The following is a 57671-nucleotide window of genomic DNA, read 5'->3' on the forward strand; positions in this document are numbered from 1 at the left end:
TTGGCGATGCCAAGCCGAACGATGTTCGCTTGCGGGAACGGTTCATCAAGACCCATCTGGCCGCGATAGACACTTTCGTTTCGCCAAGCGCTTTCCTGCGCGATGTCTATATCCGCTGGGGGCTTGCCGCCGACAAGATCAAGCTGATCGCAAACGGAAGGCCCGACGTGACCCCGGCTTCGATGCGGTCCGGGAAGGACGAGCCTCGGAACGTTTTCGGTTACTTCGGCAATCTGACTCCCTGGAAGGGCATAGAGGTTCTTCTTCAGGCTGCCAGGCTGATGCGCGAAAGGGAGATCGATTTCGAACTCCGCGTGCATGGCGGCGCGCCGTTTCAGGATCCGGCCTTCATCGAGCGTATCGACAAGCTCTTCGAGGAGTTGTCGCCCGAAGTCATTCGTCTTGGCGCTTACAAGCCCGCGGACGTTCCGGACCTGATGGCGCCGGTCGATTGGGTCGTGGTGCCGTCGGTCTGGTGGGAAAATGCCCCGCTGGTTATCGCAGAAGCGCGGCAGCACGGGCGCCCGGTGATCGTCAGCGGTGTCGGCGGCATGGCGGAAGCGGTGCGGGACAGGACCGACGGGTTGCACGCGCGCAGGAATGACCCGGCGAGCTTCGCCGCAGTTATGGCGGAGGCCGCGAGCGACACGAAACTTTGCTCGACGCTTTCCGCCAATACGCGCAAGCCCCCCTCTGCGGCGGCAGTTGCCGAGCAGTATCTGCGCCTGTTTGAGGAGCGGGGTGAAACCGCGCGCGATCCGGCGGCCTAGGCAGCCCCTGAAAACGTCCAGCCCCAGAAAGACTAGCTATGAGCGTAGCCGAAGTGGAGAAGAAGACCGGAGCCGAAAAAGGAGGAGAGGCCCAGCCTCCCAAGTCGGCGCCCAGGATCCAGGGCCGCGTCGACGCGCTTGAAAACGGTCGCGTGCTCGGATGGGCCTGGGACGCGGCCAATCCTGGCGACCGAATGACCATCCATGTTTTCCATGACGGAAATCGGGTGATGAGCAAGGTCGCGGAAACGCCGCGCATCGATCTGAGACGGAACGGGATCGGCGACGGTGCCTACTCCTTCGATCTTGAATTGCCTCAGGCGGTTGCGGCGGCTCCCGATGGTTTGTCGGTCGTCGCCGAAACGCCGAAGGATGGGACGCAACTGAAACTGCCGCGTCCGAGCGCCCAGGAACGGGCAGCCGAGGCGGCTGTCGCGCTTCCGTTGTCGCTCGTCATGGAAAAGGTCGACCGTCTGATCGCCGCGCAGCGTCAGAGCGCGATCGGCCAGCGGGACGCGACTACCCTTTTGCGGGAGACAACGCAGCGGATCGACGCGCTTGCCTCGAACGAAGGCGAACTTGGCGAGGCGCTGGCGATCCTGAAAAGCGGGCAGGGCGATCTTGCCCAGCACGTCAAGGAGCTTGAGGTTTTTCTCCTGCGTTTCGATACGACGCTCAAGGGCTTCGACGACCGGCTGAAGGTGCTTGGCGAGAAAAGCCGAAGCAATCTCAGGCCCCATCTGATGATCCTGGCCGCGATGCTCGGGGTAGTCGGCGGCATGCTGTTTGCCGCGATAAGCGGGCTTTGAGGGCAGGCGGATGGATCAGGCGGTCTCGATCAAGGGAGTCAGGAAACTCGGCGGAGGTCTGGAAGGCCAGGCCGCCACGCAGGAGCACGACGCTTCCGAGGGAAAACTGCCTCTCGACGGCCAGTCCGCGCTCGTTTCGTATCTGGACCGGGAAACACTGCTGATCGCCGGCGTCGGCCATGCGTTCACCAACGGTCTGCCCGCCATCCTGAACGACGATCCAAAGAACACCGTCCCGTGTACGCTGGTTACGCTTCCCGCGGGACATCGGTCGGCAGCCAGGAAACGGCCCTTCGTCGCTCTTCTTTCCCTGCCCAGGAAAACGATCTCGGACCTCACCCGGGTTACGATCAGAAGCCAGGGGCACTCGTTTCCGTTCACGCTCAAGAGTGGACCGCTCGATTTCAGCGTCTTTCTGGAACAGGTCGAAGAGGCAACAACCCATTCTCGCTCGGATATCGTGGATTGTCTGGTCGAGGCCCTGGTTACCCCGGGAGCCAGTTCCCAGGCAATGCAGATTGCCGCCCGCATCGTTCAGGCCGTCGCGGTGCGCGACGGCTTCATCGAGGTGGTGGGCAGGTTCGACGAGGGGGAGGTCTTTGTCCAGGGATGGGCGAAGGAGTTGCCCGCCGGCAGCAGCCGCATTTTTGTTTTCGACGGCGCTTTGAAGGTCGCGGGTCTGAACTGCGGGCTTTTCGAGCGCAAGGACACCGGCGGAAAGGCCTACGGCTTCTGCGGGCTGGTCGAGGCCGAGGACCGGGTCGATGCGGAGAAAATCCGCAATATCTATCTTCGTGGCCGGACCGGCTGGAAGTCGCTGGAAGCGCATGAAAGGCGCAGCCTGACGGGCGCGCATGCCCTTCCCGGCCACATTCGGGCGATGCTGCCGAAACTGTCTCCGGCGGGGGACGGGCGAACGCATCTGCAGGCGGCGGCTCAACGGTTCGACGGCCGGGAAACGGTCAGCGAACTGGACGTGCCGGTTCGTGTCGCGGTCGATTTCTGCGCAGAGATCGATGGCAGCGGGGTTCTTCTGTCGGGCTGGCTGCTGAACCCGGAAGATCGGGTCAAGGCCGTCTATTTGAGGTCGTCAGGAACCGGATACCGTCTGGATACGACGTGGACCTCGCAGCCAAGGCCGGATGTCTCCACCGCGTTCGCCGAGTTGTCGCCGTTCCTGAACGCTCCAGGTGCCGGACACCGCCACGGGTTCATCGTTTTCGTTCCAGGGGGCAGGGCAAGCGGGGAACAGCCCGCTTATCTGGAAATCGTCCTGGACAGCGGGCGTTCCGCCTATGCGCCGGTGACCGTGGGCAGGGCGCCGCTCCGTGCAGCGCTGAAACGGCTGGTTTCCGGCCTCGACAATTCGACCGCTTTTCAGTCCGATATCCTGGAGCGCCAGTTCCTGCCGATGCTGCAAGCTGCGGAGAATCTCGAGCCGTACCTGGAAGAGTGTGTCGATATTGGCGCCACTGTCCCGGAGGCCGAACAATCGATCGTGGTCGGACTTGATGGCGATTTCGAGAGCGCGCGCGTGCTGCTGACGCTTTTTGCGGTCGACCCGTTCCTGAAGGGGACGCCGCTTGTTCTTGCCGCACCGAAAGCGATCCTTGCGGACCGGCTTGAAGAGCTCGGCCGGCTTGCGGACTTCTACGGCCTGTCCGTCCGGGCGGTTCTGGCGGCCAACGTGAACGACAGGCTGGACGCTCTTCAGGCCGGTGCCGCCGCCGCGCCATCCGAAACGGTCGTGTGTTTCAGCGGCAGCGTTCTGCCGAGCGGTCCGGGCTGGCTGGCTCCCTTGATCGCCGCCTTCAAGGAGCGGGAGGAAAGCTGTCTCGTTGCTCCGACGGTGCTTTACGAGGACGGTACGATCCGGTGGGCCGGGGCGTGGATCGATCAGGACCGCGGCCGGCCGGTGCTGAAACAGCACTATCTCGGATATCCGCGCCGCACGCTGCTTGGCGCCGAATCGAGCCAGGTCGCCGCAGCGCCCTTTGACTGCTGCGTCCTGCCGAAAACCGCGCTGGCCGGGGCCGGCGGGTTCAGCCGGACTTATCTCGGCACGGACGAAAAAGGGATGGACCTCGCCTTGAGGCTCGTCAGGTCCGGACTGCGGGCCTACTGGGTGCCGGAAGTTGAGGTGATCCACCCCGAAGATGGCGCGGCAGACGACCGGACGTGGCAGGCGCTCGTTTCCAGTCTGGACCGGAAAAACTTCGACCGTGTCTGGTCGCCCCTTCTCGGTTCCCTCTCGGAGGACAGCGCATGACAACTTCTGCCGGTCAGACGCTTCGCGTGCTCGTCGTTTCCCATGGACATCCCGCGCTGTCACTCGGGGGCGCCGAAGTGGCCTCCTACAATCTGCATCAGGGCCTGAAGTCCGCCGCGGGTTCCCAGTCCTTCTTTCTAGCGAGGGTCGGAGACACCTATCCGCGGCATGGCAGGTCGGCTCTCATGGGCGTTTCGGACGCGGATGACGAGTTGCTCTATCACGCCGACGACTACGATCACTTTCTCATTTCCAACCGCAATACCGGGGACATTCAAAGGGATCTGCGGCGTTTCGCGCGGACCTTGCGCCCGGATGTCGTGCATTTCCACCATTTTATCGGGCTCGGTCTGGAAGCGCTTTATGCCGTGCGCGACGCTCTGCCCAATGCGGTCATCGCTGTCACGTTCCACGAGTTTCTGCCGATCTGCCACCATCATGGCCAGATGGTCAAAACCGGCGGCAACAAACTGTGCGAAGCGTCATCGCCGATCGCCTGCAACGGTTGCTTTCCGGAGATTTCCCCGGGCGCGTTCCTGCGCAGAAAACACTTCATCCAGTCGATCCTGAGTCTTGCGGACGGCTTTATCGCTCCAAGCCGGTTTCTGATGGACCGCTATGTCGCGTGGGGGTTGCCGGAAGAAAAATGCGCGGTGATCGAAAACGGTCTGAACGTGCGCGAAAGGGCGCCGCCGCGGGTGCTCGAGGATCCGACGCAACGGCGGTCTAGGTTCGCCTATTTCGGCCAGATGACTCCCTACAAGGGGATCGACGTTCTCCTCGAAGCGGTTCAGCGCATTCCAAAGGCCGTTTGGGGCGACGACGCCAGCCTGACGATCTTCGGCGGCAATCTGGAGCGTCAACCCGAGCCTTTCAGGAAAAAGATCGGAAAGCTGCTCAAAAAGACCGGCGACCGGGTGCGTTTCGCGGGTGCGTATCAGAACAAGGATATGCCTTCGCTCATGCGGCAGGTCGACTGGGTTCTGATGCCGTCTGTCTGGTGGGAAAACTCACCGGTGATCATTCAGGAAGCCTTTTTTCACAAGCGTCCGCTGATTTGCAGCGGGATCGGCGGAATGGCGGAGAAGGTCCGGGACGGGGTCGACGGCCTGCATTTCCGAGCCGCAAGTCCGGAAGACCTGGCCGACCGCATGTCGGAAGTCCTCAGGACGCCGAAGATCTGGGATCAGCTCCACAAGGGTATTGTCGACCCCAAGACGCATTTTGACAGCGCGCAGGAGCATCTGACGTTTTATCGAACGCTCAAGGCGGGGCGCTCCTCGTCCCCAAACGTATTCCCGGGTGGATTGCAGAAGAGCGCATAGGGAGGGATTTTCATGGCGCGCATATTGGTGATGATACCGTCAGGAGAAGTTTACGGGCATAATAATGTCCGCTGGTACGAGTATCGAAACGTTCAGAAATTCATTGATCACTATCACAACATCGGTGATGCGTTCGTCTTCGATTCTTCGCTGAAGCTTCTGAACTACACGAAAGTCCAGACGCTGGAAATCGCGACGTTCGACCCTAACGAACTGGACCGGCTGCGCGAGGAATTCGATTACGTGGTTCTGCGCGGGTCCAACTACATCAACAGCGAAATGGACTGGAGACAGTCCGAACAGGTTCTCAAGCGTCTCGGTCTGCCCGTGCTTGCCTTCGGCATCGGAGCCCAGGCACCGACCGACGGCAAAATCGAGCTGTCGGAGAGCACCCGCAACGTTCTGCGGCTGATGGCTGACTCGACGCAGTCTATTGGCGTCCGGGGCGCTTATACCGCCGAAGTTCTTCACGACATCGGGATCGACAACACGCGCATTATCGGCTGCCCGACCGCGTTTCGCAAAAACGATCCGGACCTGAAGATCGTGCTGCCAGCACTCGAAACGGTCAAGAAGGTCGGGATCACCATTCGACGCGAGGTTTCACCGGCATACGCCAAGGATATCCGGCAATACCTGACGCTGCATCGCGAATTGATCAAGTCCTTCGCGTCCCGCTTCGATACGGTCCTGATGGCGCAGGGCGAACGGGAAGAAAAAAAGATCGTCCTCGGAACGCCCGAGCAGAAAGAGGAGGCGATTGCCACGCTGAAGGCGAATGCCTGGGCCAGTGAGTGGTATTTCGACGAGCAGGTGGAAGAGCTTTACCGCTCGAGGCTTTTCTATTCGGACGTTGTGGCTGACTACGATGACTGCGTCCGCGGCTGCGATCTGGTGCTTGGCTACCGCCTGCACGGCAACCTCATGGCCTTGGCCAATGGCGTTCCGGCGATCTACTTCACCTATGACAGCCGGACCCGCGAATTCGCCGATACCTTCAAGATCCCCAGTTTCGATGTATTTGCCGAGAAGGTCTTCCGGCTTGGAGATCTCTGGGATCAGTCGGCTTTCGATGCATTCAACCATGCCTATGCGCAGACTTACGCCGCGATGCGGGAGTTTCTGGACGAAAACAACGTTGATCACGTGATGCATTCTCCGGCGACGCTCGAACAAATAAACGATTTGAAAATCGCCTGGAGATGAAGCGAAAATGGTTTGAAAATGAAAACAAAATGAAAGTATTAGCGAGATTTATTGTGAATTGTTATTGATCGTGTTGTTAATTAAACCTCGTTAAATTCATGTTGATTCTCAATAATTTGTGGTCATGCCTCATTCTTGTCGTAAACTCTTTTGAATAACTGTAAATCGTATTTGCAGGGTGGGTGTATAAAGGTGCGCAGCCGCTCAGTCGGAATGGGGGCTTGAATGACAGTCGTGGCCACACAGGAATCGTTTGCCGTTCGCAAGCAGGCCGGAGAGGCCGTGCTTCTCAAGGAGTTGACCCTGATCGTGGCCGGGGTGGCGCGGCAAGACATTCCCGCAACCCTGCTGGGCGCTGTCCGAACCGTTTGGTTCGAAGGGCTTGAGGAGAGCGGAGCCTGGTTTTCGGACGAAAACGGTAAACGGTTTCTGGTGGCTGAAGTGCCGCTGATGCCTCTGGCTGTCCTTGTCGGTTCTGCCGAGCAGGCCGGGAAGAACCTGTTTTTCAAGTGGCTTCAACGTCATGGCGTTGCGCAGATGCCCGCGGCTGTTGTCTGGAACGGTGACGACGTCGGTGCAACGGTGGCCTCTCTTGTCGGACTCGTGGCGGGCCATGTGAATGCCGGTGCGCGGCGGCTTGCGTTGTCGAACAAGGAACTCAAGACACTCCGGAGCCTCAACGACGACCTTCAGAACCGGTTCGCGGCCATCGAGGCCTTTTTGAACCGTTACGGGCTTCAGCCGCTCGATCTGATTTTCGCCAACGAACCCGCGGAAAATCCGCTCAATCCGAATGTGCTGGCCACCGCGCCCGCCGAAGGCATCTGTCAGATCCTTCCGGTGCCGAGCGCGGGCGTCAGCAGCGTCGCCATTCATATCGAGTCCATGGGTGTGCGTCAGGATCTGAAGATGCGCGCGCAACTGGTTACGCTTGAGGATCAAAGGATCGTCGAAACCTGGCAATTCACCAGCGGTGATCTTCTTGCGGGCTGGAACAATTTCGGCCTGTCGCGCTCGCTGGCGGGCTTGCGCAGAACGCTTGAGTTCCGGTTGCAGATCGAACAGAGCGAAGACGAAATGCCGGTCCTGTCCGTGGGAGGGCTGCAACCTATCGAGATGTTTCAGGTCCGTGGCGCCTCGACCGGCGCCCCGGTTCTGAAAAACAGTCTGGCCCTGCAGGTCTGGGGTGGCATTCCCGGTGTTTCCATGCCGTCTCACGCCAATTACATACCGGCGCAGTCCCGGCAGGCCGGTGCGGGAGAAGGTTTCGACGACGTACCGGTCGCCCCGGGCATTCTCGAACATGCGTGCCTGGCGAACGCGGAGGAGGTGACCTTCGATTTCGAGGCGATCATGCCACTGCCGACGGAGCGGGCGATCGGCTGTCATCCTCCTGCGAAGGGAATGACAATCGGGATGTTGCCGGACGCCTGCCCGCCCGAGGTCGTCAGGATGTCGGTAAAAGCGTTCATCGACAACAGCCGCGCGGCCGACATCGATTTCGGGCTGGTCGTTGCGCGGGACCTGGATGCGGCACGCGATCTTTTCCTGGAGGTCCGGGAGCCGGTGGCGGGAGAGGCCTGGTCCGGCTGGAAATCCGTCACCTACGGTGACGTGGCGCATTTGAGTGCCTTTGCCGCGGAACGGGTCGGCGTGTGGCAGAACGTCTACTTCGCAACCCGGATGAGCGAGGCTGGCGGCAACGATTTCGCCTGGGCGAAGTTCAAGAACTTCCGAGCCGTCGTGAGCGGATGAGCGAGATGTTCGACTTGACGGTTCCCGGCTCGGACAAGCCGAATGTCCGCCACGCGGAATTCGGCAGTTCCGGCCCGGACGCTCCGGTGCTCGCGATCCTCATTCCGGTGTTCAAGCATTCGGTTCTTCTGGCGGAGGCGATCGAGTCGGCGCTTGCCCAGGTTGCGCCCTTCAAGATTGCAGTCGTGATCGTGGACGACGGTTGCCCCTTTCCCGAAACGGCTCATGTCGGACAGGCCTATGCGCTTGCCCATGAAAACGTCTTTTACCTCAGGAAGGCGAATGGCGGCCTGAGTTCCGCGCGCAATTACGGCATCGAATTCGCGCTGCGCAGCTTCGCCGGCCTGGAGGCGATCTATTTTCTCGACGCGGACAACCGGATTACACCGCCGGCGATGCGCGTTCTCATGAACTTCCTGCGTTCCAGCGCGGGGGTCGACTGGGTCTATCCCAACATCGACAAGTTCGGGATCGAATGGAACGGCAACTACACCGCTCAATATTCCAGGCTGTTGCATGTGACGTTCGACAATATCTGCGAGGCCGGCAGCCTGGTCTCCAGATCCATCCTCGATGCCGGGGTTCGCTTCGATGAAAGCATGAAGTCCGGCTTCGAGGATTGGGATTTCTGGCTGCAGGCGATCTCGAAGGGGTTCAAGGGGGCGAACCATCCGTTCTTCGGCTTTGAGTACCGCCAGCGCGCCGAAAGCATGCTGCGCGATTCAAACAGATCGCGCGAAAGCATCCTTGCCTACATCAAGACCAAGCACAAGAAGCTGTTTTCGCCTGACACGCTCTTGAAATGGGAACATGAGGAGGCTCCGCGTTTCGCCGCCATCGGTACCGATTCCTACCTCGTGGATCTCTTCACCGATCCGGTCGCGCGCCCTGAAAACCGGAGCCTCGAGGAGTTCGTCAGGCGCTTCTGGGCCGCGCGTTCGGAACCCGAGACATTTGGCGTGCCGCCTTTCTGGCTCTGGATGTCCCCCCCTCATCGGGAGGCCCTGAGGAGCTTCGGTCTGCTTCACAACGTGCTGTGGCTGGGCGAAAGGCTGTCCCAGTCCAGCCATTTTGTCGCGATCCGTTTCGAAAGCGACAAGGACAGGATCGCGGTCGAGGTGGTCGAGCGGGGCGCGGGCAAGCCGCTTGCCAAGCGGCCGCTCGGCTGGATGTGCTCGCTCGGGATCGTTCAGCAATGCGTGGCCGACAAATCGGACGACTGGGTCCGGTCGCTCCAGGGAGACAATCCGGCGCCGAAAGTTGCCGAGATCGTCATCCGGGGTCCGTTTTCGGCGGACGATATCCAGGGGACCGCGCTGTCTTCGACCAACAGCCTTCTGGCAACGCTTGGGGCGCTTCGGGACAGCGGCTACAAGCACGATCCGGACGAGCGCTGGATCTGGCGTTCGGCCTATCTGCCCGATCGCAGCAGGTACTTCGAGCTTCTGCGCCAGACCGCCGGAGCCGGGCCCCTCATGCCGCGCCTGGCAAAGGAGGGCGGCGCGCTGAGGATCGGTCTGCTTCTGCCGATCGCCTCTTTCGGTGGGGTGGAAAAGGTCGCCTACGCGATGGCGCGGGTGCTGAAGCAGGCCGGTTGCGAAGTTCATCTTTTTGTCTTCGGCAAGCCCGTGTACAGCCGTATCCCGGACAACGAGGGTGTTTTCGACAGTCTCAATTTCCTGGCCGCCGACTACCCGTTGTGGGGTGGTCCGCAGACCTTCTCCGGTCATGAGATCCTCATGGCGGAGGACGAGAATGCCCGACTGGAAGAGGTCCTCGGTCTCCTGACCGGGCTGGATGTGGTGGTCAACAACCAGCTGGCGCCTGCCAATGCCGTGTTCGGAGAACTGCGGCGGCGCGGCGTCAAGGTGGTCAATTACATTCATGTACTGGACAGTTCGGAAATGGGCCGTCCAGCCGGTCACCCTTATCTGGCGCTTGCTTACGAGCATATCTACGACAGTGTTCTGACCTGTTCCCGGGATATGGCCGAGTGGCTTCATGCCATGGGGGTGCCCATGGCCAAGCTCCTGCATATTCCGAACGCCGCCGGCTATCCGATGGCGCCCGACGAGGTGAAACGGCTGGCCGACGGACGGCAGCGGGACAGGGACGGGCCTCTCAGGGCCCTGTTTCTGGGACGGCTCGACCGGCAAAAGGGGATCGAGCGCATCTTCGCCGCCGCCCGTGCCCTGAAGCGGCGAGGAGTCGAAATCGATTGGCGCATCGTCGGGGCTGATGTCCTGGACGAAGGCGCGGGCGGGTCATGGAAGGAGCGCTTCGGCGATATCGGCATCAAGGTCGAGCCGCCGGTCCACGACAGCCGCCGTCTGAGCAAGCTGATGGCCTGGGCGGATGTCTTTGTGCTGCCGTCCCGCTGGGAAGGGGCGCCGCTGACAATCGTTGAGGCGCAGCGCCTCGGCTGCGTTCCGGTCGTGACGGACGTCGGAGCGGTCAAGGAACTGATCGAGGACGGCGTCGATGGCCTTCTGCTGCGGTCAAACGACGACGGCGTTGTCACGTACGATCTGATCGCTGTCCTCGAAAGTCTCGCGCAACCGGGGACAGTCTTGCGGGAGTTGTCCGCGAAAGCAGCCTCCCGGGCATCCGAACGCAGCTGGGAGAAAAACCTGCAGCCGTTTCTGAGGCAGTTGCACAAGTGGTTTCCCGACCAGCTTCAGAGCATCCGGCGGGGCAAAGTGGCGCGTTCCGGCGGCGGCGACGCCGTGCAGAAGTCCCCAGCGGAAAAGCGCGATGCGGGAACGCGGGGCCGGCATGAGCCGTGGGTGCGCCATATCAAGGCGCATAGATCGTGACCATTCGCGAGCCGGCGGAAACCGCCGGCTTCCGAACCAATCCGTTCAGGCGGCTGTGGTCTCGTACCCCCGGGGGTTCTTGCAGACCCAGTTCCAGGTGTCGCGGCACATGGCGTCGAGATCCCGCTCCGCCTTCCAGTTCAGCAGTTTTTCGGCCATCGCGGTGTGCGCGAAGCACTCGGCGACATCGCCGTCGCGCCGGGGGGCGAAGGAATACCGGATTTCCTTGTTCGATGCCCGCTCGAAGGCGCGGACCATTTCCAGGACGCTGTAGCCGGTTCCGGTCCCGAGGTTGACGGCAAAACAATTGGACGGAGCCGCGCCGGAGGCCAGGACCTCGTGCGCGCGCAGGTGACCCTCGACGAGGTCGGTGACATGGATGTAGTCGCGTATGCCGGTTCCGTCGCGGGTTTCGTAATCCTTGCCGAAAACCGACAGCTCCGCTCTCCGGCCATCCGCGACCTGGGTGATGAAGGGCATCAGATTGTTCGGGATGCCAAGCGGGTTCTCGCCGATCAGGCCGCTGTCGTGCGCCCCGACCGGGTTGAAGTATCTCAAGATTCCGAACCGCCAGGAGGGATCGCTCGCGGCGATGTCGCGCAACATGTCCTCGATCATCAGTTTGGTCCGGCCATAGGGATTAACGGCCGATGTCGGATGATCCTCGGTGAGCGGCAAATACTTCGGTTCGCCGTAGACGGTGGCAGACGAGGAAAAGATCATCTGCCTGACGCCGCATTTCGCCATGGCCGAGAGAAGGCGCTGCGTACCGACGACGTTGTTGTCGTAATAGGCGAGCGGGTCCTTCGTGCTTTCTCCGACGGCTTTCAATCCCGCGAAATGGACCACCGCCGAGCAGCCGTATTGGTCGAGCACGGCTTCAAGCCTGGCCTGATCCCGGATGTCGGCCGCCTCGAATGCGACCTTCCGGCCGGTGATCGCGCTCACTCTGTTGAGGCTGACACTGTTGGCGTTGGACAGATTGTCCAGAACGACAATGTCATGACCGGCCTCGAGGAACGTGACACAGCAATGTGAACCGATGAAGCCAGCGCCGCCGGTGATAAGTACAGTCATGTAGCCCCCATTCGCCAGAAATCAGTGCAAATTGCACGAGTTTTATTTCGAATTTCGATCTATACTAAGTATTGCTGTTCTTCTTTTATTTATTGATTCTTCTTTGGTGAAATTAAGGCAAGTAAAATTTTGAAAAAATTGAAACTAAATCTGTCGATCGAGGGGCCTCTTACTTGTGTGGACGCGCGGAAAATCGCTGTCGCCTCAACCTGAGGGCGAGCGAAGGCTGCGCCGAAAAACGCACATGGGTGCGTCCGGCGGGAAGGCCGGCGCTGAATGGGCTGAGTTTCAAGCTGGTGGATGACCGCCGCTAAAAGAGGCGGGGGGAGCGGTCAGTCCCGGCTGCTCTCGGGCGCAAGGTCTGAAAAGCCGGCGGTGCCACCGGTTTCGAAGGCGACGCGCTTGGCGGATTCAAAAAGTGCTTTTCTGTCTTCCGGCTTGCGCAATCTGCCGAGATTGGTGACCGTGGTCATCACGCAGGCGATCTCTTGCTGGGCGTCGAAAACGGGAACAGCCTGCCCGGTGATGTTCGGCAGCAGGTGGTCGGTCAGTTCGGCCCAGCAGCTTTTTCGGACTTCACCGATGAGTGCTTTCGAAGGCTCTTTGCCTCTGAAATGGTCGGGCTGCAGGTTTCTTGCCGCCTGAATGTTGCTTGCCGGAAGGTAGGCCTGAAAGACAAGGCCGCAGGCGGAGTTGTCGACCGGCAGGATATCGCCAAGGCCGACGGAGCTGATTGAAAAAAAAGCGCTGCGGTACCAGCGCACCAGGGTGGGGCCGCGTTCCGTCCAGATCGCCACGCCGGTGCTTGCGGCCGAACCGCTTGCGAGTTTTTTCATGTGACTGGCGGCGATCTCGACCGGGTCGACTCTCTTCAGCGCGCCGATCCCGATGCTGAGCGCCGTCGGTCCGAGATCGTAAAATCCGGTTTGCGGGTCCTGCATGGCGAGGCCTTCCTTGACCAGGCTTTGCAGATAACGATGCGCTGTCGGGCCGCCGGTTCCGGCTTGCCGGGCAATGACGCCGAGAGCCAGAGGTTCTTCGGCGTTCGCCAGTATCTTCAGGAAACGGGTCGCGATCGAAACCGACTGGATCGTGCCGGAGCGTTTGCCGGGTTTGTCTGTGGCAGCAGCTGCTTCCGACTCGCTCATTCGACCGGTGCTCCAAGCCCGAGAACCTGTGCGCCGGCGTGTCGCTGCTGTCTGTTTCCGCTCAAGTCACCCTCCCATTGCCTGTCGTCACGTTAGGCTGCTTTTTCTGTCTGTGCAATCGGATGGGAACTCGAATTATCTTTTCTAATCAGTTTGTTGAGGCGGGGTGTTGCGAACGTGCAACTTTTAAACATGAACTTCTTGCTCATATTGTAATGCAGAATGCATTCTATATAGTGAAATTTAACCAAAGGGACAGCCGGTTGGGGCGCCGCCTTTCAGGAAGGGGGCTGCGCGGCGGTCCCGCAGGCCATTTTCGGAGTTTTGCCAGCTAGAGTCAGTCTGTTAGCCAGGCAATGAAACCTTCAGGGATCGACTATGAAATCGAGTGTGTGGGGGGTGCTGCTTGGCGGCACCGCGATTGTTTCATCGGCGTTTTTTGTTCAAGGCAGCGCATTCGGGCAGGAGGTTCCGCCGGTCGACGCCTCGGGTACCACCCTTCTCGACACGATCTTCGTCAGTGGCGAGAAAATCTCCCGCACGCTGCAGGAGACGGCCAGTTCGGTGGAGATCATCACCGGCAAGGACCAGGAAGCGCGGCCCGAACAGCAGAACGTTCAAAGCGCCATCGCGGATGTCCCGAATGTCTACTATCCGGGTACGGTCGGTGTCGCCCCGGTGATCCGGGGGCAGGACACCCAGGGGCCGAACACCGGCGCCGTCGCCTTCTATTCAGGCACCGTGCCGCGCGCCGCGATCAATATCGACGGTCACTATCAGAACTATTTCGAAACCGTGTTCGGAGGAACGTCGATCTGGGATCTGGACCAGATCGAGGTTTTCCGCGGCCCTCAGACCACCTCGCAGGGTGCCAACAGCATTGCCGGTGCGATCATCGTCAAGACGAAGGACCCGACCTTCACTCCGGAAGGGGCGTTGCAGGGCGAATACGGCAGCTATAACACGTACCGCGTGTCGGGAATGCTGTCCGGTCCCTTGAGCGACCAGGTCGCCGCCCGTGTTGCGCTCGACTACTACGGCCGGGAGACGTTCATCGACTATATCAACGCGGGTTTCGTTGAAGACACGACGGATCTGGACCCCATGTCCTTCAATGGCCGCGCCAAGCTTCTCTGGACGCCGGACGCGCTGCCGGGACTGACGGCGAAACTCACGTACGCGACGACCCAGAACAATCAGCCGACATACGAAGCCGCCACCGTCGAACCCTTCGACAATCTGGAAAACGACCAGGCCAGCGTGCCGAGTTTCTTTCAGAGGACCCATACCGGCATCGCCGATATCGTTTATGAATTCGACAACGGCATGACGTTCAGCAACCAGACCCAGTTTTCGGATCTTTCCGTGAAGCGTGACGTGGATCCCGCCGGACAGGGCAACGCGACCATCGATCAGCAGAACTGGACGAACGAGGCCCTGATCAACTTCGGCGGCGAGGACAGCAAGGTCAGCGGTGTCGCGGGTGTTTTCTTCTCGCACACCCAATCGGACGAAACGCTCATGCTGACCTTCAACGGCAATCCCGACTTCGAGGATAAGAAGGACAACATCGGTATCTTCACCGAGATCGACTACCGCATCAACGACGCCTGGATGTTGACCGGTGGGCTGCGTTTCGAAAACGACAGGGTGCAGCGCAGCGGTACGTCGACAACGGGGGCTTTCGTGCCTGTCGATTTCGACTTTGACGAGACCTTCAACGCGCTTCTTCCCAAGATCGCACTCGCCTACAATGTCACGCCGGATGTGACGGTTGGCGGCCTGGTCAACCGGGGCTTCAATCCCGGTGGCGTCGCCTTCGACTTCGTCAATGGCCAGCCTGCCGAATTCGACGCCGAAACGCTCTGGAATTATGAAGTCTTCGGCCGCGCGAACCTGTTCGACGACAAGCTCTCCGTCTCGGCGAACATCTTCTACACGGATTTTTACGATGCACAGCGCTACTTCCAGACCGAGTTGCCGTCGGCTCCGGGGGTGACCACTTATATCACCCTCAACGCCGAGCGGGCTTATTCCTACGGCCTGGAATTGGCGCTCGGCTATCAGGTTCTGGACAATCTGCGCCTGAACGCCAATGCGGGTGTCCTGCAGAGCGAGATTACGGAATTCGATGCCCTGCCGACCGTCGAAGGCAACGAGTTCTCCAAGTCGCCGGGGTATACGCTGGGATTCGGCTTTGACTGGAATGTGCTGGAGAACCTGATGCTCTCGGCGAATGTCGAGTATTTTGACGGTTACTATTCCGACGATCTCAACACCGCCGCATTCCAGATCGACCCCTATACAATCGCCAATGCCCGGGCGACCTATCAGTTCCACGATCATTTCGAGGTCTTCGGCTACGTCAACAACATCTTCGACGAACGGGTGCCGACTTACCGTGAGAACCGTCCCGGCGTCGCCAATTTCGCGATCATGACGGCGCCGCGCATGTTCGGCATCGGCGCGAAGGCGACGTTCTAAGATGCGGTTCCCGGCCTTTTTCTTCGCGGTTCTGGCGGCGGGCGCCGCCATGGCCGGCGACGTGACCGTGACGGACGACAGCGGCCGCTCCGTCACTCTGCCGGAGCAGCCGGAGCGCATCGTCGTGCTACACGAACCGCTGCTCGGCATTCCCCTGATGGATCTGGGTGTGACGCCGGTTGCCAGTTACGGCCGGGCGGAAGACGGGAGCAACCTCACGGCGCTCGATTTCGTGGACATCATCCTCGGTCCGGGCACCGAGAAACCGGGAACGGGGATCGGTCCGATCGGCAATATCGATCTCGAAAAGCTGGGACGGCTGGACCCGGACCTCATCCTGGCGACCGAGTTCGATATCGACAAGGCGGAACGCTTTTCGGCCGTCGCGCCGGTGTATCTGAAAAGCGTCAGCACAGGCGTCGCCAGCGGCATCAGCGTGCAGGAGGATCTGGCGGAGCTTCTTGGGCTGCAGGATCGCTTCAAGGCGAGAAAAGCGGACTATCTCGAAAGGGTCGCGGCGCTGCGCGACCGCTTTGCCGACAATATCGAGGGCAAAAGCTACGTCGCGATCTTCCTCACCGATCAGGTCAATCTCATCGGCGAGATGTCAGGTGCGGTGCAGGCACTCAAGGACCTCGGTTACAAGCGTGCGGAAGTCACGGATTTCGGCGCGGCGAAGGGGAGCGGCAGCACCTTGTTCATGCCTCTCAGCCCGGAGGTGTTCGTCCGGCTCAATCCGGACGTCATGATCCTAATGGGAACATATGCGAAGGAGAACCGGAGCGAGTCCGCGATCCGCAAGCGTTTGAGCCAGATTGTTCCAGGCTGGGAGAACTTCCTCCGTCCGGCAAAGGAGAACCGGCTGATGTTCCTGGATTCGGCCGAGGTCTCCACGCCGACCGTTGCCAGTGCGGAACATACGGTGGATGCGGTTGAGGCCTGGCTTTCCGAACGCTGAGGCACCCGTTTTCCGGGATGTGGTTCAGGACCCGTAGTCTCATTGCCCTGACACGAAATGCGCGTTTGAATGTGTCGTCCCGGACTTGGCTGAGGCCGAACCGGGGCGGCACTTTCCGGCGTTTTCTTCAGCGGCCGGTCAAGAGTTATTCCGAATAGGCCCGCAGGGTTCGCAGGCGCAGGGCGATGACGAAGAGCGGGACACCGATCAGGGTCAGGCTCAATCCGATCGGGAACGTCAGGCCGCCGGCCGCCCCCCTCGTCATGGCGTCGGCGGCAAGCACCAGCAGGCCGCCCATCAATCCGGAGAGCAGGAGTTTGGCGCGGCCGGTCGACGGCGAAATGGCGTTGGCGATGTGGGGAGCCATGATGCCCAGAAAAATCAGCGGCCCTACGGCCGACACCGCCGCCGCGCTCAAGAGAACAGCGGCCAGCAGGATCAGCGGCCGGGTCCGGGTGACGTTTTCGCCGAGCGCCATGGCGGTCTCGTCGCCGAGGTCGTAGGCGGAGAGCGCGCGTCCGAGCAACAGGCAGACCGGCAGGCTGAGCAGGAACCAGGGCGCGAGGGTCGCGGCGCCCTGCCAATCCGCCAAAAGAAGCGATCCCGCCATCCAGGCGGCGAGCGCGAAAGACACCTCGTCCGGCGTGTAGAGGATCAGGATGGAGGTCACTGCGGACAGGATCGTTTCCATCGCGATTCCCATGAGCAGGATGGCCAGTCCGCTGGAGTTGCCGCTGCCGACAAGCCACAAAAGGGCAAAGGCCACCATCAAGCCGCCTGCGAGCGCGGCAAGAGGCAGGGCGGCCGGCGGCACCTGAGGCATGAACACCATGAGCACAAGGATCATCGTAACCGATCCCTGGCTGAGGCCGAACAATCCAGGGTCCGCCAGCGGGTTGCGTGCCAGGGACTGCAGGAACACGCCGGACACGGCCACCAGCCAGCCCGCCATGAAGCCGACGGCCATGCGGGGCAAGCGTACCTGCCACACCGCGAAGCTGGCGTCTTCCGGCAGGGCGGATGCGAACATGGAGCGCAGGACGTCCGCGAGCCCCGCCTGGGTGGTGCCGACGCTCACGGAAATCGCCGTGATGACCAGAGCCGCAGCCAGAAGCAGTCCGGCTCCGTAGAGATTGCCGAGCTTGATCTGCAGGCCGGATTTGAACCGGACCACGCGTTTGCCGTCGAGGGATCGCTCCAGCCTCATTTTGCCGGCCTGGCGTTCGGGGCGAGATAGTATCGCTTGACGATCAGGACGAAGATCAGCCCGCCGACAAGGTCCATGATGATGCCCGTGTGCAGCACGTAAGGGGGGAAGGCCTGCCGGGCGATCAGATCCGCCAGCAGGCAGACCAGCGCGCCGAGAAAGGCCGAGGCCGGAAGAGCGGCAGAGAAGCGGGCACCGACCAGAGGGCGCACTATATGCGGCACGACAAGGCCGACGAAGCCGACGGGTCCGCAGATCGCGACAGCCGAACCGGCGGCGGCGAGAACAGCCGCAAATGCCAGCCGGCGGGTCCAGACGACATTCACTCCGATCGAGGCCGCCTTTTCCTCGCCGAACATGATCAGGGTGAGTGGCCGCGCGAGGATCAGAAGTACGAGGAAACTGGCCGCGCCAAGTCCCCAGACCTGGTAGAGCCGGTCGGCATAAACGTGATTGATGTTGCCGGTGATCCAGCCGAGAAAATCCGAGCGGCGGGCCGGATCGGACAGAAGGACCGCGTTGGAAAGGGCGACATAGAGCATCGAAACAAGACCGCCGGCCAGGATGAAGGACAGGCCGCGCGGATCCTTGCCGCCACCGGCAAGGCGGGCGACCGCGAGGCAGGAGACAAAACCAGTGGCGGCTCCCGCCAGGGCTGCCACCCCCTGTGCGGCGAGCCCGAGATCGAACAGGAAGGCGCCCGTGACGACGAAAAGCGTGGCGCCCGCGTTGATGCCGATTGTGGACGGAGCGGCGAGCGGATTGCGCAGCATGCCCTGGGTGACAAGACCGCTGGCGGCCATCATCGCGCCTACATAGATCGCGATCAGCGCGCGGGGCAGCCTCTGGTAGACCACGACATAATGATTGAAATCCTCCGGGTTGAAGGCAAGCAGCGCCGAGAGGACGTCTGCGAAGGGGATGTAGGTCGTGCCGATGGCGAGATTGGTCACAAAGCCCGTTGCGAACAGGACGGCCACGAGGCCGTTCACCGCAAGACTCCGGGTCAGCATGCCTGCGCCCGTCTTTCGTCGCCAAGCCTCGGCAGGCAGACGAGGCGGTTGCCGCGTTCGAACACCTCCACATCCAGATCGAAGACACGGGCGATGTTTTCCGGGGTAATGTTTTCCGCAACCGGCCCCGAGGTCAGCACCTCGCCGTCCTGCATGATGACAACGTCATCCGCGAAGGCGGTGGTCAGGTTGAGGTCGTGGAGAACGGTGACCACGGTCTTGGCGGAGCGGGACGAAAGATCCCGGACCAGCCCCAGAATGCCGAGCTGGTATTTCATGTCTAGATGGTTGACGGGCTCGTCCATCAGGACGATGTCGGAATCCTGCGCGAGGATCATCGCGATCCAGGCGCGCTGCCTCTGGCCGCCGGACAGGGAGTTCATTTTCCGACCCGCCATGTCCGCGAGGCCGACTGTTTCCAGTGCCGAACGGAACAGCTCCCGGTCTTTCTCGCCCGCGCCGCCGAACATCGAGTAGCGTGCGTATCCGGCCAGCTCGATCAGCTCCCCGACCGTTATGTATTCCGGACAGTGGCTTTCCTGCGGAAGGTAGGCAATCCGCCGGGCGAACTGACGGCGGTTCATGTTCTTGACCGGCTTGCCCTCGAGGTGCACATCGCCGGCGGACACGGGGAGAAATCCCATGATCGCTTTCAGGAGGCTGGTCTTGCCGCAGCCGTTCGGGCCGATAATGGCTGTAAACCGGCCGGCGCCGAAGGTAACAGAGACGTTTTTCAGAACCTCGGTCTTTCCGTAAGCCGCGCTGACTTGATGCGCCCTCAGCAAATTGAACCTCTTGATATTTCGCAATGCAGAAGTCTTTATACTATGTGGAATGCATCAGCAATTCCGCCGATCTGCCCGCACGCCCATTTCACAAGGAAAGAACGACCGGATGACGTCTTCAAGGAAGCTTCACATTGGGATGTCTTTGGCCCCGACCTGGCTTAGTGGAGATGCTTGGCGCAGGGGCGACAGCGGCGTTGAAGGACTGTTTTCGCCGCATTATTATGTAGATATCGCACAACGGTCCGAGGCTGCAAAGCTCGATTTCGTGTTCCGTCCCGATACCCTGTTCCTGGATGCGGCGCGGCTTGAAGACAGTCCAGGCTTCGCGAGCCTTGATCCGACGATCCTGCTGGCAGCCATTGCCGGTGCGACCAGCCGCATCGGTTTGCTGTCGACGGTCTCGACGACCTTCCTTCCGCCTTATGTCATCGCCCGGCAGATCCAGTCGCTGAACGCCCTCAGCAACGGACGCGCGGGTTGGAACATCGTGACCGCGCTCGACGGCAACGAGAATTTCGGTCTCTCGGACATGCCGTCCTCCGACGAACGCTATGCGAGAGCCAAAGAGTCCGTGGAGATTGTCCGCCGGTTGTGGGAGGGGTTTCCCGGCGACGCGCTCAAACTGGACCGGGAAACGGGCCGTTATGCCGATCCGGCCGCCATTCGCGCGATTGATTTCGATGGCCGGTTTTACAAGGTCAGGGGCCCGCTCAACATGCCGGACATGGCAGAGGATCCGATTCCGCTCATTCAGGCCGGAGCATCGCCCACGGGGCGGGCCTTCGCGGCGTCGATTGCCGACGCCGTTTTCGCCGCGTCGCCGGACAGGGACGCGGCCATCGAGTTGAGGGCCGACCTTCGAAACCTGGCGGAAGCCTCGGGCCGGTCCGCGGACAAGATCAGGGTGCTGCCGGGGCTGAGCCTTTACCTCGCCGAAAGCCGGGGCGAGGCGCTCGAGCTTTACATGGAAACGCACAAACGACTGAACCGGGGCCAGAAATTCGCAGCCGTCAAGGCGTGCATCGGACTGGACCTGACGGATTGGCCGAACGACAGGCCGGTCACTGCCGAGGATCTGCCGGAAGAGCCGGCAACCGTGAAGAACCGGACCATGGCAGGACTGCTCAGACGGCTCATCGTCCGGGACAGCCCGACCCCGGACGAACTCCTGAAACGCCCGGAGGTGATCGGCTCCGCCCATTGGCAGATCATCGGTACGGTCGAAGACGCGATCGAGGGCATCCGGGACTGGCACGACGCGGGGGCGATCGACGGGTTTATCGCGGTGCCGGGCGGTTCGGTTTCATCGATGCATCTGACGTTGCACGAACTGGTTCCCAGGCTCGCCGAGGCGGGGCTGTTCCGTTCCGACTATTCCGGCACCAGTTTTTACAGCCACTTGACGGAAGAGTAGGCACCGGGGTCAGCGGCCGATTGCGTAGGCCTGCATCAGGCGCGGAGTCGCGCCGGCCTTGAGCGTCCCGTCCTCCTCCCTTTTCGCGGCCGTCAGGCGGCCGATGGTCCAGTTGCCGGAGACCTCGACGGAATGGCCACGCGCCTTGAGCGCAGCAATGGTCTCATCGCTGAAGTTTCCTTCCGCCATCAGGTGACCCGGCTGGCGCTGTCGCGGATGGAAGGACGTCGGGAAATGAGTGGTGTGGAACAGCGGCTGGTCGATCGCCTCCTGCAGGTTCAGACCGTGATGGGCCAGGCGCAGGAAGAGTGACAGCTGCCACTGGTCCTGCTGGTCGCCGCCGGGCGTGCCGAAGGCGAGCGTCGGCCGGTCTTCGAAAAACGCGAGGCTGGGTGTCAGCGTCGTCCTCGGGCGCTTGCCCGGTGCGAGGCTGGTGGGAAGGCCTTCCTCCAGCCAGAACATCTGGGCCCGCGAGTTCAGGCAGAAGCCGAGCGAGGGAATGATCGGCGAGGACTGCAGCCAGCCGCCGGACGGGGTGGCGGAGACCATGTTGCCCCAGCGGTCGATGATGTCGATGTGGACGGTGTCGCCGCGCTTTTCGGAAAGATGCGCCATGGTTGGCTCGTAGAGGCCGGCGCTCGAGATGCCCGCCTTCTCGATCACCGCCATATTGCGTGCGACCTGATCCTCGTAGCCGGAAAGAACACCGGGGCGCAGATCGAAGGACGCCCGGTCGACGATCAGCTTGCGCCGCTCGGCGTTGTAGGCCTCCGACAGAAGCTCCTGCATCGGCACGTCGCAGAAGGCCGGGTCGCCGTAATAGACCTCGCGGTCCGCATAGGCGAGCTTCATGGCCTCGGTGACGTGGTGAACGAAATCCGGACCGGCGGGATCCATTGCACCGATGTCGAAACCGCGCAGGAGAGCGAGCGACTGAAGCAGCACCGGGCCCTGGCCCCAGGGGCCGGTCTTGGCGACGGTCCAGTCGTGGTACTCGTCGGTGAGCGGGTCTTCGTAGGTCGCGCTCCAGCTGGCCAGGTCGTCCGGCGTCAGCACCGCCTTGTGCTTTGCGCCCGAGCCGTCCATGACCTCAGCCGTCTTCAGGAAGTCGCCGATCGCCTCGGCAATGAAGCCACGGTAGAAGCAGTCGCGGGCGGCGTCGATCTGCGCCTCCCGGCCACTGGCACCTTCGGCCTCCTTCAGAAGCCGCTTCCAGGTTTCGGCGAGCACCGGGTTGCGGAACATCTCCCGGGCCTCTGGCGCGTTGCCACCGGGAAGCCAGGTCTCGAAGGATGTCGGCCATTCCGTTTCGAAGAAATCCTTCAGCCCGGCAATGGTCGAGGCGGCGGCCGGCAGCATCGGCTGGCCGTTTTCGGCGTAATAGATCGAGGGTTCCAGCACGTCGCGCAGGCTCAGCGTGCCGCGGTCGCGCAGCATCAGCATCCAGCCGTCGAAAGCGCCGGGAATGACCGTGGCGAGGAGACCGTTGCCCGGAATGAGATTGATGCCTTCCGCCTTGTAGTGGGCGATGGTCGCTCCTGCCGGTGCCGGCCCCTGGCCGCAGAGCACCCTGGTTTCGCTCCGTTGCGCGTCGTGGAAGATCACCGGCAGGTCGCCCGCCGGACCGTTCAGATGCGGCTCCAGCACTTGCAGCACGAGACCGGTCGCGACGGCGGCGTCAAAGGCATTGCCGCCCTTTTCCAGCATGCTCATGCCGACGGCGCTTGCGATCCAGTGGGTCGAGGCGACGACGCCGAAGGATCCGGTAATCTCGGGGCGGGTGGTAAAGGTAGTCATCAAGGATACTCTTCGAGGTTCAAAAAACGTGTCAGGATTCGCGCGGGTCGAGCGCGTCACGCAACCCGTCGCCGAGAAGGTTGAAGCCGAGGACGACGAGGAAGATGGCTGCGCCCGGCCACCAGGCCATCCAGGGGGCCTGGGTCATGAAGTTCTTGGCGACATTCAACATCGAGCCCCAGCTGGGGGCCGGAGGCTGCTGGCCGAGCCCGAGGAAGGAAAGACTGGCTTCGGCGATGATCGCGGTCGCGACCGTCAGCGTCGCCTGGACGAGGACGGGGGCGAAGACGTTCGGCAGGATGTAGCGGGCCATGATGGCGAAATGAGTCAGGCCGACGGCGCGCGCGCCTTCGACATAGTCTTCCGTCTTGACCGCCAGCACCTGGCCGCGGGTCAGGCGGACGAAGATCGGCATGGCCGAAAGACCGATGGCGATCATTGCGTTGGTCAGGCTCGGTCCGAGAAAGGCGGCGAGTGCGATTGCCAGAATGAGAAAGGGCGTTGCCAACAGGGCATCCGTCACGCGCGAGATGGTCTGGTCGATCCAGCCGCCGAAATAGCCGGAGATCAGGCCGAACGGGACGCCGACGCAAACGGCGATCAGAACCGAAACGACACCGGCGAGCAGGGAAGCCTGGGCGCCCCAGATCATGCGGGACAAGATATCCCGGCCGATTTCGTCGGTGCCGAGCCAGTGGGCGGCGGAGGGAGCCTTGCGGACGGCGGTCCAGCTCGTCGCGGCCGGATCGGCGATCGGCAGGATCGGTGCCGCGGCGGCAATTCCAATGAAGAAGATCACGATGACGAAACCGAAGAGTGCGCTCCTGTTGGTCTTCAGCTTCTTCCACGCCCGGTTCTCCGGCCGAACGGCTTCTTCTTCGACAGTTTCAGAGGTAGCAATCGAGGCGCTCATAGGCTGCTCCTCATGCGCGGATTGAGAAGGAAGTAAAGAACGTCGGCAATCAGGTTCATCAGGATGAAGCCGGCGGCGGTGCACATGACGATGCCCTGGACGACCGCGTAGTCGCGGGTGAAGACAGCGTCGACGATGAGTTTGCCGAAGCCCGGAATGGTGAAGATCTGTTCGGTCAGGACCGCCCCGGCGAGCAATTCGCCGAACAGCAATGCGCTCAGGGTCACGATGGGCAGAAGCGCGTTGCGAAAGGCATGCTTGAGGATGACGGTCTTTTCCAAAAGCCCCTTCGCTCTCGCGGTGCGCACGTAATCGGCCTTCAGCACCCCGAGCATGGCGGAGCGTGTGTGACGCATCAGCGTCGCTGCCAGCGCCGTGCCAAGGACGAAGGCGGGCATGATCATCGTCTGAAACGATTTCAGCGGATCGACGAAGGGGCTTTCGTAGCCGGAGGCCGGCAGCCAGCCGAGATGCACGGAGACCAGCATGATCAGCATGATTCCAAGCCAGAAATTCGGGATCGACAGGCCCGAGAGCGCGACGAAGTTGGCGACGTAATCGATCACCGTACCCTTCTTGACCGCCGAGAGAATGCCGGCGGGAATGCCGATGGCGAACGCAATGATCATCGCCATGGCTGCGAGCTGAATGGTGACGGGAAGCTTGTCGGCGATCAGTTGCGTGACCGGCTGGCTGGTGCGCAGCGAAATGCCGAGGTCGCCCTGCAGCATGGCCTTCATCCAGTAGAAATACTGGTAGATGATCGGATCGTTGAGCCGGTATTTTTCCCGGATGAATTCGAGAACCTGGGGATCGCGTTCCTCGCCCGCGAGCACAAGCGCCGGGTCGCCGGGCAGCAGTTTCTGCAGCACGAACACGAAGACCGAGACGAGGAGAAGCGTCGGAATGGCGATGACAAGCCGGCGCGCGATATAGGACAGCATTCAGGCGTTACCCGGTTCGTGCGGGACCCGGCTGACCGGGTCCCGCATTGGCTGGTTTATTTGAACTTGACGTTCTCGAGGCGGATCATGCCGTCCGGATAGGGGGTGAAGCCGTCCAGCTTGCCGGAAAGCGCCCAGATCCAGGTCGGGTGGTAGAGATAGACGATCGGCAGCTCGTTGATCAGGATATCCCGGGCCGCGTCGTATTTTTCCTTGCGGGTCGCCGTATCGTTGCTCTGCCGGGCTTCATCGAGAAGCTTGTCGACTTCCGGGATACACACCTTGCTGTCGTTGATGCCGCCCTTGCAGGTCATGAACTGGTGGATGTTGCCGTCCGGATCGACGCGTCCGGACCAGCCGACCTGGCTTGCCGTGTAGTTGCCCGCGGACTGATCAGCCAGGAGGCTGGCGAATTCCATCGACTTCAGCTTGACATTGAAGCCGGCCTCGGCGGCCATGGCCTGCACGACCTGCATCATCTGGGTCTGGACCGGGTTGTTCGCCACCTGAACCTCGACGTCCAGGCTGTCGTAGCCGGCTTCCTTCAGAAGTTCCTTGGCCTTGGCGACATCGCGGGCCGGAACCGGGTAGTCCTTGTCGTACCAGGGGCTGGTCGGCGGGAAGGGCTGGTTGCCGGGCGCGAAGGCGCCTTCGAAAACCACCTGGTTGATCGCGTCGCGGTCGAGCGACAGGCTGAAGGCCTGACGGATCTTGGGATCGTTACCGAAAGGGTTGTCGCCGCGCTCTCCGTTGTTGAGGTTCACGGTGATGCCCTGGTAGCCGAGGCTGACGGCTTCGGCATAACCGAGGCTGCCGTCGCCCTTCACGGAGGCGACGTCGGTGGCCGCCAGCCGCTCGAGCATGTCGATGTCGCCCGACCTGAGGTTGGCGAGGCGTACGGTCGTGTCCGGGATCGGCAGGAAGGTGACCGTGTCGAAGTTGATCGCATCCGCGTTCCAGTAATCGGCGAATTTCTCAAGCACGATACGGTCCTGCTGGACGCGTTCGACGAACTTGAAGGGGCCGGAGCAGACCGGCTTGGCGCCGAATTCGGCGCCGGCCGCTTCCGCTGCCGTCGGCGAGATCATCATGCCGGACCGGTCGGCGAATTGTGCGAGCAGGGTCGCGTCCGGCGCGCCGAGCGTGATCTTGACCTGAAGCGGGCCGGAGACCTCGACGGTCTCGATCGACTTCACTTCACTCTTGCGCCGGCTTTCGGGAAGGGTTTGCGAGCGTTCGATGTTGGCCTTGACGGCCTCGGCGTCGAAGGGGGTTCCATCATGGAAGGTCACCCCCTCGCGCAGGTCCATGGTCAGGACCTTGCCGTCGTCGGACCAGGACCATCCGGTGGCGAGCTGCGGAATGATCTCGAGGTCTGGGGTGATGTCGACCAGCTTGTCGCACAGCGAGGTGTAGACGATACGTCCGACAAAGGTCCGGGACTGATCCGGATCGAGCACATCGGCATCGTCCTGCAGGCCGATGCGCAAGTCGGCGGCCTGGGCCGCGGTGGCTAGTGTCGTGGCGCTGAGTAGTAGCGCCGCCAGTAGTTTGTTACGCATTGTTATACTCCTCTCGGAAGGGTCTCTTCAGATGTTTCCGGCCGTCGTCGGCTCTTGTTGTTGACTTCTCTCTCGGAACAGCGCGAAGCGCTTCGCAGCGGTGTCGCTGCGCGGCGGTTCTCGCACGGCGCTTTCGGCGGTGTCCGCAATCTCTTTCCAGTGGTGGCAGGCGACGGTCCGGTCGCCGCCCGCCTGTCCCAGAACCGGTTTCTCACTGACACAGAGATCCGTGGCGTGGGGGCAGCGCGGATGAAACCGGCACCCCGAGGGCGGATCGAGCGGCGAGGGAACATCGCCGGTCAAGGTGGCGTTCATCGACCGGCCGTGCGGCGAAGCGATCGGGATTGCCCGCATCAAGGCCCGGGTGTAGGGATGGAGGGGCCTGTCAAAGAGGTCGTCGTTGCCGGCGAGTTCGACCACCTCGCCGAGGTACATGACGGCGATACGATCGCTCATGTGCCGGATGACGGCCAGATCGTGGGCAATCAGGATCAGCGTCAGATCGAATTCGGCTTTCAGGTCTTCCAGAAGGTTGATGACCTGTGCCTGGACGGACACGTCGAGTGCGGAGACGGGCTCGTCGCCGACGATCACCTTCGGACCGCTGGCAAGCGCCCGGGCAATGCCGATACGCTGGCGCTGACCACCGGAAAATTCATGCGGATAGCGGTTGGCGAAGGCCGCGCGCAGACCGACCTTGCCCAGCAGTTCGGCGACCTTCCGGCGACGCTCGGCCCGGGTGAGGCGCGTATGCACCTTCATCGGTTCCTCGATCAGGGCGCCGACCGTCATGCGCGGATTGAGCGAGGAAAACGGGTCCTGGAAAACGAACTGGAGATCCTTGCGAAGGCGGCGCATGTCGGTTTCCGACAGCGTCGAGATGTCGTTGCCTTCATAGAGCACCGCGCCGTCGCTGGGGTGCAGCAGGCGAACGAGGAGGCGTGCGAGGGTCGATTTTCCGCAGCCGCTTTCGCCTACGATGGAAAAGGTTTCCCCGCGCCGGATCTCGAGCGAAACCTCATTCACCGCGCTCACGAAGGACGCGGTGCCGAAAAGCGTTTTCTTGCCGGGAAAACGCTTGGTGACCGCACGGGTCTCAATGATCTTTTTCGCCGTGGGCAGGCTCATGTCGCCGCCTCCGCGAACGAGATCTCAAGAGGGGCATAGTGGCAGGCCGTCCGGTGTGACGGGCCAAGCTCGTCAAGGTCGGGGCAAGCGGTCATGCAGTTTCCCTGCATGAAGGGACAACGGGGCGCGAAGCGGCACCCGGCCGGCATGCGGTCGATCGTCGGCACCATGCCGCCGATTGTCGTCAGCCGTCCGCTCCTGGGGCCGACCGAAGGAATGGAGCTCATCAGGCCGATCGAGTAGGGGTGCTGCGGATCGTCGAAGACCGCGCCGACGGGACCGTCCTCGACCACCTTGCCCGCATACATGACACAGACCCGGTCGGCGATTTCCGCCACCACGCCGAGGTCATGGGTGATCATGATCAGCGCCGTGCCGGTTTCCTTCTGAAGCTCCGCGATCAGGTCGACGATCTGGGCCTGAATGGTCACATCCAGCGCGGTGGTCGGTTCGTCGGCGATCAGGAGCGCGGGGTCGTTGGCAAGCGCCATGGCGATCATGACGCGCTGGCGCATGCCGCCGGAAAGCTGGTGCGGATAATCGTTCAGACGCTTTGCCGCTGCCGGAATCCGGACCCGGTCCAGCATTTCCAGCGCCCGCTGCCTTGCCTGAGACCGTGACACCGGTTTATGGCGCAGGACGACCTCCGCGATCTGGTCGCCGATCCGGTAGGACGGATTGAGAGAGGTCATCGGCTCCTGGAAGATCATGGAGATCCTGTCGCCGCGAAGGTCCGCCAGGGGGCGTTGAGCCATCGTGAGAAGATCGCGACCGCCGAAGGTCGCCGTGCCGGACATCACCCTTGCGACGGAGCGCGGCAGCAGTCCCATCAGCGAAAGGGCGGTGACCGACTTGCCGCAGCCGCTCTCGCCGACGATGCACAGGGTCTCGCCGGGACGAACCGCAAAGGAAACGCCGTCGACGATGTTCGCCGGCGTCCCCTTGAACCGCAGGGCGAGGTCCCGGACGTCCAGCACCGGGCCGTCTGTTTCTGCTCCGTCAGTCGGCATCCGCGGTCTCGGTTTCGCTGTGGTAGAGGAGCCGTTCCTGCAGCGCCAGCAAATGCGCGCGCATCGCCCGTTCGGCTTTCAACGGGTCACGGTTTTCGATGGCCCCTATGATATCGACATGCTGGGACCGGTAGAGCGTGATCGCATCCTTGGTCCGGACCGCCTCGCGCACATGCCGCCACGCGGCATCCTGCCGGACCCGGTCGACGACATCGAACAGTGCAAGGTAAAGCGTGTTCTTGGCGGCGCGTGCGATCGAGCGATGCAGGGCGCTGTCCCAAAGCTCTCGGCTGTCCATGTCTCCGGCCTTGGCGACGCGTGCCGCGAGATCGCGCATGGAAGCGATGTCGCCCGGCGTCGCACGAAGGGCGGCCAGCCGGGCGAGGGAGGGTTCGATCTGCAGGCGAACTTCCATGACCTCCAGCATGTTGGAGTTCTCATGCAGGGTGAGGATCTGTTTTTCCGGCTGTGCGGGTTCGCTGCCGATGAAGGTGCCGGCGCCCTGACGGCGCCAGATCTTGCCCTCCGTCTCAAGCACTTCAAGCGCGCGGCGGACCGCGCGGCGACCGACGCCGATTGTCTCGGAGAGCTCGCGTTCCGTCGGCAGTTGCTTGACGCCTTCCATGGAGAGCTGGTCGACGATGATCCGAAGCCGTTCCAGGGCCAGGCTCGAATTGCGTTGCGAGGGCTTGTCGGTGTCTTTCATGGCCTGATAGGTGAACCAATTTGAATTGGTTCCTATCTTGTCGCCATGTTTTTGGATCCGCAAGACTGTTTTGTGCGTTTTTAGGGAGCGGCCGGAAGCCGCCCTCTATCGACCGGATTTGAAGCTGAAAGACCGGGAAATCTGGCCTTAGCTCCCTGAAATCCCGAAACTATTCGGGTTTCTTTCAAGCCTCTGCGCCACGGGAACGGCTTGTTTTGCTGCGCGTGGCTGAAATTTATGCAGGGGAACAAATTTTAATCGGTCCCTCTTTTTCAAGGTGTGCCCACGCTTGAGCGGGCGAAGGTGCCGGGCGCCGCGCCAGGACAACTCGACAACACGGGAGGTTCTGGCCGGGGTTCATGACGATTTTCAAAGTCTTTTGCCCGAGCCGACCGAAGTCCGACGGTTGCGGGATGAATGCGGAATTGGTTCAAACTTCCGCTGTTCGCGGGCAGGGACTCGGTCCGGTTTGAACACCGGTGCTCCCTCGTTCAAGAAACGGAAGTTCTTTGTCCTTGAAAGCTTTCACGGCAATCTGAGCGAAGATCAGGTCGTCTGCGCAACCGATCAGCGTCTGGTCTCGAGCGCGTGGAGCAGGGCCTGAAGGTCCTCCAGAAGATGCGCGAGCCGCTCCCGGCCGACCGCTTCTTCGATGTCCGCATAGATCCTGGCGCTGGACGGGGCGACCGTTTCGATGAACAGGGCGCCCTTTTCCGTCAGCTTGACGAGATTGCGCCGGGCGTCCGAGGGATCTTTCTTGGTGCTGACGAAACCGCGGCTTTCGAGTGCCTTGAGCATGCGCGTCAGGGAGGGTGGCAGCACGAGCGCCATGACGGCAAGACTGGAGGAATCCGTCTCTCCCCGTTCCTGCAGGATCCGGATGACGCGCCATTGCTGCTCGGTGATTTCATGCGCGTTCAGGATGGGGCGGAACCTGTCCATGACGCTTTCGCGGGCGCGCAGCAGGAGAATCGGGAGGGTTCGACCGGTCTGGGCCAGGCCGAAGCCGTCTTTCACGATTTGATCCTTCATCTTCTCCCCCTGCGCGAGCAATGCCCCAAAACGATTTGCCCGGAAAGAATGTTTCTATCGAAACGAAATTGTTTTGGCATCCAATTTCTCATGGATTTCCGCAGCTTAAAAATTTACTTGATCATTAACGCGTTAATGATATGGTCGTGCCAACAAATTGACCGAGGCAAGCGGGAGCCAATTCCCGTTTCCGTACAAGTAGGTCGTTAACACGTTAACGGATTCTGGGAGGAAACCGTGCCCCACTTGTTGATAGAGTATTCCGCTGGCCTGGAAGGCCGCGCCGATGTGGCTTTGCTGTGCAAGCGCCTCTACGAGACGATGGCGGCAAACGACATCTTTCCGCTCGCAGGCATCAGGGTGCGCGCCTACCGCGCGGACCATGCCATCGTCGCCGACGCTTTGCCAGAGAACGACTTCGCGGCGCTGACTCTGAATGTTGGCGCCGGGCGCAGCGTCGATGTTCTCAAGGCTGCCGGAGATGAACTCTTCGCCGTCGCACGGGAGGTTCTGAAGGAACCGCTGGCCACCCCCCATTTCGCCCTTTCGCTTCAGATCCGGGTCGCCGACCCGGAGTTGAGCTGGAAGGACACGCCCATTCACGCCCGTCTGTCGGGCCGGAAATGAAGGAACGGACATGGACGTCTTGAACGAAAACCTCAACCGCGCGAACGCCTATCTGGCCAGGTTTCGGGACAACGGTGTTTTGAACCACATCGGTGGGGAAAGCGTGCCGGCGCTGTCCGGCGAAACCTTTGAGACGATCTCGCCGGTGGACCTGAAGCCGCTTGCCCAGGTCGCCAAGGGCGGGGCTGCCGATATCGAGCGGGCCGTAGACGCGGCCTCCGAAGCCTTCAAGACATGGGGAAAGATGCCTGGCAAGGAACGCCGCGCGATCCTGATCAAGGTCGCCGAAGGCATCGAGGCACGGGCGGAGGAAATCGCCTTCACCGAGTGCATGGACACCGGACAGGCCCTGCGCTTCATGTCCAAGGCGGCTCTGCGCGGCGCAGCCAATTTCCGCTTCTTCGCCGATCAGGCGCCGACTGCTGAAGACGGGCTCGCCCTGCGCAATCCGAACCAGTTGAACGTGACCTCGCGGCGTCCGATTGGCCCGGTGGGTGTGATAACGCCCTGGAACACACCGTTCATGCTGTCGACCTGGAAGATCGCTCCGGCACTGGCGGCCGGCTGCACGGTCGTGCACAAGCCGGCTGAATTTTCGCCGATGACCGCGAAGCTGCTGGTCGAGATCGCCGAGGAGGCCGGCCTGCCCAAAGGCGTGCTGAATCTCGTCAACGGTTTCGGCGAGGATGCCGGCAAGGCCCTGACGGAGCATCCGAAGATCAAGGCTATCGCCTTTGTCGGTGAAAGTCGCACGGGCAGCCTGATCATGGCGCAGGGGGCAAAGACCCTCAAGCGCGTTCATTTCGAGCTCGGCGGCAAGAACCCGGTCATCGTGTTTGACGACGCCGACCTGGAGCGGGCGGTCGACGCGGCCACCTTCATGATCTACTCGCTGAACGGCGAGCGCTGCACCTCGTCCTCGCGTCTCCTCGTGCAGGACACGATCTATGACGATTTCACCGCGAAGGTCGCCGAAGTCGCAAAGCGCATCAAGGTCGGCCATCCGCTCGATCCGGAAACGGTGGTCGGTCCGCTGATCCATCCGGAACACGAATCCAAGGTCCTGAGCTACTTCGACAAGGCGCGCGAAGAAGGCGCGACCATCGCCGCGGGTGGAGAGAAAGCGGGCGAGGAAGGCTGCTTTGTCCGCCCGACGCTCTTCACCGGCGCAACCAACGACATGGCGATTGCCCAGGAGGAAATCTTCGGTCCCGTTCTGACCGCGATCCCGTTCAAGGACGAAGGCGAAGCGGTCGAGATCGCCAATGGTGTCGAGTACGGTCTGGCCGCCTATCTCTGGACGGTCGATGTCGGCCGCGCGGTCCGCATGACCGACGAGCTGGAAGCCGGGATGATGTGGGTGAATTCGGAAAACGTCCGTCACCTGGAGACGCCTTTCGGCGGCGTCAAGGCGTCCGGCATCGGACGCGACGGCGGCGACTGGTCGTTCGACTTCTACATGGAAACGGTCAACGTCTGTTTCCCGCGCACCGATCACAAGATCCCGAAACTGGGCGGCTAAAGCCCCAAACGGGCGGCGCCCGCGCCGCCATTCGCGACCCTATAATCTATCAGGTAGGAAACGATGCCCATTCCGGCCCCGAACCTTTATCCGCCATTCAACATTATCCGTCTGAGCCACGTTGTCTTCGGTGTGAAGGACCTCGCCGCCAGCCGTGCGTTCTATGTGGACACGCTCGGTCTCCAGGTGACCGACGAGGACAGCGAAACCATCTATCTGCGCGCGATGGAAGAGCGCGGCCATCACTGCATGGTCCTGCGCAAGGACGACACCTCCGAAGTCCGCAGCCTGGCGTTCAAGGTGTTCGACGAAGCCGAACTCGACAAGGCGCATGACTGGTTCAAGGGCAAGGGCCACAGCGTGGAATGGGTCGAGCGGTCCTTTCAGGGCCGGACCCTGCGCACCCACGACTGCTTCGGCATGCCCATCGAGTTCTATTTCAAGATGGACCGCCTGCCGCCGATCCATCAGCAATACGCGCTCTACAAGGGCGTGAAGCCGCTGCGCATCGACCACTTCAACTGCTTTGCCTCCGACGTTGACAAGGCGGTGGCCTTCTATAACGAGATGGGCTTCCGGGTGACCGAATACACGGAAGACGAGGAGAGCGGCAAACTCTGGGCGGCCTGGACCCACCGCAAGGGCGGGGTGCACGACATCGCCTTCACAAACGGTCTCGGCCCGCGCCTGCACCACACGGCCTTCTGGGTGCCGACCCCGCTGAACATCATCGATCTCTGCGACCTGATGGCGACGACCGGTTATGTCGCCAACATCGAGCGCGGCCCGGGCCGGCACGGCATTTCGAACGCCTTCTTCCTCTATATCCTCGACCCGGACGGTCACCGCATCGAGATCTATTGCTCCGACTACCAGACCGTCGATCCGGACCTGGAAGCAATCAAGTGGGACCTGAAGGACCCGCAGCGCCAGACCCTTTGGGGTGCCCCAGCGCCAAGGTCCTGGTTCGAGCATGGCTCCACCTTCCAGGGTGTCGAGCCGGTGAAATCGGAACTGGCGGCAACGCCCATCGTGGCGCCGTGAGGACAGGCGAATGACACTGTCATCCGAACTGATGCGGGAAGCCGCCCTTGTCGGCGGCGACTGGATCCCGGCGGGCGAGGGCGCGATCCCGGTAACCAATCCGGCGACCGGCGAGATCATCGGGCATGTGCCTTATCTCGGCGCCACGGAAACGAAAGCGGCCATCGCGGCGGCGGCCACGGCTCAAAAGGACTGGGCCGCGCGCAGTGCGAAGGAGCGCGCGCTGGTGCTGCGCCGCTGGTACGATCTGATGATCGAGCATGCCGACGAGCTTGCCCGCATTCTCACCATGGAGCAGGGCAAGCCTGTGGCGGAGGCCAAGGGCGAGATTCTCTACGGCGCGTCCTTCATCGAGTGGTTCGCGGAAGAGGCGCGCCGGGTCTATGGCGACGTCATCCCCGGTCACGCGCCGGACAAGCGCATCGTGGTGATCAAGCAGCCCATCGGGGTGGTTGCCGCCATCACGCCGTGGAACTTCCCGAATGCGATGATCACCCGCAAGGCCGGCCCGGCACTGGCCGCCGGCTGCGCCATGGTGCTGAAGCCCGCCAGCCAGACGCCATTCTCCGCCATTGCCCTTGCCGTGCTGGCGGAAAAGGCCGGACTTCCCGCCGGGCTCTTTTCCGTTCTGACAGGTTCGGCGCGCGCCATCGGCGGTGCCATGACCGGCAGCGAGACCGTGCGCAAGCTGACCTTTACCGGCTCCACCGAGGTCGGCATCGAACTGATGCGCCAGTCGGCTCCGACGGTGAAGAAGCTCGCGCTGGAACTGGGTGGCAACGCGCCCTTCGTCGTGTTCGACGACGCGGATCTGGATGCCGCCGTGGAAGGCGCGATCATCTCCAAGTTCCGCAACAACGGCCAGACCTGTGTCTGCGCCAACCGGCTTTATGTCCAGGACGGCGTTTATGACGCCTTCGCCGAAAAGCTCGCTGCGAAACTGGCGACGCTCAAGGTGGGTGACGGTCTGGACGAAGAGACGGTGTTCGGGCCGTTGATCGACGATGCCGCGGTCGCCAAGGTCGAGGAACATATCGCCGACGCCACCGGCAAGGGTGCTGCTGTCGCGCTTGGCGGCAAGCCGCACGCTCTCGGGGGGACCTACTTCGAGCCGACCGTTCTGACCGGGGTAACCCAGGATATGGCGGTGGCGAAGGAAGAGACCTTCGGTCCCGTCGCGCCGCTTTTCCGGTTCAAGGAAGACGCGGAGGTGGTCGCGATGGCCAACGACACCGAGTTCGGTCTCGCCTCCTACTTCTACACGCGGGATCTCGCCCGGGCCTGGAAGGTCGGCGAGGATCTCGAATATGGCATGGTCGGCATCAACACCGGCCTCATCTCCACAGCCGAAGCACCGTTCGGCGGCATCAAGCTCTCGGGGCTGGGGCGCGAGGGATCGCGCTACGGCATCGAGGAATTCACCGAAATCAAATATCTCTGCTTCGGCGGGATTGCCTGAGGAGGCCAGTCATGGACATTCCCGCACGTATCGCCGCTTTCCGCGTCAATGGAGCCGATCGGTACGGCGTCGTGACCGATGAAGGTATCGTCGACCTGACCCAGGAATTCGGCGCCCGCTTCAAGGGCCTGCAAGAGGTGGTCGAGGCCGGTGCCCTGGAAGAGGTCATCGCGGCGGCGGAGGGGCGCAAGCCGACGTATGACGAGGCCGACGTCGACTACCTGATCCCCATCGCCCACCCGGAAAAGCTCATTTGTATCGGGGTGAATTTTCCCGACCGCAACGCCGAGTATAAAGACGGTCAGGCACAGCCCACCAAGCCGTCGATGTTCATCCGCTTTCCGCGCAGCTTCACCGGTCACGGCCAGAACCTTGTCCGTCCGCCGGAATCGGAGCAGCTCGATTATGAAGGCGAGGTGGTGATCGTCATCGGCAAGGCCGGTCGTCGGATTGCGAAGGAAGATGCCTTCGACCATATCGCGGCGCTGACGCTGTGCAACGAGGGGACCATCCGCGACTGGGTCCGGCATGCCAAGTTCAACGTCACCCAGGGCAAGAACTGGGATTCGACCGGAGCGATCGGCCCGTGGCTGGTGCCGTTCCGGGACGCTTCCCAGCTTGAGGACATCGAGCTGACAACGCGGGTCAACGGCGAAGTGCGCCAGAACGATCGCACCTCGAACATGATGTTCGATTTCCGCTTCATCGTGAACTACGTGTCCACTTTCTGCACTCTGGTCCCCGGCGACGTGATCGTGTGCGGTACGCCCACGGGCGCGGGCGCGCGCTTCGATCCGCCGATCTGGCTGAAGCCGGGCGATGTGGTCGAGGTCGAGGTCGAGGGCATCGGCGTTCTGCGCAACGGCGTGGAGGACGAGGTATGCTGATCGCGGCCCAGATCGAAGATGCTGCAAGCGTGCTGCTGGAGGCGGAGGCAAGTCGTATCCAGACAGGGCTGCTGTCCCAGAAATTTCCCGACATGACGCTGGATGATGCCTATGCGGTCCAGACGGCGCAGATCGGCCGGAAACTGGCGGAAGGACGCCGGATCATCGGCTGGAAGATCGGGCTCACCTCGAAGGTCATGCAGGCGGCACTCGGCATCGATACGCCCGACAGCGGGGTTCTCTACGACGACATGCTGTTTGAGGACGGCGGCACGGTGCCCGCCGGCCGGTTCATCCAGCCGCGCGCCGAAGTGGAGATCGCCTTTCTGATGAAAGACGCCCTTGAGCCCGATGCGACGCGCGAGGACGTTTTGGCGGCGACCGAAGCCGTGGTGCCCTCCATCGAGATCCTCGACACGCGGATCGTCCGTCAGGATCCGGAGACCGGCGCGACCCGCAAGATCTTCGATACCGTTGCCGACAATGCCGCGAACGGCGGCATCGTGCTCGGCGCGCAGCGGGAAAAGGCTGAGGCGCATGACCTGCGCTGGACCGGCGCCATCGTCTCGAAAAACGGCGAGGTCGTGTCCACCGGGCTCGGGGCCGCCGTCCTCAACGATCCGGTGATGGGACTGGTCTGGCTGGCGCGGCGCATGGGGCAGTACGGCCAGAAGATCGAGCCGGGCCAGGTCGTCCTCTCAGGCTCCTTCATCGCGCCGATCGAGTGTCCGCCCGGCACCTTCATCGAAGCCGACTTCGGCGGCTTCGGTTCCGTTTCCATCAACTTCGGGTAAATCAATGCCTGCGCCTCACAACAGCTTCAAGGCCCGGCTCAAGAGCGGGGAAACGCAAATCGGCCTCTGGCTCGGACTTGGGGATCCGTCCGTCGCGGAACTGGCGTCCCATACGGGGTTCGACTGGCTGGTCATTGATGGCGAGCACGGGCCGAACGGATTGCGCGATGTCCTGGCCCAGCTCCGCGCTATCGGCGACCGCTGCTCTCCCGTCGTCCGGGTGCGCAACGACGACCGGGCCGAAATCAAGCAGATGCTGGATGTCGGGGCACAGACGCTCCTCGTGCCGATGATCGAAACCGCCGCGCAGGCGGCGGAGGTGGTTCGCTCGATTCGCTACGCGCCGCGGGGCGCCCGAGGTGTTGGCGCGGCTCTGGCCCGTGCGAGTTCCTACAACGCCATTCCCGATTATCTGCAAACGGCGGAAACCGAACTCTGCCTGTTGCTGCAGGTCGAATCCACCAAAGGCATCGAAGCCCTGGATGACATTCTTCAGGTGGAAGGTGTCGACGGCGTTTTCATCGGTCCGGCGGATCTTGCCGCCGACATGAACCATCTGGGGAAGCCCGACGCTCCCGAGGTGCAGGCGGTCGTCAACGACGCCCTGACCCGTATCCGCGCCGCCGGCCGTGCCGCCGGCATTCTGACATCCAACCGGTCGCTCGCGGCCGGCTACCAGGACATGGGGGTCGAGTTCCTGGCGGTCGGTTCCGATGTCGGCGTGCTCATGGGCGGGCTGAAGGCGCTTCGGTCCGCATTCTGAATTTCTGCCGGCGGCGGGCTTCAAGGGGCTGCCGCATCGTTCACCGGACGGTTTGACCGTCGCACCCTCTGGGAGGAAGACATGAAATTTTTCAAACGCACTCTTCTGGCCGGGGCCGTACTGGCCTCGGGACTGATCGGCTCGCCGGCCTGGGCCGCAACCGAACTTGTTCTGTCGAGCTGGCTGCCGCCGCGCCATCCGCTGGTCGTTGGCGCGATCAAGCCGTGGGCCAAGCAGGTCGAGGAAGCGACGGAAGGCCGTGTCAGCGTCCGTGTCCTGACCAAACCGCTCGGTGCCCCCCCGGCGCATTTCGACATGGCCAAGGACGGTGTCGCGGACATCACCTACGGCCTGCACAGCTTCACCAAGGACGACAGGTTCCTGCGCTCCCGGGTCGGCCAGTTTTCCTTCCTGGGAAACGATGCGGTCGAGGTCTCGAAGAATTTCTGGACCGTTTATAACGGTCAGCTCGACGCGGCCGGGGAACATGAGGGCACGCATATTCTGGGTCTCTTCACCCACGGCCCCGGCGTTCTCCTTTCGAAGGGCTGGCATTTCGACGAGCCCGGCCAGTTCCAGGGGTTCAAGGTACGCACGCCGGGCGGGTACCCGGCGGACCTGATGTCCGGTGTCGGCGCGACCACGCTGTTCATGTCCTCCGGCGAGGTCTACGAGAAGCTTACTCGCGGTGTCATCGACGGCATCTGCATGGCGATGGATGCGGTCCGGGCGTTCAAACTCGACAAGCACATCACGGATGTCATGACCGTGCCCGGCGGACTCTACAACACGTCCTGGTTCCTTGTGATCAATGAAGGCAAATGGGAAGGCCTGTCGGCGGAAGACCGGGAAGCGATCATGTCCGTCTCCGGGCTGGCCTTCAGCGAACTGGCGGGCAAGGCCTGGAACGAGGCTGACGCCAAGGGGCTGGACGCCACGGAGAAAGCCGGGATCGACGTTTACGCGGCGCCTCAACCCGTTTTGAGCAAAATCGTCGAGGTTTCCAACCCGATCGAAGCCCAGTGGGTCGAAGCCGTCACGGCGCAGGGGTTCGACGGCGCGGCCGCATTGAAGGCAATGCAGACCGAAAAGCCCGGATCATGACCGCACAAACCGCCTTGCCGAAGCCCCTTACGGGGCTTCGGGTCCTGGTCGCCAGGATCCTTCCCGCCGTCGCGGCGGGACTGATCCTGGCCATGGTTGCCGTGACCGTGGTCGATGTCATCGGTCGCTACATCTTCAACGCGCCGCTGTCCGGAGCGTTCGAGCTGACCCAGGTCCTGCTGGCGGGGCTGGTCATGACAGGTCTGCCGATCACCACGCTCAAGGGCGGTCATGTCGAAGTCGACATTCTGTCCGGCATGTGGTCGCCGACGACGAAGCGGATCGTTTCCGCCTTCGGTGCCGGGGTAACCTCGCTGGTGCTCTTCGCGGTGAGCTGGACCCTGGTTCGGCACGGAACCGCGCTTTTCGGCGATGGCGCGACCACCGTCGAATTGTCCCTGCCGCTTTGGCCCGCCGCGGCCCTCGGGGCGTTCACCTTCGCCGCCAGCGCGTTCACAGCGCTGCTTCCTAGCCAACTCGTCCGGAGATTCTGACATGGCCGGCCCGCTTCTCGCCATCGCGATCCTGCTTGGACTGGCCATGTTCCGCGTGCCCATCGCGTTTGCCATGATCGTTGTCGGCGGTGTGGGTTTCGCAATGATCCGGGGAACGGATGCCGCCCTTTCCATGGTCGGAACCACCGCGTTCGACACGATCTTTTCCTATTCGCTGTCCGTGATCCCGCTGTTCATTTTCATGGGCAACCTGCTGGCCCATTCGGGCGTCGCGGGAGGCCTGTTTTCCGCGACCCAGAGGCTCGTGCGCCGGCTGCCGGGCGGCCTTGCGATGGCCGCCGTCCTGAGCTGCGGCGGTTTTTCTGCTGTCTGCGGATCGTCTCTGGCGACCGCGGCCACCATGTCCAAGGTGGCGATGCCGTCCCTGCGCAAATTCGGTTACGCCGACAGCCTGTCTTCGGGCGCGATCGCCGCGGGCGGCACGCTCGGCATCCTGATCCCGCCTTCGGTGATCCTGATCATCTACGGCATTCTCACCGAAAGCGATATCGGGCTTCTTTTCCTGGCGGGTATCGTTCCGGGGTTTATCGGGCTCGCGTTTTATGTCCTGGCCGTTGCCTGCGCGGTGAAGCTCAACCCGAAGCTTGCGCCGGCGACCTACGAACTGGACGACCAGCCTCTGGAAGGGCTTTACGGCGTGGTGCTGTCCGCCGCCCTGTTCCTTTTCATCATGGTGGGAATATACGGCGGGTTCTTTACCCCGATCGAAGCCGCCGGAATGGGGGCGGGGGCCGCTCTGGTGATGGTCTATGTCACCGGGCACGCGTCTCTGGGCGAGATCTGGAAATCGCTTCTGGAAACCGTCGAATCCACCGCGATGATTTTCATCATCGTCATCGGCGCCGAGGTGTTTTCCAACTACATCAATCTCGCGGGCCTGCCCGACGCGCTGGCCGGACTGATCTACGACACGGAGATGAGCGCCTGGATGGTGCTTGCCCTGATCATCGCCATTTACCTGGTGCTCGGCTGCGTGCTGGAAAGCCTGTCGATGATCCTCCTGACGGTGCCGATCTTCTATCCGCTGATGTATGAGCTCGACTTCGGAATGGAGCTGCTTTCCGATCCGGAACTCGTCCTGATCTGGTTCGGCATCATCGTGGTGGTCGTAACCGAGGTCAGCCTGATCACCCCTCCCGTCGGCATGAATGTCTTCGTCCTGAACGCGACGCTTCCGGACGTCTCGTTGAAGACCATCTTCAAGGGCATTTTGCCGTTCTGGGTCGCTGATATCGTGCGCATGGCGCTGTTGATCGCCGTGCCCGCCCTTTCACTCGCACTCGTAACCTGAAATCAACTGCAAGCACTGCCTTTTGAGGAGAAAGCGCAAATGGGTAAGATCGTACTGGCCGCCAAGGTCACCCACGTCCCGACCATGATCATGTCCGAGCAGGAAGGCCCGCTCAAGGGCGCTCGCCAGCCGGCCATCGACGGCCACGCGGAAATCGGCCGCCGCGCACGCGAGGCCGGCGCCGACACCTTCGTGGTGCTCGACACGCACTGGCTCGTGAACGCCGGCTATCACATCAATGCCAATCACCGGTTCGAGGGCCTGTTTACCTCGAACGAGTTCCCGCAGTTCATCAAGGACCTGCCCTACGCCTACGAGGGCAACGCGGCATTGGGCGACCTGATCGCCGAAACGGCGCGTGCCAACGACGTCTATACGCTGAGCCACCAGGTGGACAGCCTGGCGCTCGAATACGGCACGCTGGTGCCGATGCGTTTCATGAACGGCAACGCGGAACTGAAGGTCGTTTCCGTGGCCGCCATGTGCACGGTGCATTCCCAGGAAAAATCGCGGCGTCTCGGAGAATCCATTCGCGAAGCCATCGAAAAGTCGGACTGCAACGTCGCACTGATCGCGTCCGGGTCGCTCAGTCACAAGATCTGGCCGAACGACATCTATGCCGAAAACAACGGCACGTTCACCATCTCCTCCAAGTTCAACGAGGTGGTCGACCGCCGTGTGCTGGAGCTGTGGCAGAACGGCGAACACGAACTCTTCCTGCAGATGCTGCCCGACTATGCCGAATACTGCGACGGCGAGGGTGACATGCACGACACGGTCATGTTGTTCGGGGCACTCGGCTGGGACAAGTACAAGGGTCGCGCGGAAGTCGTCACTGAGTATTTCCCGTCGTCGGGCACCGGCCAGACGAACGTTGTCTTCCCGCTCGACTGATATTTTGACGGTACCGGGCACCTCGCGGGGGACGGCAACGCCCCCCCGATGCCCGATAAATGTGCGGCGAGGCGAATTGCGATCCGGTTGCCCGCCGACCGCCCGTCTGTCGCGGTCGGGAGTGGAACCCGCGGTCTCCGTGCTCGTAAATATCTTCGTTATTCCAGGTCCTTGTCCCAGAAAGAGGCCAGATCCGCCTTGTGACCTGGGACAGACCTGCGTTTTTTGGAGAGCGTTGTATGCGCTTTCCGACTGCAACGTCCGGGCGCATTCGACCGCGAAAGCTCTTGTTGTATAAATGAGCATGATGTTTTTTTGTGCTTTGGAGCGATTGACAAGAATGACTGTCTTCGCGATGCTGAAGGCAATATAGCGGCATCCGGCTCGCCGCACGGCAAACGCGCCCCGATTTCTCGCTCGCCTGACTGGTAGCGGATCGGGGTTTTTTTATGCCCTGAGCGACGTCGCGCCGGAGTTGACGGCAAGGGAAATGGGATCGAAGAATGTCGAAGACCGAACATCCGATCGGCGTATTGTTTTCCAGCACGGGGTCCTACTCGGTCATCGGCCGCGAGGCCTGTGACGGTGTGGCGATCGCCATCGAGCAAGTCAACGCTTCGGATCTCTTCGATTTCCGCTTCAAGCCGGTCGCAGCCGACCCCGCCGGAAAGGCGGAGCAATATGCGGTGCTGGCGCAGCGCATGATGGCAGAAGATGGCTGCCGGCACATTATCGGCTGCCAGACGTCGTGGAGCCGCAAGGAACTGCTGCCGGTTCTCGAGCGTTACCAGGGGCTGCTGTGGTATTCGGTTCCTTACGAAGGGTTCGAAAGCCATGACCGGGTGATCTATTCGGGCGCTTGCCCGAACCAGAACGTGGTGCCGCTGTTCCGCAAGATCATGCCTCAATACGGCAAGTGCGCGTTTCTCGTCGGATCCAACTACATATGGGGATGGGAGATGAACCGGATCGCCCGCGAGCTGCTGGCCGCGGAAGACGGGTCGGTTCTGGGCGAACGCTACGTTGCGCTGGGCGACATGGAGGTCGATCATCTTATCTCGGAAATCGCCGCGACCCGGCCGGACTTCATCTTCAACAATCTGATCGGTGTCAGCAGCTACGCGTTTTTGAGGGGCGTGCGCGAGCTGGGGTTGAGCGATCCAGCCTTCCGGCCCGATGTCATGCCTGTTTTGAGCTGCAACCTTACGGAGGCGGAACTTCCGATCATCGGTTCGGCGGCGGAAGGCGTCATTTCCACCGCGTCCTATTTCGAAACCGCCGATTATCCGCAGAACCGGGAATTCGTCCGGCGGATGCATGAAGCGCGCGGCGAGGACATGGGTGTTTCAGCCATGTTTACCGGACCGTACCAGTCGGTCTGGGCCCTGGCGCAGGCGATCAAGGCCTGCGGCACCGCGGAGCCCGATACGGTCCGCGACTTTCTGTCGACGATGCCGGTTCCGACTCCGGTCGGGCCGCTGGAAATCGACCGTGACACCCAGCACGCGACCCTGGCGCCCTTCATCGGGGTCGTCGAAGGATCGGGGGAGGCCGGTGCGTCCCGGAGGCAGTTCCGCGTTTTGAACCAGGACGCCAGGCGGTTGGCGCCGGACCCCTATCTGGTCAATTTCAACAGCGAGCGGAGCGAACGGCTGCGCAGCCGCCAGGACCTGGAGGCCGGAGGTCCGGCGTCCGGTGGGCGAAACTTTCTGAGGGTGGTCAAATGAGACTGAAGTCTTTCAGGACGCCCAATTTCCGGGGCTGGAACGCGGTTGTGCTGCACAGGCCGCATGCGGATCTGGAACGTCTGACGCGGCAGCTCGACCGGCTGGGCATGGAGGTGAGCTGTGTCTGGCCTGCGCTCGAGAAGGAACACCGGCAGGCGGATATCGTGCTGTTCGATGCGGACATGGGGCATGAGGAGCAGTTTCCCTGGCCGCAGAGCGAGTTGCCCATGCCGATGGTCGCCCTGATCGGTTCGGAGGCGCCGGGCCGGGTGGATTGGGCAATCCAGCGGGGCGCGGGCGCGCATCTGAGCAAGCCCATCGGATCGACCGGGGTCTTCGGCGCGCTCGTCGTCGCGGTGCGGTCGTTCCAGACGCATCGGGAGTCGGCTGCCCGGACTGCCGATCTGGAATCCCGGCTCGCGCGGCGGCCGAACGTCGTGGAAGCGGTGCTCTGCCTCATGGATCTCCATAAATGCGGCTCGGCGGACGCCTATGCGCATCTGCGGTCTCTTGCGATGACCGGGCGGGTAACGGTCGAAGACGCCGCGGATGCTCTCATCGAGCATGTCGGCAACCGGTCCGAACGGAAGCAGGGAAGAGAATGAGCGTGGGCGAAACGGCGGTTCAAGAAGCGGCTACGGCGACCGGGGAAAGGGGCGTGATGCAGCGCCTGTTCCGGCGCAAGACCGCTGTCTTCGCACTTGTCCTGATCGTCGTCATCGTCGGCGCCGCCGTCCTCGCGCCGCTGGTGGCTCCTTACGACCCCAATGAACAGTTTTTCGATGGACTGACCCTGGAGGGGGCGCCGTTGCCGCCCGGACCGCAGTTCTGGCTCGGTACCGATCTTCTCGGGCGGGACCTGCTTTCGAGGCTGATCTTTGGCGCGCAGACCTCGCTCATCATCGGCGTCGTGGCCAATGGCGTGGCGGCCGCCTTCGGCGCGCTGGTCGGAATTCTGGCCGGCTTCTTCCGCGGCTGGGTCGAGACGGTGCTTATGCGCTTCACCGACCTGATGATGGCGTTTCCCGCCCTTTTGCTCGCCATCACGCTGGCGGCCCTGTTCCGTCCCTCGCTCTGGATCGTGGCCATGGTGATCGCCATGGTGAACTGGGTGCAGATGGCGCGGGTGGTCTATACCGAAACCCGGTCCCTGTCGGAGCGCGAGTTCATCGTCGCCGAACGGTCGATGGGCGCGGGGACTTTCCGGATTCTGTTCCGCCACGTGCTGCCGCATCTGCTGTCGTCCATCGTGGTCTTCGGGACACTGGGGATCTCCACGACCGTACTTCTGGAAGCAACGCTGAGCTACCTGGGCATCGGCGTTCAGCCACCGACCCCGTCCTGGGGCAACATCATCTACGAGAACCAGACCTATTTCACCTCCGCACCCTGGCTGGTGTTCTTTCCGGGCATCGCCATCATCGCGCTGGCGCTCGGGTTCAATCTCCTGGGCGACGCCCTGCGTGAGGTGCTGGATCCGACCCAGAAGGGGAGGCACTGAGCCATGGGCAGCTATATCCTGCGCCGGGTCCTGCAGTCTCTGCTGATCCTCCTGGGCATCTCCTTCCTGACCTTCGTGCTGCTCTACCTGATCCCCGCCGACCCGGCGCGGCAGATCGCCGGCCGGAGCGCGACCGCCCAGACGGTAGAGAATATCCGCGAGCAGCTCGGGCTGAACCTGCCCTTCTACCAGCAGTATTTCCGCTATCTCACCGGGTTGGTCCAGGGGGACCTTGGCCGCTCCTACCTTCAGAAGACCGAAGTCGGAGAACTGATCGCCTCGCGCCTGCCTGCAACCCTGCTCCTGATGCTCGGGGCGATTGTCTGCGAGCTGGCGATCGGACTGACCATGGGACTGGTCGCGGCCTTGCGCCGGAACACGGCGGCGGACACGAGCCTGATGGTTCTGTCTTTTGTCGGTGTGTCGTCGCCCCAGTTCGTGATCGGCATCCTGTTGCTCTATGTCTTCGCGGTGCAGCTCGGCTGGTTCCCGATCGGAGGCTACGGCACGTTCAGGCACATGGTGCTGCCGTCCCTGACGCTCGGTTTTCTCGGCGCCGGCTGGTACTCGCGCATGATGCGGTCTTCCATGATCGACGTGCTGCGGCAGGACTTCATCCGCACTGCCCGGGCCAAGGGGCTGAAACGCTGGCAGGTGCTGTTCGGTCACGCCATGCCGAACGCGCTTCTGCCGATCATCGCGATGATCGGCATCGATATCGGACTGTTCATGAGCGGCATCGTCGTGGTTGAGAGCGTGTTCGGCTGGCCCGGCATCGGCCAGCTCGCCTGGCAGGCCATTCAGCGGGTCGACATTCCCATCATCATGGGCGTGACCCTCGTATCCGCATTCGCGATCGTGCTCGGCAATTTCCTCGCCGACATGATCGCTCCCCTGATTGATCCCAGGATCAAGCTGCGCTGACGCGCGGCACGAGCGCCGGAGCAAACGCCGTCAGAGCGGTCCGGCATATATCACCGTGAACCGGAGGTAATAGCATGAAGAAGTCTCTCCTGGCCGGGGCCGCGGCCTTTCTCGCCGCCACCGCCCTGACCCCCGCAATGGCCGACGACATCAAGCAGGGCGGCGAAATGATCGTCACCTACAAGGACGATGTTTCCACCCTCGATCCGGCCATCGGCTACGACTGGCAGAACTGGTCGATGATCAAGAGCCTGTTCGACGGTCTCATGGACTACGAACCCGGCACGACCAACCTGATGAAGGATCTCGCCGAGGACTACACGATCTCCGACGACGGCAAGACCTTCACCTTCAAGCTGCGCGAAGGCGTCAAGTTCCATAACGGCCGGGAAATGACCGCCGAGGACGTGAAATACTCCCTCGACCGGGTCACCAACCCGAAAACCCAGAGCCCGGGCGCCGGCTTCTTCGGCTCCATCAAGGGTTTTGACGCGGTCGCCGACGGCAGCACGGAAAGCCTGGAAGGCGTGACCGTGGTCGATCCCTATACGGTGAAGATCGAACTGTCCCGTCCGGACGCGACCTTCCTGCATGTCATGGCGATCAACTTCTCCTCCGTCGTGCCCAAGGAAGCCGTCGAGGAACACGGCGCGGACTTCGGCAAGCATCCGGTCGGCACCGGCGCGTTCTCCCTGGAAGAGTGGACCCTCGGCCAGCGTCTGGTGTTCAAGCGTAACGCGGACTACTGGCGCGCGGGCGTTCCGAAACTCGACCAGATCACCTTCGAGGTCGGTCAGGAGCCCATCGTGGCGCTGTTGCGTCTGCAGCGCGGAGAGGCCGACATTCCGGGCGACGGCATTCCGCCGGCGAAGTTCCTGGAAGTTACCAAGGACCCGCAATACAAGGACCTGATCATCGAAGGCGGCCAGCTTCATACCGGCTATGTCACGATGAACGTTGAGATGCCGCCCTTCGACAAGCTTGAAGTGCGCAAGGCCGTCAATATGGCGATCAACAAGGACCGCGTCGTGCGCATCATCAACGGCCGCGCCGTTCCCGCCAACCAGCCGCTGCCGCCGACCATGCCGGGCTACGACAACGACTACGAAGGCTATCCCTTCGATCCGGAAGGCGCGAAGAAACTTCTGGAAGAGGCCGGTCTCGGCGACGGCTTCGAGACGGAGCTTTATGTCTACAACACCGATCCGAACCCGCGCATCGCGCAGTCCATCCAGGCGGATCTGGCGGCCATCGGCATCAAGGCGGAAATCAAGGCACTGGCCCAGGCCAATGTGATTGCGGCCGGGGGCGAGCCCGACCAGGCGCCGATGATCTGGTCCGGCGGCATGGCGTGGATCGCCGACTTCCCGGATCCGTCCAACTTCTATGGCCCGATCCTGGGCTGTGACGGCGCGGTCAAGGGCGGCTGGAACTGGTCCTGGTACTGCAACGAGGAACTCGACAAGCAGGCCACCGCCGCCGACAGCATGACCGACCCGGCGCAGAAGGCGGAGCGCGAGGAAGCCTGGCGCAAGATCTTCATCTCGGTCATGGACGACGCGGCCTGGGCGCCGGTGTTCCACGAACAGCGTTTCACCATGCGGTCCGAGCGGCTGGGTGGCCCCGATGCCATCTTCGTCGATCCGGTCCACATTCCCGTCAACTACGATTACGTTTGGGCGAAAGATGTGCAGTAAGTGCGAAGCCGCATACACGATCCATGCGGCGCAGCATCATTTCGGCTGGGACAACTCGTTTGCCCCGGTCGAGACGGTGGCTCCGGGCACGGTCCTGGAATTCGAGTGCCTCGACAGTTCCGCCGGTCAGCTAACCCCGGACAGCACCGTCGAGGATGTTGCGACCCTGGATTTCGGCAAGATCAATCCGGTCAACGGCCCCATCTACGTGGATGGGGCCGAGCCGGGGGACGCGCTCGTGGTCAAGATCCACGAGTTCAAGCCGTCCGGTTTCGGCTGGACCGCCAACATTCCGGGCTTCGGCCTTCTGGCCGAGCAGTTCAAGGATCCGGCGCTGCATGTCTGGTCCTATGACAAGGACAAGCTGGGGACGTCCGCCTACGCCCCGTTCGGCAAGGTGCCGCTGAAGCCCTTTGCCGGAACGATCGGCGTGGCGCCGGCGGAAGCCGGTCTCCATTCCATCGTTCCGCCCAGGCGGGTCGGCGGCAACATGGACATCCGCGATCTGGCGGCGGGTACCACGCTCTACCTGCCGGTGGAAGTCGCGGGCGCGCTGTTTTCCATCGGCGACACCCATGCCGCCCAGGGCGACGGTGAAGTCTGCGGCACGGCCATCGAGAGCCCGATGAACACGGTGATCGAACTGGACCTGATCAAGGGCGCGGACCTGAAAATGCCGCGCTTCGAGACCCCCGGACCGGTGACCCGGCATCTGGACGAGATGGGCTATGAAGTGACGACCGGCATCGGGACCGATCTTTTCGAGGGGGCGCAGGCCGCCGTCTCGAACATGATCGACCTGCTGTGCGCCCGTCACAACTACAGTCCCGTGGAGGCCTACATGCTTTGCTCGGTCTGCGGCGATCTCAGGATTTCGGAGATCGTCGACCAGCCGAACTGGGTGGTGTCCTTCTACTTCCCGAAAGTGGTTCTGAACTGACCCTGACGGCCGGGCTCCGGTCCGGCCGTCTCCAGGAACGTTTTCAATATACGAAAGATTTTCTCCAGCATGAGCGAGACTTCGCCCACCCCGCAGACGGACAAAAAAACGGTCCTCAGCGTTCGCGACCTGAAAACCGCCGTGGCGACGCCGCAGGGGCAGAAGATCGTGGTCGACGGGCTGAGTTTCGATCTGCGCGAGGGGGAGACGCTGTGCATCGCCGGCGAATCCGGGTCCGGCAAATCGATGACCGCCCTGTCGATCATGCGCCTTCTGCCGGAACCGATGGCCCGGATCGCCGGAGGCACGATCGACCTCGGTGGACGCGACCTGACGGCGTTGGGCGAGAGCGAGATGCGCAAGGTGCGCGGCGACGACGTGGCGATGATCTTCCAGGAGCCGATGACCTCGCTCAATCCGGTGCTGACCATCGGACGTCAGCTTCGCGAGGCGGTCCTGGCACATGAAAGCGTTTCCCGGGCCAAGGCGGACGCGCGGGCGCTGGAAATTCTCCGGGACGTGCGCCTGTCCGAACCGGAACAGAGACTGAAGCAGTACCCGCACGAATTGTCCGGCGGCATGCGTCAGCGGGTGATGATCGCCATGGCGCTCGCCTGCCACCCGAAGGTCCTGATCGCCGACGAACCGACCACCGCGCTCGACGTGACGATCCAGGCGCAGATCCTGCAGCTCATGCGCGATCTGCAGAAGGAGACCGGGACCGCCATCGTCCTGATCACGCACGATATGGGTGTTGTCGCGGAAATGGCCGACCGGGTGATCGTGATGCAGCATGGCCGGATCGTCGAGGACAACGCCGTCGCGCCACTGTTCGCCGCACCGAAGGATCCTTATACGGCGGAGCTTCTGGCCGCCGTGCCCAAGCTCGGTGCGATGGCGGGCAAAGACCCGGCCAACGCCCACCTTCAGGACGGGGCGGCGGCCAAGGTGGTTGAAGTCGAAGACCTGACCGTGCGTTTCAACCTGAAGGGTGGAGTGCTCCACCGCGTCGTCTCCAGGGTCCATGCCGTCGAAGGCGTCGGCTTCGACCTCCATCGGGGGGAAACTCTTGGCCTTGTCGGGGAAAGCGGTTGCGGCAAGTCCACCATCGGCAAGGCCTTGATGAATCTCGTGCCGTGGGAAGGCTCGATCCGAGTGTGTGGCGAACATGTCATGCGTTCCCGTACCGCTGCGGCCGACCGGGGATACCGGCGCAATCTCCAGATGGTTTTCCAGGATCCTTATGCCTCGCTCGATCCGCGCATGACCGTGGGCGATCTGGTGGGAGAACCTCTTGTCATTCACGGGCTGGCCAGGGGACAGGAGCTGGAAGACCGCGTGGCGGGCCTGTTCCGCAGAGTCGGTCTGACACCGGAGCAGATGCGCCGCCACCCGCACGAATTCTCCGGCGGCCAGCGCCAGCGGATCTGCATCGCGCGTGCGCTCGCGCTCGAACCGAAGGCGATCGTCGCCGATGAAAGCGTGTCGGCCCTGGACGTGTCCGTGCAGGCCCAGGTGCTCGATCTCATGAAGGAACTGCAGGACGAGATGGGGCTCGCCTATCTCTTTATTTCCCATGACATGGCGGTGGTCGAGCAGGTTTCTCACCGGGTCGCCGTCATGTATCTCGGCCAGATCGTGGAAGTCGGAACGCGCCGCCAGATCTTCGAGAACCCGCAGCATTCCTATACGAAGAAACTGCTGAAGGCCGTGCCGATTCCGGATCCGGGCCGAAGGCGGGATGCATTCGAAGTGCCCACCGGCGAAATTCCGTCGCCCGTCCTGCCGCTCGGTCAAAGCGTTGAGCGCGTCAGATACGTGGACGTGGGCAATCGCCATCTTGTGGCCGAAGCACCGTGAGCCAGGGGCTGTCTTCCGGAGTGTGGGACTATGAGAAGTCCATCTTTTCCGACATCCTGCCAGCCCGTGAAACCGCTCCCGGATCGGCCTGGAAAATATCAGACTAGAAAATTCAGGTTTTATTCCTTAAACGTGTTCCCCCGGTTCACCTTTTTGGTGTACACATCGGTCAGCCAGGGACGCGGACATCGTCATTTTGACGGAGCTTTGCACCCAAGCCGCAACAGACCTCCAGCGTTGTGGAAACGCGATCCGCTTTCCGGTTGTCCTTCGACCGGACCACGGAAATGGGAGTGTCTTTCCAGAAAACGACAATCTGTCTCTGATGCTTCGGGGCCGCTTCCGGCCTTTTCGATGCGCATCGATGAGACGCGGTTACAGATCCGGATCGGGGGCGATATCCGGTGCGCGCCTGAAAAGGTTTCCGGGAAAAAAACTGGATATTCGGGTGTCAGGCCGACGCCGACGCAATTGGCCGGCGCTGTGTTGCTCCAACAGGAGAGCGTTGAGATGAAAAGAATTCTGGCTTCGTCCTTGATGATGGCATGCCTTGCTGTGTCTGCGGCGGCGGCTCAGTCCGCCGAGGCAATTGCAATTCAGTTGAACACCGCGGCGACGGTCGGGGACTCCTGCCGTCTGACATTTGTCATCAGAAACGATCTAGGCGAAGGCGTTCAGGCCCTGGGGCTGGATCTGGTGATGTTCGACAAGTCGGAGGGGGTTTCCGGCTATGCGGCCATCGATTTCGGCGAGCTGCCCCCCGGAAAGACTCGCGTGCGGCAATACGATGTCGCCAAGGGCGACTGCGCGAATATTTCCAGGGTGCTGCTGAACGAGGTCCGGGCTTGTGAAATTCCGGGCGATGCCGCGAAGGATTGCTTGTCCTTGCTTCAAATCACCTCCCGGTCGGAAATCGAGCTGATCCTGTAATCGTCTGTCTGTAGTGGATCTAAATGCCTAACAATTTGACTGCGGCGATGCCGCATTTCCTCTCTCCCCTTACAGGGCTGGTCGACCAGGGCGGGCCGGTGGTCATGCTGCTGCTGGCACTGTCCATCGTGGCGGTGGCGCTGATCGCCGCCAAGATAATCCAGTTCACGCTCCTCGGCGTCGGTCGTTTCGGGGCCGCCCGCAAGGCGCTTTCCCTGTGGCTTGACGGCCAGGGGCAGGACGCGAAGACTGCGGCTGCGCGCGGCAGGTCGGTCCTCTCCGACATCATGCTGAAGCTCATTCAGGGAAGCGCGCACGCTTCGGACGACATGGACCTCCTGAAAGAGGATGTGGAGCGGATCTGCATCCAGCGGATCAACGGACTGCGCGCCTATCTCCGGCCCCTGGACATGATTGCCCAGACCGCGCCCCTGATCGGTCTGCTCGGTACGGTGCTTGGCATGATCGAAGCCTTCCAGGCCATGCAGGGCGCGGGTGCCGCGGTCGATCCATCTGTTCTGGCGGGCGGGATCTGGGTCGCGCTCCTGACGACGGCGGTCGGTCTCGCGGTCGCCATCCCGGTTTCGGCGATTGTCGGCTGGCTGGACAGCCGGATCGAATCCGAGCAGTCGGAAATGGAATCTCTGGTTACGGCCTTCTTCACCGGAGCGGTCGCCGAACGCGGCGGGGCCCGGGTCGTGGCCCTGGAGGCGACGGAGCCGAGGCATGCGGTTTGAGCCCAGGCCCAAGCGGCAGGCGGTCGGTCTGACTTCTCTGATCGACGTGATTTTCCTGCTGCTTCTGTTCTTCATGCTGGCGTCCAGTTTCACGCGCTACCAGTCGCTGGAAGTCTCCAGCGGCGGCGAAGGCGGTGGCGCGGATGCGAGGCCGGCCTATCTCCGGCTGCATTCTTCCGAGAAGCTCGATCTCAACGGACAGCCCCTGACCATGGCCGGGATGGATCAGCGGTTTTCCGAGCTTGAAAAGGAAACGCTGATCGCGATCTGGTCCGGACCGGACGCCAATGTGCAGAACGTGGTGGACGTCATGTCGGCGGCGCGGCGGCAGGGTCTCAAGACCGTCCTTGTGACGGGAAGGTAGGCGACCCCATGCGCATGAAAACGCCTGCGCGGCGGGAGCCGCCGGAAAACACCATACCATTGATCAACGTCGTCTTCCTGATGCTGATTTTCTTCCTGTTCGCGGGATCGGTCGCCAAGGACGATGCCCGCAAGATCGAGCCACCGCTCAATATTCTGGAAGATGAGACCATTCGCTCCACCGGTGCGCTGGTCCTCGATCCGGAAGGCAGGACCTTTGCCGGCGACGTGGAAATGACGGTTGAAGACTGGCTCGGGCAGCGGAAAGAAGACGGCCCGATCAAGCTTGCAGCCGACGGATCGCTGAAAGCCGACGAATTGGAAAAGGTGCTCAAGGACCTGAAAGACGCAGGCCGTTCCGACATCGTCCTCATCACGAGGAGAGGCTCCAAGTGAGGTTCGCCCGTTATCTCGTGGCCGGTGCGGTCGCTTCCCTGGTGATTCATGGGTCCGGATCGGCTTTTTTCGCCGACGACCCGAACGAGATCTTGATCGCGGCATCGCAGGGTGGTGGAGTTTCGGTGATTGGCTCCATTGAGGATCTGGTTGCCGGAGCCAAGGTCGAAACGGTCGCGGACGACGAGCCGGTAGAGAAAATCGAACCCGAGGAAGACCCGCTCGACCCCGTGCAGGATGTCACGAAGACCGAGGAGGTCCCGCAACAGGATGTCGTGAAACCGGTCGGGGTTCAGCCTCTTCAATCGGTGGCCGAACCGGTGGACCTCCCCGAGGCTGTGGATCCGCTCCCGGCCCTGCCTGTCGTGGCCGGGGTGACGACCACCGATCCGGTCACGGCGCTGGAAATCCCGGAGAACCTGCCACCGATTGAAACGCCGCCGGCCGAACAGGAAACAAAACCTGTCGAGATGGTCAAACCGCCGGAGACGGTCCAGCCGGCGGAACCGCTCGAACCGGTTGAGCAAGTAACGGTCGCAGCCGTCAAGCCTGTGGAGCCGGTTGCCGAGCAGAAGCCGGTGGAGATCGCACAAGCCGAAGTCCCGGAAGATCCGGATGTGCTGAAACCGGTCGAGCCGCAGCCCGAGGTTCAGGAGCCGGTCGTGGATCCGCTGATGGAAGTCACGCAGACCCCCAAGGTCAAGCCGAAGCCACCCGTCCGGAAGGCGCAGAAAAAAACCAAAAAGAAAAAGGCCGTGAAGGCCGGGACAACCCAGAAGAGAGGAACCAACGCCCAATCCCGCAAGGGCGGAGAGCGTGTGACCAGCAATTCCGCGAAGGGCTTTCAGAATGGCCGGGCAGACGGCAAGAGCAAGGACGGCGGTACCAGGGCGAGGTCCAACTACAAGGGTAAGGTGAGCGCCAAGCTGCGGCGTGCGAAACGCTATCCAAAGGAGGCCAGCCGCAAGAATATCAAAGGCACCGTTGTTGTGACTTTTGTCATCGCAAGTAGCGGGTCCGTTTCCGGTATCCGGGTCGTAAGATCCTCCGGCAATTCGGTTCTCGATCGGGCCGGTATCGATATGGTGCGGCGCGCTTCCCCTATGCCGAAATTTCCGAAAGATATCAGTGAAAAGCGTATGCCCATGACAGTGCCGATACAGTTCGGCGGATAACCCTGGGGCAGACAGCTGCAAAGGTTTCAGCATCAATCAACGCTTTCGGATCTCTTTCCAGTCGGTATCGCCACCCTGCAGCATCACGTAATGGTCGGCTGCCTTGCCACGGTGGCGCAGGTCGGTGCGCACGAGGAGCGCGAGCGGCTGTTGAAATGGTGCCGGGAGACGATGCGGCTTGTCTACGACATCGACCGCCTGAATGCCTGAGGCCGTTCTTTTCCAGCAAACGATTTGATTTTCCGGTTCAGGCTTTCCGTTAGGCGCCATGCGCGGGAAACGGTGAGAGCTTCGCGCCTGTGGTCGGTGGGCCGAAAACGGTGCAAACTTGACATTTTGTCTCAAGTTTGAGCATTGAGCTCCGATGACAATTTTTCACGGAACGCGGGGATGACATTTCATCCGCGCATGCAAAGTTCGGTTGAGGGACTGACGGTCGTCGGCGATTTGCGCTTTCGCATCTTCAAGGGCGCGGTCGCCGATCTCTGGCAGGTCGAGTGCGGCCCACGCGCCCAGGGAGAATATGTCTCCCATGCGCCGCGTCTCGTCGTCGTCCTCGATCAGACCGGGCCGGGCGGGATGGAGGTCCTTTCGTCGCCGAACGACGGCCTTGCCTCGGACCGGCTTGCCAACCCGCTGTTTTACGTGCCCGCGGGTCTTCGTGTCTGGTCCAGGATCGAGGACCTGACCTCGATCCGCCATCTCGATCTTCATTTCGACATCGGCACACTGTCCGGCCTGCTTGGCGATGACTTCAGCCTGCCTGCGGTGGAAGAACCGCGCCTGATGTTTTCCGACCCGCGTCTGGCGGCGCTGGCGCGGTTGATCGCGGCGGAATGCGAGGTCCCCAGCGGATTGCACACGCTTTACGGCGACAGTCTGATCGGAGCGCTGTTCGTTGCGCTCATGCGGGTCGAGCACAAAACCGGCTCACCGCGCGGACATCTGGCACCCCACCAGCTTCGAAAGGCGATCGGCTTTATCGAGGACAATTGCGCCGCCAACATCCGGCTTGAGGACCTCGCTGCACTGACAGGCCTTTCGCCCGCCTATTTCTGCCATGCTTTCAAGCAGACGACCGGCATGCCGCCGCACCGCTGGCAAATGCGCGCCCGGGTCAATCGTGTCAAGCAGCTGCTCGAAGAGACGGATATGTCCCTCAGTGCAGCCGCAGCCTCCGCCGGTTTCTCAGACCAGGCGCATTTAACGAGGGTCTTCCGGCAATTTGCCGGAACGACGCCTCACGTCTGGCGCAAAAGCAGACGCAGCTGATTTTGGCGAAAAATCGTTCAAAGCACCGAAAGATCGTCCAATAAATACCCTTAAAGCTGAGTTAATTACTCCACTTATCAAGAGTTTTGCCGACCCGAAGACCGCTCCGGGACGGCGTTTGCGACGGGGTATCGTAAAATGAAAAAGATCGGCGGAACCACCCTGAGACTTAGCGTCAGTTCGATTGCGCTCATGCTTTCCTGGGCACAGGCAGGGCATGCGCAACAGGCTGCGGGAAATGATGGCGCGTCCGTTTTGCTTCCCGAAATCGTGGTGGAAAACGAAACGGACGGTGCCTCTCAGGCGACCGTCGGCTATGTGGCCAGGTCAACCGGAACCGGGGCAAAGACCAATACGCCGATCGAGGAAATTCCCCAGTCCGTGTCTATCGTCAGCCGCCAGGAAATGGACGATCAGGGCGCGCAGACGGCGGACGAGGCACTGCGCTACAGCGCCGGTGTCTTCGCGCAGCCGTATGGCCCGGATTCCGATACCAACTGGTTTTTCCTGCGCGGTTTCGATGCCACGCAGACCGGCGTCTTCATGGATGGCCTGCAGCTCTACGGGTTCGGGTTCGGCGCGTTTTATGTCGACAGCTTCAATCTCGACAGGGTCGATGTACTGCGCGGGGCGGCATCCGTTCTTTATGGTGGTTCCAGCCCGGGCGGAATCGTGAACTACGTCACCAAGAAGCCGACCGGGGAACGGCTGCGTTACACCGAGCTTGGGGTCAACGACGCAGGCACGGCCTATCTCGGATTCGATATTGGCGACCGGATAAACCAGGCGTTCGACTACCGCGTGTCCGGGCGCATTCAAGGTGGCGACGGTTACTACGATCTGCAGGAAGGATATCGTGGATCCATCTCGCCGAGTGTCACCTGGGCGCCGAACGACTCCACGTCGCTGACGCTTCTGGCGAACTACACCTATCTCGACGAGGTGCACGGGGCGGCCAGTTTCCTGCCCTACTACGGTACCGTGAAATCCGCGAACTTCGGTCGTATCGATCCGGAGGCGAATTACACCGAGCCCGATCTGGACGCGTATCAGCGGCAGCAGTTCTGGATCGGCTACGAGTTCGAGCATGAGTTCGACAATGATTGGGCGGTGCGGCAGAACGTGCGTTACGGATATGCCAACATTCACGAGTTCAACCTCTACCCGTTCGGCTACTCCGGATTTTCCTCGACGCCGGTTCTTCCCGATCCGGTGTTCAGCCGCATCGTGTTCGAGCACGACACGCAGCTGAACACCTTCGCGGTCGACAACCAGCTTGAGGGCGAGATCGAAACCGGACCGGTGAAGCACGATCTGCTGTTCGGCGTGGACTACAAGTATTTCAACATGGATCAGGTCCAGGCATCGGCCACAGGCACGACAATCAGCGTGACCGATCCGGCCTATGGATCGGCTCAGCCGACGCCGGTTCCCTATATCGACCAGAATATCGTCCAGCAGCAGATCGGTGCCTACATTCAGGATCAACTCCGGTTTGGCGACGGCTGGATCGCTACGCTGAACGGGCGTTACGATTACGTCTTCAGCGATGCGACCGGTACGCCTGCCTACCAGGGCCGCGACGGCGCCCTGTCGGGAAGGGCCGGTCTTGCCTATGAATTCGCCAACGGTTTAACGCCCTACGCGAGCGCGGCGACCTTCTTCAATCCGCTCATCGGCTCTTCTTCGGCGGTGCCGTTTTTCGAGCCGGAAACCGGCGAACAGTTTGAAATCGGCCTGAAGTATCGGCCGAAATGGTTCGATGGGCTGTTCACGGTGTCCCTGTTCGATCTCACGCGACGCAATGTCGTCACGGGGCCGTTCGGAGCGGAAACGCAAATCGGCGCTGTCAACTCGCGCGGCGTCGAATTCGAGGCCAAGGCGAATATTACCGACGACCTCAAGGTGACCGCGGCGGTCACCGCCTACGATCTTGAAATCACCGAAGATGCTGACACTTCGATCGTCGGCAACACGCCGAATGTCGTCCCGGAGCAGCTAGCCACCCTTTTCGTGGAATACACGCATCCGGAAGGTCCGCTCGAGGGCGTGACCGTTGGCGGCGGAATTCGCTATCAGGGAGAGTCCTGGGCAGACAACGCGAATACGCTGAAAGTACCGTCAGCCACCCTGTTCGATGCCAAGGTCGGCTACGAAAGGGACAATTGGGGGATCGACCTCAATGTGATCAATATCGCCGATACCCGCTACGTGGCCAGTTGCGACGGGGTCTACACCTGCAGCTACGGGGAAGGCCGGTCCTTCCGCCTGAAAGCTTATGCCAAATGGTAGTGCAAGCCCCTGCGGCGGGTATAATTCTTGACAGTTGCAGTCAGCTATTTTACCAGATCTGCCAGCCAACGGACGCCTGCTTGCGCACCGGTGTCCCATTCGCCAGCACATCTCCAGAATTATCGTAAGTTCTCCGGCAGGAGGGCCTTGCTTCTTCAGCCGTGGCGAAAGCGTCCTGCGGCCAGGATCGTCGCAGACCGTCGATCCCGCGCCTGGCGCATAGATTGGACATGCCGGTGCAAACGTCGACACAACTCAAAATTCCTTCGGAACAAGCGATCGGACTGTTTTTCAACGAGGCGCTTGAACACGACCTTCCCGTGGAACGCGACGGCGTTTCCCTTAGGGTGACCTCGCCCTATGGCGAAGTCCATATCAGCGACGAAAACAACGGCGTCCGGCTTACAATCAGTGCGCCCGACAGCACGAAGCTCTATGTGCTCCAGGAAACGGTGGACCACATCCTGAGCGAAATAGGTGCCGCCGACAGTCTGAACTGGTCGGCTTCGCGAGCCGGCAGTCTGCCCGCCAATCTTTGTATAGCGACGGTCGAGGCGTGCACCAGGATTTCGCCCTCCTATTACCGGGTCCGTATCGCCGATCCCGGACTGGAGCGGTTTGCGCGCGACGGTCTGCATTTCCGGTTGCTTTTCGGGCCTCAAGACCATGCCGGCGAGTGGCCGACCATCGCGGAGACCGGACGTACGCTCTGGCCCGGTGGGGCGGACGCATGGCACCGGCCCGTCTATACGACGCGTTTCATAGACCCGCAGGCCGGCATCCTGGAGTTCGACGTTTTCATTCATGCCGGCGGACGGGTGACGGA

General features: G+C 62.0%; 49 protein-coding genes (2 of these 49 cut by a window edge). 36 read left to right on the forward strand and 13 right to left on the reverse strand.

Annotated features, from left to right (window positions below):
- The 7 genes from JF539_RS17990 to JF539_RS18020 form a co-directional block, all read left to right on the forward strand.
- A protein-coding gene (locus tag JF539_RS17990; protein WP_207142105.1) for a glycosyltransferase family 4 protein crosses the window boundary here: on the forward strand, nucleotides 1-770 show its 3' portion. The gene continues 487 nt to the left of window position 1, outside the view; 770 of the gene's 1257 nt are visible here — the last part of the coding sequence; its start codon lies off the left edge, out of view; the stop codon is at nucleotides 768-770.
- 38 nt (nucleotides 771-808) lie between these two features.
- Entirely contained in the window at nucleotides 809-1579 is a 771-nt protein-coding gene (locus JF539_RS17995) for a hypothetical protein (protein ID WP_207142106.1), read from the forward strand.
- Between the two features lie 10 nt (nucleotides 1580-1589).
- Nucleotides 1590-3848: a glycosyltransferase family 2 protein gene (locus tag JF539_RS18000; protein WP_207142107.1), complete on the forward strand. Its 2259-nt coding sequence runs from the start codon at nucleotides 1590-1592 to the stop codon at nucleotides 3846-3848.
- Nucleotides 3845-5173 carry a glycosyltransferase family 4 protein gene (locus JF539_RS18005; protein WP_207142108.1) on the forward strand — a complete coding sequence of 443 codons (1329 nt, stop codon included), beginning with the start codon at nucleotides 3845-3847 and terminating at the stop codon, nucleotides 5171-5173. Before JF539_RS18000 ends, JF539_RS18005 begins: the two co-directional genes overlap by 4 nt.
- Nucleotides 5174-5185: 12 nt before the next feature.
- A complete protein-coding gene (locus tag JF539_RS18010; protein ID WP_207142109.1) occupies nucleotides 5186-6379 on the forward strand; it encodes a polysaccharide pyruvyl transferase family protein in 1194 nt (397 codons plus the stop codon).
- A 225-nt stretch (nucleotides 6380-6604) separates the two neighbouring features.
- Nucleotides 6605-8134 carry a DUF6212 domain-containing protein gene (locus JF539_RS18015; protein WP_207142110.1) on the forward strand — a complete coding sequence of 510 codons (1530 nt, stop codon included), beginning with the start codon at nucleotides 6605-6607 and terminating at the stop codon, nucleotides 8132-8134.
- Between the two features lie 5 nt (nucleotides 8135-8139).
- Nucleotides 8140-10950 carry a glycosyltransferase gene (locus JF539_RS18020; protein WP_207142111.1) on the forward strand — a complete coding sequence of 937 codons (2811 nt, stop codon included), beginning with the start codon at nucleotides 8140-8142 and terminating at the stop codon, nucleotides 10948-10950.
- Between the two features lie 45 nt (nucleotides 10951-10995).
- On the opposite strand, the gene galE is transcribed toward JF539_RS18020, so the two are convergent.
- Together galE and JF539_RS18030 are read right to left on the reverse strand one after the other, a co-directional pair.
- Complete coding sequence (gene galE / locus JF539_RS18025) at nucleotides 10996-12027, reverse strand: UDP-glucose 4-epimerase GalE (protein WP_207142112.1); 1032 nt, start codon at nucleotides 12025-12027, stop codon at nucleotides 10996-10998.
- Nucleotides 12028-12359: 332 nt separating this feature from the next.
- Nucleotides 12360-13175, reverse strand: a complete 816-nt coding sequence (locus tag JF539_RS18030) for an IclR family transcriptional regulator (protein WP_207142113.1) — start codon at nucleotides 13173-13175, stop codon at nucleotides 12360-12362.
- Nucleotides 13176-13553: 378 nt separating this feature from the next.
- Here JF539_RS18030 and JF539_RS18035 point away from each other — a divergent pair, with 378 nt between their 5' ends.
- Together JF539_RS18035 and JF539_RS18040 are read left to right on the forward strand one after the other, a co-directional pair.
- Complete coding sequence (locus JF539_RS18035) at nucleotides 13554-15659, forward strand: TonB-dependent receptor (RefSeq protein ID WP_207142114.1); 2106 nt, start codon at nucleotides 13554-13556, stop codon at nucleotides 15657-15659.
- Nucleotide 15660: 1 nt separating this feature from the next.
- Nucleotides 15661-16617, forward strand: coding sequence for an ABC transporter substrate-binding protein (locus JF539_RS18040; protein ID WP_207142115.1), 957 nt, complete (start codon nucleotides 15661-15663; stop codon nucleotides 16615-16617).
- Between the two features lie 145 nt (nucleotides 16618-16762).
- Here the strand turns inward: JF539_RS18040 and JF539_RS18045 are convergent, their stop codons facing one another.
- The 3 genes from JF539_RS18045 to JF539_RS18055 are packed head-to-tail and all read right to left on the reverse strand — an operon-like array spanning nucleotide 16763 to nucleotide 19622.
- Nucleotides 16763-17824, reverse strand: a complete 1062-nt coding sequence (locus JF539_RS18045; RefSeq protein ID WP_207142116.1) for a FecCD family ABC transporter permease — start codon at nucleotides 17822-17824, stop codon at nucleotides 16763-16765.
- On the reverse strand, nucleotides 17821-18834 hold the full coding sequence (locus JF539_RS18050; protein WP_419247692.1) for a FecCD family ABC transporter permease: 1014 nt from the start codon (nucleotides 18832-18834) through the stop codon (nucleotides 17821-17823). Before JF539_RS18050 ends, JF539_RS18045 begins: the two co-directional genes overlap by 4 nt.
- Nucleotides 18831-19622, reverse strand: a complete 792-nt coding sequence (locus tag JF539_RS18055) for an ABC transporter ATP-binding protein (RefSeq protein WP_207142118.1) — start codon at nucleotides 19620-19622, stop codon at nucleotides 18831-18833. Before JF539_RS18055 ends, JF539_RS18050 begins: the two co-directional genes overlap by 4 nt.
- 109 nt (nucleotides 19623-19731) lie before the next feature.
- Here JF539_RS18055 and JF539_RS18060 point away from each other — a divergent pair, with 109 nt between their 5' ends.
- On the forward strand, nucleotides 19732-21039 hold the full coding sequence (locus JF539_RS18060; RefSeq protein WP_207142119.1) for an NtaA/DmoA family FMN-dependent monooxygenase: 1308 nt from the start codon (nucleotides 19732-19734) through the stop codon (nucleotides 21037-21039).
- A gap of 9 nt (nucleotides 21040-21048) precedes the next feature.
- Here JF539_RS18060 and JF539_RS18065 read toward each other — a convergent pair whose 3' ends face one another.
- The 8 genes from JF539_RS18065 to hpaR form a co-directional block, all read right to left on the reverse strand.
- Nucleotides 21049-22836 (reverse strand): gamma-glutamyltransferase family protein, encoded by a 1788-nt coding sequence (locus tag JF539_RS18065; RefSeq protein WP_207142120.1) that lies wholly within the window; start codon nucleotides 22834-22836, stop codon nucleotides 21049-21051.
- Nucleotides 22837-22867: 31 nt separating this feature from the next.
- Nucleotides 22868-23749, reverse strand: a complete 882-nt coding sequence (locus JF539_RS18070; protein ID WP_207142121.1) for an ABC transporter permease — start codon at nucleotides 23747-23749, stop codon at nucleotides 22868-22870.
- Nucleotides 23746-24693 carry an ABC transporter permease gene (locus tag JF539_RS18075; RefSeq protein ID WP_207142122.1) on the reverse strand — a complete coding sequence of 316 codons (948 nt, stop codon included), beginning with the start codon at nucleotides 24691-24693 and terminating at the stop codon, nucleotides 23746-23748. The genes JF539_RS18070 and JF539_RS18075 overlap by 4 nt, the downstream gene beginning before the upstream one ends.
- 56 nt (nucleotides 24694-24749) lie before the next feature.
- A complete protein-coding gene (locus JF539_RS18080; RefSeq protein ID WP_207142123.1) occupies nucleotides 24750-26255 on the reverse strand; it encodes an ABC transporter substrate-binding protein in 1506 nt (501 codons plus the stop codon).
- A gap of 27 nt (nucleotides 26256-26282) precedes the next feature.
- Complete coding sequence (locus JF539_RS18085; protein WP_207142124.1) at nucleotides 26283-27383, reverse strand: ABC transporter ATP-binding protein; 1101 nt, start codon at nucleotides 27381-27383, stop codon at nucleotides 26283-26285.
- The gene (locus JF539_RS18090) at nucleotides 27380-28393 is read right to left on the reverse strand and encodes an ABC transporter ATP-binding protein (protein WP_207142125.1); all 1014 of its coding nucleotides are present in this window, start codon (nucleotides 28391-28393) and stop codon (nucleotides 27380-27382) included. Before JF539_RS18090 ends, JF539_RS18085 begins: the two co-directional genes overlap by 4 nt.
- Nucleotides 28383-29099 carry a FadR/GntR family transcriptional regulator gene (locus JF539_RS18095; protein WP_207142443.1) on the reverse strand — a complete coding sequence of 239 codons (717 nt, stop codon included), beginning with the start codon at nucleotides 29097-29099 and terminating at the stop codon, nucleotides 28383-28385. The genes JF539_RS18090 and JF539_RS18095 overlap by 11 nt, the downstream gene beginning before the upstream one ends.
- 567 nt (nucleotides 29100-29666) lie before the next feature.
- On the reverse strand, nucleotides 29667-30131 hold the full coding sequence (gene hpaR, locus JF539_RS18100; protein WP_207142126.1) for a homoprotocatechuate degradation operon regulator HpaR: 465 nt from the start codon (nucleotides 30129-30131) through the stop codon (nucleotides 29667-29669).
- Between the two features lie 237 nt (nucleotides 30132-30368).
- Here hpaR and JF539_RS18105 point away from each other — a divergent pair, with 237 nt between their 5' ends.
- The 26 genes from JF539_RS18105 to JF539_RS18230 form a co-directional block, all read left to right on the forward strand.
- Nucleotides 30369-30758, forward strand: coding sequence for a 5-carboxymethyl-2-hydroxymuconate Delta-isomerase (locus tag JF539_RS18105; protein WP_207142127.1), 390 nt, complete (start codon nucleotides 30369-30371; stop codon nucleotides 30756-30758).
- Between the two features lie 10 nt (nucleotides 30759-30768).
- Nucleotides 30769-32280, forward strand: a complete 1512-nt coding sequence (hpaE, locus tag JF539_RS18110) for a 5-carboxymethyl-2-hydroxymuconate semialdehyde dehydrogenase (RefSeq protein WP_207142128.1) — start codon at nucleotides 30769-30771, stop codon at nucleotides 32278-32280.
- A gap of 63 nt (nucleotides 32281-32343) precedes the next feature.
- Nucleotides 32344-33324, forward strand: coding sequence for a 3,4-dihydroxyphenylacetate 2,3-dioxygenase (gene hpaD / locus JF539_RS18115; RefSeq protein WP_207142129.1), 981 nt, complete (start codon nucleotides 32344-32346; stop codon nucleotides 33322-33324).
- Between the two features lie 10 nt (nucleotides 33325-33334).
- Nucleotides 33335-34783, forward strand: a complete 1449-nt coding sequence (locus JF539_RS18120) for an NAD-dependent succinate-semialdehyde dehydrogenase (RefSeq protein WP_207142130.1) — start codon at nucleotides 33335-33337, stop codon at nucleotides 34781-34783.
- Between the two features lie 11 nt (nucleotides 34784-34794).
- Nucleotides 34795-35670: a fumarylacetoacetate hydrolase family protein gene (locus tag JF539_RS18125; protein ID WP_207142131.1), complete on the forward strand. Its 876-nt coding sequence runs from the start codon at nucleotides 34795-34797 to the stop codon at nucleotides 35668-35670.
- A complete protein-coding gene (hpaH, locus tag JF539_RS18130) occupies nucleotides 35664-36464 on the forward strand; it encodes a 2-oxo-hept-4-ene-1,7-dioate hydratase (RefSeq protein WP_207142132.1) in 801 nt (266 codons plus the stop codon). Before JF539_RS18125 ends, hpaH begins: the two co-directional genes overlap by 7 nt.
- A 4-nt stretch (nucleotides 36465-36468) precedes the next feature.
- Nucleotides 36469-37227 carry an aldolase/citrate lyase family protein gene (locus JF539_RS18135; protein WP_207142133.1) on the forward strand — a complete coding sequence of 253 codons (759 nt, stop codon included), beginning with the start codon at nucleotides 36469-36471 and terminating at the stop codon, nucleotides 37225-37227.
- A gap of 81 nt (nucleotides 37228-37308) precedes the next feature.
- Nucleotides 37309-38331: a TRAP transporter substrate-binding protein gene (locus JF539_RS18140; protein ID WP_207142134.1), complete on the forward strand. Its 1023-nt coding sequence runs from the start codon at nucleotides 37309-37311 to the stop codon at nucleotides 38329-38331.
- The gene (locus JF539_RS18145) at nucleotides 38328-38825 is read left to right on the forward strand and encodes a TRAP transporter small permease (RefSeq protein ID WP_207142135.1); all 498 of its coding nucleotides are present in this window, start codon (nucleotides 38328-38330) and stop codon (nucleotides 38823-38825) included. Before JF539_RS18140 ends, JF539_RS18145 begins: the two co-directional genes overlap by 4 nt.
- A 1-nt stretch (nucleotide 38826) precedes the next feature.
- Nucleotides 38827-40137 carry a TRAP transporter large permease gene (locus JF539_RS18150; RefSeq protein WP_207142136.1) on the forward strand — a complete coding sequence of 437 codons (1311 nt, stop codon included), beginning with the start codon at nucleotides 38827-38829 and terminating at the stop codon, nucleotides 40135-40137.
- A gap of 39 nt (nucleotides 40138-40176) precedes the next feature.
- Nucleotides 40177-41031, forward strand: a complete 855-nt coding sequence (hpaD, locus tag JF539_RS18155; protein ID WP_207142137.1) for a 3,4-dihydroxyphenylacetate 2,3-dioxygenase — start codon at nucleotides 40177-40179, stop codon at nucleotides 41029-41031.
- A 503-nt stretch (nucleotides 41032-41534) separates the two neighbouring features.
- A complete protein-coding gene (locus JF539_RS18160) occupies nucleotides 41535-42758 on the forward strand; it encodes a transporter substrate-binding domain-containing protein (protein ID WP_207142138.1) in 1224 nt (407 codons plus the stop codon).
- A complete protein-coding gene (locus JF539_RS18165; protein ID WP_207142139.1) occupies nucleotides 42755-43363 on the forward strand; it encodes an ANTAR domain-containing response regulator in 609 nt (202 codons plus the stop codon). Before JF539_RS18160 ends, JF539_RS18165 begins: the two co-directional genes overlap by 4 nt.
- On the forward strand, nucleotides 43360-44259 hold the full coding sequence (locus JF539_RS18170; protein ID WP_419247690.1) for an ABC transporter permease: 900 nt from the start codon (nucleotides 43360-43362) through the stop codon (nucleotides 44257-44259). The genes JF539_RS18165 and JF539_RS18170 overlap by 4 nt, the downstream gene beginning before the upstream one ends.
- A gap of 3 nt (nucleotides 44260-44262) precedes the next feature.
- Nucleotides 44263-45183, forward strand: a complete 921-nt coding sequence (locus tag JF539_RS18175) for an ABC transporter permease (RefSeq protein WP_207142140.1) — start codon at nucleotides 44263-44265, stop codon at nucleotides 45181-45183.
- A gap of 74 nt (nucleotides 45184-45257) precedes the next feature.
- On the forward strand, nucleotides 45258-46880 hold the full coding sequence (locus tag JF539_RS18180) for an ABC transporter substrate-binding protein (RefSeq protein ID WP_207142141.1): 1623 nt from the start codon (nucleotides 45258-45260) through the stop codon (nucleotides 46878-46880).
- Nucleotides 46870-47820 (forward strand): acetamidase/formamidase family protein, encoded by a 951-nt coding sequence (locus JF539_RS18185; protein ID WP_207142142.1) that lies wholly within the window; start codon nucleotides 46870-46872, stop codon nucleotides 47818-47820. Before JF539_RS18180 ends, JF539_RS18185 begins: the two co-directional genes overlap by 11 nt.
- Nucleotides 47821-47889: 69 nt before the next feature.
- Nucleotides 47890-49680 (forward strand): ABC transporter ATP-binding protein, encoded by a 1791-nt coding sequence (locus tag JF539_RS18190; RefSeq protein WP_207142143.1) that lies wholly within the window; start codon nucleotides 47890-47892, stop codon nucleotides 49678-49680.
- 510 nt (nucleotides 49681-50190) lie between these two features.
- Nucleotides 50191-50610, forward strand: coding sequence for a hypothetical protein (locus JF539_RS18195; RefSeq protein WP_207142144.1), 420 nt, complete (start codon nucleotides 50191-50193; stop codon nucleotides 50608-50610).
- Between the two features lie 23 nt (nucleotides 50611-50633).
- Entirely contained in the window at nucleotides 50634-51347 is a 714-nt protein-coding gene (locus tag JF539_RS18200; protein ID WP_207142145.1) for a MotA/TolQ/ExbB proton channel family protein, read from the forward strand.
- Nucleotides 51337-51711, forward strand: coding sequence for an ExbD/TolR family protein (locus JF539_RS18205; RefSeq protein WP_209017405.1), 375 nt, complete (start codon nucleotides 51337-51339; stop codon nucleotides 51709-51711). The genes JF539_RS18200 and JF539_RS18205 overlap by 11 nt, the downstream gene beginning before the upstream one ends.
- Nucleotides 51712-51725: 14 nt before the next feature.
- A complete protein-coding gene (locus JF539_RS18210; RefSeq protein WP_209017406.1) occupies nucleotides 51726-52106 on the forward strand; it encodes an ExbD/TolR family protein in 381 nt (126 codons plus the stop codon).
- Nucleotides 52103-53281: an energy transducer TonB gene (locus JF539_RS28040; protein WP_207142147.1), complete on the forward strand. Its 1179-nt coding sequence runs from the start codon at nucleotides 52103-52105 to the stop codon at nucleotides 53279-53281. Before JF539_RS18210 ends, JF539_RS28040 begins: the two co-directional genes overlap by 4 nt.
- A 390-nt stretch (nucleotides 53282-53671) precedes the next feature.
- Nucleotides 53672-54553, forward strand: coding sequence for a helix-turn-helix transcriptional regulator (locus JF539_RS18220; RefSeq protein WP_207142148.1), 882 nt, complete (start codon nucleotides 53672-53674; stop codon nucleotides 54551-54553).
- A 138-nt stretch (nucleotides 54554-54691) separates the two neighbouring features.
- Complete coding sequence (locus JF539_RS18225) at nucleotides 54692-56845, forward strand: TonB-dependent siderophore receptor (protein ID WP_207142149.1); 2154 nt, start codon at nucleotides 54692-54694, stop codon at nucleotides 56843-56845.
- Between the two features lie 236 nt (nucleotides 56846-57081).
- A protein-coding gene (locus tag JF539_RS18230; RefSeq protein ID WP_207142150.1) for a DUF2218 domain-containing protein crosses the window boundary here: on the forward strand, nucleotides 57082-57671 show its 5' portion. Its footprint extends 412 nt past the window's final position; only the first 590 of its 1002 coding nucleotides appear in the window; it begins with the start codon at nucleotides 57082-57084; its stop codon lies off the right edge, out of view.

This window comes from Roseibium aggregatum, from assembly GCF_017309185.1.
GTDB classification, from domain to species: Bacteria; Pseudomonadota; Alphaproteobacteria; order Rhizobiales; family Stappiaceae; genus Roseibium; species Roseibium aggregatum_B.

Excerpts from the sequence above, each read along its gene's own strand:
- JF539_RS17995 (WP_207142106.1), top strand. The coding sequence starts at position 809 with ATGAGCGTAGCCGAAGTGGAGAAGAAGACCGGAGCCGAAAAAGGAGGA.
- JF539_RS18000 (WP_207142107.1), top strand. The coding sequence starts at position 1,590 with ATGGATCAGGCGGTCTCGATCAAGGGAGTCAGGAAACTCGGCGGAGGT.
- JF539_RS18005 (WP_207142108.1), top strand. The coding sequence starts at position 3,845 with ATGACAACTTCTGCCGGTCAGACGCTTCGCGTGCTCGTCGTTTCCCAT.
- JF539_RS18010 (WP_207142109.1), top strand. The coding sequence starts at position 5,186 with ATGGCGCGCATATTGGTGATGATACCGTCAGGAGAAGTTTACGGGCAT.
- JF539_RS18015 (WP_207142110.1), top strand. The coding sequence starts at position 6,605 with ATGACAGTCGTGGCCACACAGGAATCGTTTGCCGTTCGCAAGCAGGCC.
- JF539_RS18020 (WP_207142111.1), top strand. The coding sequence starts at position 8,140 with ATGTTCGACTTGACGGTTCCCGGCTCGGACAAGCCGAATGTCCGCCAC.
- galE (WP_207142112.1), bottom strand. The coding sequence starts at position 12,027 with ATGACTGTACTTATCACCGGCGGCGCTGGCTTCATCGGTTCACATTGC.
- JF539_RS18030 (WP_207142113.1), bottom strand. The coding sequence starts at position 13,175 with ATGAGCGAGTCGGAAGCAGCTGCTGCCACAGACAAACCCGGCAAACGC.
- JF539_RS18035 (WP_207142114.1), top strand. The coding sequence starts at position 13,554 with ATGAAATCGAGTGTGTGGGGGGTGCTGCTTGGCGGCACCGCGATTGTT.
- JF539_RS18040 (WP_207142115.1), top strand. The coding sequence starts at position 15,661 with ATGCGGTTCCCGGCCTTTTTCTTCGCGGTTCTGGCGGCGGGCGCCGCC.
- JF539_RS18045 (WP_207142116.1), bottom strand. The coding sequence starts at position 17,824 with ATGAGGCTGGAGCGATCCCTCGACGGCAAACGCGTGGTCCGGTTCAAA.
- JF539_RS18060 (WP_207142119.1), top strand. The coding sequence starts at position 19,732 with ATGACGTCTTCAAGGAAGCTTCACATTGGGATGTCTTTGGCCCCGACC.
- JF539_RS18065 (WP_207142120.1), bottom strand. The coding sequence starts at position 22,836 with ATGACTACCTTTACCACCCGCCCCGAGATTACCGGATCCTTCGGCGTC.
- JF539_RS18070 (WP_207142121.1), bottom strand. The coding sequence starts at position 23,749 with ATGAGCGCCTCGATTGCTACCTCTGAAACTGTCGAAGAAGAAGCCGTT.
- JF539_RS18075 (WP_207142122.1), bottom strand. The coding sequence starts at position 24,693 with ATGCTGTCCTATATCGCGCGCCGGCTTGTCATCGCCATTCCGACGCTT.
- JF539_RS18080 (WP_207142123.1), bottom strand. The coding sequence starts at position 26,255 with ATGCGTAACAAACTACTGGCGGCGCTACTACTCAGCGCCACGACACTA.
- JF539_RS18085 (WP_207142124.1), bottom strand. The coding sequence starts at position 27,383 with ATGAGCCTGCCCACGGCGAAAAAGATCATTGAGACCCGTGCGGTCACC.
- JF539_RS18090 (WP_207142125.1), bottom strand. The coding sequence starts at position 28,393 with ATGCCGACTGACGGAGCAGAAACAGACGGCCCGGTGCTGGACGTCCGG.
- JF539_RS18095 (WP_207142443.1), bottom strand. The coding sequence starts at position 29,099 with ATGAAAGACACCGACAAGCCCTCGCAACGCAATTCGAGCCTGGCCCTG.
- hpaR (WP_207142126.1), bottom strand. The coding sequence starts at position 30,131 with ATGAAGGATCAAATCGTGAAAGACGGCTTCGGCCTGGCCCAGACCGGT.
- hpaE (WP_207142128.1), top strand. The coding sequence starts at position 30,769 with ATGGACGTCTTGAACGAAAACCTCAACCGCGCGAACGCCTATCTGGCC.
- hpaD (WP_207142129.1), top strand. The coding sequence starts at position 32,344 with ATGCCCATTCCGGCCCCGAACCTTTATCCGCCATTCAACATTATCCGT.
- JF539_RS18120 (WP_207142130.1), top strand. The coding sequence starts at position 33,335 with ATGACACTGTCATCCGAACTGATGCGGGAAGCCGCCCTTGTCGGCGGC.
- JF539_RS18125 (WP_207142131.1), top strand. The coding sequence starts at position 34,795 with ATGGACATTCCCGCACGTATCGCCGCTTTCCGCGTCAATGGAGCCGAT.
- hpaH (WP_207142132.1), top strand. The coding sequence starts at position 35,664 with ATGCTGATCGCGGCCCAGATCGAAGATGCTGCAAGCGTGCTGCTGGAG.
- JF539_RS18135 (WP_207142133.1), top strand. The coding sequence starts at position 36,469 with ATGCCTGCGCCTCACAACAGCTTCAAGGCCCGGCTCAAGAGCGGGGAA.
- JF539_RS18140 (WP_207142134.1), top strand. The coding sequence starts at position 37,309 with ATGAAATTTTTCAAACGCACTCTTCTGGCCGGGGCCGTACTGGCCTCG.
- JF539_RS18145 (WP_207142135.1), top strand. The coding sequence starts at position 38,328 with ATGACCGCACAAACCGCCTTGCCGAAGCCCCTTACGGGGCTTCGGGTC.
- JF539_RS18150 (WP_207142136.1), top strand. The coding sequence starts at position 38,827 with ATGGCCGGCCCGCTTCTCGCCATCGCGATCCTGCTTGGACTGGCCATG.
- hpaD (WP_207142137.1), top strand. The coding sequence starts at position 40,177 with ATGGGTAAGATCGTACTGGCCGCCAAGGTCACCCACGTCCCGACCATG.
- JF539_RS18160 (WP_207142138.1), top strand. The coding sequence starts at position 41,535 with ATGTCGAAGACCGAACATCCGATCGGCGTATTGTTTTCCAGCACGGGG.
- JF539_RS18165 (WP_207142139.1), top strand. The coding sequence starts at position 42,755 with ATGAGACTGAAGTCTTTCAGGACGCCCAATTTCCGGGGCTGGAACGCG.
- JF539_RS18170 (WP_419247690.1), top strand. The coding sequence starts at position 43,360 with ATGAGCGTGGGCGAAACGGCGGTTCAAGAAGCGGCTACGGCGACCGGG.
- JF539_RS18175 (WP_207142140.1), top strand. The coding sequence starts at position 44,263 with ATGGGCAGCTATATCCTGCGCCGGGTCCTGCAGTCTCTGCTGATCCTC.
- JF539_RS18180 (WP_207142141.1), top strand. The coding sequence starts at position 45,258 with ATGAAGAAGTCTCTCCTGGCCGGGGCCGCGGCCTTTCTCGCCGCCACC.
- JF539_RS18185 (WP_207142142.1), top strand. The coding sequence starts at position 46,870 with ATGTGCAGTAAGTGCGAAGCCGCATACACGATCCATGCGGCGCAGCAT.
- JF539_RS18190 (WP_207142143.1), top strand. The coding sequence starts at position 47,890 with ATGAGCGAGACTTCGCCCACCCCGCAGACGGACAAAAAAACGGTCCTC.
- JF539_RS18195 (WP_207142144.1), top strand. The coding sequence starts at position 50,191 with ATGAAAAGAATTCTGGCTTCGTCCTTGATGATGGCATGCCTTGCTGTG.
- JF539_RS18200 (WP_207142145.1), top strand. The coding sequence starts at position 50,634 with ATGCCTAACAATTTGACTGCGGCGATGCCGCATTTCCTCTCTCCCCTT.
- JF539_RS18205 (WP_209017405.1), top strand. The coding sequence starts at position 51,337 with ATGCGGTTTGAGCCCAGGCCCAAGCGGCAGGCGGTCGGTCTGACTTCT.
- JF539_RS18210 (WP_209017406.1), top strand. The coding sequence starts at position 51,726 with ATGAAAACGCCTGCGCGGCGGGAGCCGCCGGAAAACACCATACCATTG.
- JF539_RS18220 (WP_207142148.1), top strand. The coding sequence starts at position 53,672 with ATGACATTTCATCCGCGCATGCAAAGTTCGGTTGAGGGACTGACGGTC.
- JF539_RS18225 (WP_207142149.1), top strand. The coding sequence starts at position 54,692 with ATGAAAAAGATCGGCGGAACCACCCTGAGACTTAGCGTCAGTTCGATT.